The sequence below is a fragment of the Thauera terpenica 58Eu genome (assembly GCF_000443165.1).
Taxonomy (GTDB): domain Bacteria; phylum Pseudomonadota; class Gammaproteobacteria; order Burkholderiales; family Rhodocyclaceae; genus Thauera; species Thauera terpenica.
Map to the genome: position 1 here is coordinate 1 of NZ_ATJV01000035.1, position 55,141 is coordinate 55,141.

Annotated in this window: 57 protein-coding genes, 4 tRNA genes and 1 riboswitch (1 of these 62 cut by a window edge); of the genes, 31 read left to right on the forward strand and 30 right to left on the reverse strand. The window is 65.8% G+C overall.

The genetic code is table 11. From position 1 onward, the window contains the following. Positions 1–1,033: 5'-3' exonuclease (locus M622_RS23965; protein ID WP_040830387.1), on the reverse strand; the 1,033-nt coding region annotated here is incomplete at its 3' end. Positions 1,034–1,079: 46 nt separating this feature from the next. On the opposite strand from M622_RS23965, the gene M622_RS23970 reads away from it, so the two are divergent. From M622_RS23970 to M622_RS24020, 11 genes are all read left to right on the forward strand, one after another. Further along, positions 1,080–1,805: an LOG family protein gene (locus M622_RS23970; RefSeq protein WP_021248106.1), complete on the forward strand. Its 726-nt coding sequence runs from the start codon at positions 1,080–1,082 to the stop codon at positions 1,803–1,805. 98 nt (positions 1,806–1,903) lie between these two features. Then, a complete protein-coding gene (locus M622_RS23975) occupies positions 1,904–2,224 on the forward strand; it encodes a DUF2782 domain-containing protein (RefSeq protein ID WP_021248107.1) in 321 nt (106 codons plus the stop codon). 160 nt (positions 2,225–2,384) lie between these two features. Then, the gene (locus tag M622_RS23980; protein ID WP_021248108.1) at positions 2,385–3,338 is read left to right on the forward strand and encodes a homoserine kinase; all 954 of its coding nucleotides are present in this window, start codon (positions 2,385–2,387) and stop codon (positions 3,336–3,338) included. Continuing rightward, a complete protein-coding gene (locus M622_RS23985) occupies positions 3,335–4,126 on the forward strand; it encodes a BPSS1780 family membrane protein (protein WP_021248109.1) in 792 nt (263 codons plus the stop codon). The genes M622_RS23980 and M622_RS23985 overlap by 4 nt, the downstream gene beginning before the upstream one ends. After that, positions 4,126–4,929 (forward strand): BPSS1780 family membrane protein, encoded by an 804-nt coding sequence (locus M622_RS23990; RefSeq protein ID WP_021248110.1) that lies wholly within the window; start codon positions 4,126–4,128, stop codon positions 4,927–4,929. Before M622_RS23985 ends, M622_RS23990 begins: the two co-directional genes overlap by 1 nt. Next, the gene (nadD, locus tag M622_RS23995; RefSeq protein WP_021248111.1) at positions 4,919–5,692 is read left to right on the forward strand and encodes a nicotinate-nucleotide adenylyltransferase; all 774 of its coding nucleotides are present in this window, start codon (positions 4,919–4,921) and stop codon (positions 5,690–5,692) included. The genes M622_RS23990 and nadD overlap by 11 nt, the downstream gene beginning before the upstream one ends. Further along, entirely contained in the window at positions 5,692–6,045 is a 354-nt protein-coding gene (gene rsfS, locus M622_RS24000) for a ribosome silencing factor (protein ID WP_021248112.1), read from the forward strand. Before nadD ends, rsfS begins: the two co-directional genes overlap by 1 nt. Beyond that, positions 6,046–6,516 carry a 23S rRNA (pseudouridine(1915)-N(3))-methyltransferase RlmH gene (gene rlmH / locus M622_RS24005; protein ID WP_021248113.1) on the forward strand — a complete coding sequence of 157 codons (471 nt, stop codon included), beginning with the start codon at positions 6,046–6,048 and terminating at the stop codon, positions 6,514–6,516. It abuts the gene before it with no gap. Positions 6,517–6,538: 22 nt separating this feature from the next. Beyond that, positions 6,539–7,150 (forward strand): Maf family protein, encoded by a 612-nt coding sequence (locus M622_RS24010; RefSeq protein WP_021248114.1) that lies wholly within the window; start codon positions 6,539–6,541, stop codon positions 7,148–7,150. Between the two features lie 84 nt (positions 7,151–7,234). Then, complete coding sequence (gene rng, locus M622_RS24015) at positions 7,235–8,689, forward strand: ribonuclease G (protein ID WP_021248115.1); 1,455 nt, start codon at positions 7,235–7,237, stop codon at positions 8,687–8,689. Between the two features lie 45 nt (positions 8,690–8,734). Continuing rightward, positions 8,735–9,679: a prenyltransferase gene (locus tag M622_RS24020; RefSeq protein ID WP_031346288.1), complete on the forward strand. Its 945-nt coding sequence runs from the start codon at positions 8,735–8,737 to the stop codon at positions 9,677–9,679. An 83-nt stretch (positions 9,680–9,762) separates the two neighbouring features. On the opposite strand, the gene M622_RS24025 is transcribed toward M622_RS24020, so the two are convergent. The 7 genes from M622_RS24025 to M622_RS24055 form a co-directional block, all read right to left on the reverse strand. Beyond that, the gene (locus M622_RS24025; protein ID WP_021248117.1) at positions 9,763–10,029 is read right to left on the reverse strand and encodes a type II toxin-antitoxin system RelE family toxin; all 267 of its coding nucleotides are present in this window, start codon (positions 10,027–10,029) and stop codon (positions 9,763–9,765) included. Then, positions 10,013–10,240 (reverse strand): type II toxin-antitoxin system RelB family antitoxin, encoded by a 228-nt coding sequence (gene relB, locus M622_RS24030; protein WP_021248118.1) that lies wholly within the window; start codon positions 10,238–10,240, stop codon positions 10,013–10,015. The genes M622_RS24025 and relB overlap by 17 nt, the downstream gene beginning before the upstream one ends. Before the next feature lie 147 nt (positions 10,241–10,387). Continuing rightward, positions 10,388–11,101: an ABC transporter ATP-binding protein gene (locus M622_RS24035; protein WP_021248119.1), complete on the reverse strand. Its 714-nt coding sequence runs from the start codon at positions 11,099–11,101 to the stop codon at positions 10,388–10,390. Continuing rightward, entirely contained in the window at positions 11,098–11,844 is a 747-nt protein-coding gene (locus tag M622_RS24040; protein ID WP_021248120.1) for an ABC transporter ATP-binding protein, read from the reverse strand. The genes M622_RS24035 and M622_RS24040 overlap by 4 nt, the downstream gene beginning before the upstream one ends. After that, positions 11,841–12,899 carry a branched-chain amino acid ABC transporter permease gene (locus M622_RS24045; protein WP_021248121.1) on the reverse strand — a complete coding sequence of 353 codons (1,059 nt, stop codon included), beginning with the start codon at positions 12,897–12,899 and terminating at the stop codon, positions 11,841–11,843. Before M622_RS24045 ends, M622_RS24040 begins: the two co-directional genes overlap by 4 nt. Before the next feature lie 97 nt (positions 12,900–12,996). Continuing rightward, a complete protein-coding gene (locus tag M622_RS24050; protein WP_021248122.1) occupies positions 12,997–13,917 on the reverse strand; it encodes a branched-chain amino acid ABC transporter permease in 921 nt (306 codons plus the stop codon). A 24-nt stretch (positions 13,918–13,941) separates the two neighbouring features. Further along, positions 13,942–15,102: an ABC transporter substrate-binding protein gene (locus M622_RS24055; protein ID WP_021248123.1), complete on the reverse strand. Its 1,161-nt coding sequence runs from the start codon at positions 15,100–15,102 to the stop codon at positions 13,942–13,944. 253 nt (positions 15,103–15,355) lie between these two features. Between M622_RS24055 and ruvA the strand changes: the two genes are divergently transcribed. Genes ruvA through M622_RS24070 form a run of 3 tightly spaced genes read left to right on the forward strand, consistent with a single transcriptional unit; the run spans position 15,356 to position 17,386 of the window. Further along, entirely contained in the window at positions 15,356–15,955 is a 600-nt protein-coding gene (gene ruvA / locus M622_RS24060) for a Holliday junction branch migration protein RuvA (protein ID WP_021248124.1), read from the forward strand. Between the two features lie 9 nt (positions 15,956–15,964). After that, complete coding sequence (ruvB, locus tag M622_RS24065; protein WP_021248125.1) at positions 15,965–17,020, forward strand: Holliday junction branch migration DNA helicase RuvB; 1,056 nt, start codon at positions 15,965–15,967, stop codon at positions 17,018–17,020. Between the two features lie 12 nt (positions 17,021–17,032). Further along, a complete protein-coding gene (locus tag M622_RS24070) occupies positions 17,033–17,386 on the forward strand; it encodes a hypothetical protein (RefSeq protein ID WP_021248126.1) in 354 nt (117 codons plus the stop codon). On the opposite strand, the gene M622_RS24075 is transcribed toward M622_RS24070, so the two are convergent. From M622_RS24075 to M622_RS24100, 6 genes are all read right to left on the reverse strand, one after another. Then, positions 17,383–17,886 carry a helix-turn-helix domain-containing protein gene (locus M622_RS24075; protein ID WP_021248127.1) on the reverse strand — a complete coding sequence of 168 codons (504 nt, stop codon included), beginning with the start codon at positions 17,884–17,886 and terminating at the stop codon, positions 17,383–17,385. The two genes, M622_RS24070 and M622_RS24075, sit on opposite strands and share 4 nt — an antisense overlap. A 200-nt stretch (positions 17,887–18,086) precedes the next feature. Next, positions 18,087–18,989, reverse strand: a complete 903-nt coding sequence (xerC, locus tag M622_RS24080) for a tyrosine recombinase XerC (RefSeq protein WP_031346293.1) — start codon at positions 18,987–18,989, stop codon at positions 18,087–18,089. A gap of 80 nt (positions 18,990–19,069) precedes the next feature. Further along, on the reverse strand, positions 19,070–19,720 hold the full coding sequence (locus M622_RS24085; protein WP_031346294.1) for a DUF484 family protein: 651 nt from the start codon (positions 19,718–19,720) through the stop codon (positions 19,070–19,072). 72 nt (positions 19,721–19,792) lie between these two features. After that, complete coding sequence (gene dapF, locus M622_RS24090) at positions 19,793–20,626, reverse strand: diaminopimelate epimerase (RefSeq protein WP_021248130.1); 834 nt, start codon at positions 20,624–20,626, stop codon at positions 19,793–19,795. A gap of 114 nt (positions 20,627–20,740) precedes the next feature. Next, entirely contained in the window at positions 20,741–21,613 is an 873-nt protein-coding gene (locus M622_RS24095; protein ID WP_021248131.1) for a lysophospholipid acyltransferase family protein, read from the reverse strand. Beyond that, positions 21,610–22,536, reverse strand: a complete 927-nt coding sequence (locus tag M622_RS24100) for a lysophospholipid acyltransferase family protein (RefSeq protein WP_021248132.1) — start codon at positions 22,534–22,536, stop codon at positions 21,610–21,612. Before M622_RS24100 ends, M622_RS24095 begins: the two co-directional genes overlap by 4 nt. 256 nt (positions 22,537–22,792) lie before the next feature. Here M622_RS24100 and metK point away from each other — a divergent pair, with 256 nt between their 5' ends. Then, the gene (gene metK, locus M622_RS24105; RefSeq protein WP_021248133.1) at positions 22,793–23,956 is read left to right on the forward strand and encodes a methionine adenosyltransferase; all 1,164 of its coding nucleotides are present in this window, start codon (positions 22,793–22,795) and stop codon (positions 23,954–23,956) included. A gap of 155 nt (positions 23,957–24,111) precedes the next feature. After that, positions 24,112–25,194, forward strand: coding sequence for a calcium/sodium antiporter (locus tag M622_RS24110; protein WP_021248134.1), 1,083 nt, complete (start codon positions 24,112–24,114; stop codon positions 25,192–25,194). 24 nt (positions 25,195–25,218) lie between these two features. Here the strand turns inward: M622_RS24110 and M622_RS24115 are convergent, their stop codons facing one another. Then, a complete protein-coding gene (locus M622_RS24115; protein WP_031346299.1) occupies positions 25,219–26,853 on the reverse strand; it encodes a methyl-accepting chemotaxis protein in 1,635 nt (544 codons plus the stop codon). Positions 26,854–27,072: 219 nt separating this feature from the next. After that, positions 27,073–27,173: riboswitch (S-adenosyl-L-homocysteine riboswitch) on the forward strand. Between the two features lie 105 nt (positions 27,174–27,278). Between M622_RS24115 and ahcY the strand changes: the two genes are divergently transcribed. From ahcY to M622_RS24135, 5 genes are all read left to right on the forward strand, one after another. Then, positions 27,279–28,694, forward strand: coding sequence for an adenosylhomocysteinase (gene ahcY / locus M622_RS24120; RefSeq protein WP_021248136.1), 1,416 nt, complete (start codon positions 27,279–27,281; stop codon positions 28,692–28,694). Between the two features lie 70 nt (positions 28,695–28,764). Further along, positions 28,765–29,421 (forward strand): GNAT family N-acetyltransferase, encoded by a 657-nt coding sequence (locus M622_RS39265; protein WP_157281944.1) that lies wholly within the window; start codon positions 28,765–28,767, stop codon positions 29,419–29,421. Beyond that, the gene (locus M622_RS39270) at positions 29,418–30,293 is read left to right on the forward strand and encodes a carbon-nitrogen hydrolase family protein (RefSeq protein WP_052028675.1); all 876 of its coding nucleotides are present in this window, start codon (positions 29,418–29,420) and stop codon (positions 30,291–30,293) included. Before M622_RS39265 ends, M622_RS39270 begins: the two co-directional genes overlap by 4 nt. 101 nt (positions 30,294–30,394) lie before the next feature. Next, entirely contained in the window at positions 30,395–31,228 is an 834-nt protein-coding gene (gene metF, locus M622_RS24130) for a methylenetetrahydrofolate reductase [NAD(P)H] (protein WP_021248137.1), read from the forward strand. Positions 31,229–31,364: 136 nt separating this feature from the next. Next, positions 31,365–33,266 (forward strand): GGDEF domain-containing response regulator, encoded by a 1,902-nt coding sequence (locus M622_RS24135; RefSeq protein WP_021248138.1) that lies wholly within the window; start codon positions 31,365–31,367, stop codon positions 33,264–33,266. A gap of 28 nt (positions 33,267–33,294) precedes the next feature. Here M622_RS24135 and M622_RS24140 read toward each other — a convergent pair whose 3' ends face one another. Beyond that, positions 33,295–34,794: a helicase HerA-like C-terminal domain-containing protein gene (locus M622_RS24140; RefSeq protein WP_021248139.1), complete on the reverse strand. Its 1,500-nt coding sequence runs from the start codon at positions 34,792–34,794 to the stop codon at positions 33,295–33,297. 170 nt (positions 34,795–34,964) lie between these two features. On the opposite strand from M622_RS24140, the gene M622_RS24145 reads away from it, so the two are divergent. The 8 genes from M622_RS24145 to M622_RS24180 all read left to right on the forward strand — a co-directional run bounded on the left by M622_RS24145 (position 34,965) and on the right by M622_RS24180 (position 38,122). Next, complete coding sequence (locus M622_RS24145) at positions 34,965–35,690, forward strand: YebC/PmpR family DNA-binding transcriptional regulator (RefSeq protein WP_021248140.1); 726 nt, start codon at positions 34,965–34,967, stop codon at positions 35,688–35,690. An 86-nt stretch (positions 35,691–35,776) separates the two neighbouring features. Next, complete coding sequence (locus tag M622_RS24150; protein ID WP_021248141.1) at positions 35,777–36,658, forward strand: DMT family transporter; 882 nt, start codon at positions 35,777–35,779, stop codon at positions 36,656–36,658. A 31-nt stretch (positions 36,659–36,689) separates the two neighbouring features. Next, positions 36,690–37,007 carry a heavy metal-binding domain-containing protein gene (locus M622_RS24155; RefSeq protein ID WP_021248142.1) on the forward strand — a complete coding sequence of 106 codons (318 nt, stop codon included), beginning with the start codon at positions 36,690–36,692 and terminating at the stop codon, positions 37,005–37,007. Next, positions 37,004–37,555, forward strand: coding sequence for a crossover junction endodeoxyribonuclease RuvC (gene ruvC / locus M622_RS24160; RefSeq protein ID WP_021248143.1), 552 nt, complete (start codon positions 37,004–37,006; stop codon positions 37,553–37,555). The genes M622_RS24155 and ruvC overlap by 4 nt, the downstream gene beginning before the upstream one ends. 119 nt (positions 37,556–37,674) lie before the next feature. Next, positions 37,675–37,750: transfer RNA gene (locus M622_RS24165), tRNA-Lys, on the forward strand. A gap of 77 nt (positions 37,751–37,827) precedes the next feature. Continuing rightward, positions 37,828–37,902 (forward strand) — tRNA-Thr (locus M622_RS24170). A gap of 31 nt (positions 37,903–37,933) precedes the next feature. Next, positions 37,934–38,009, forward strand: a tRNA-Gly gene (locus tag M622_RS24175). A 36-nt stretch (positions 38,010–38,045) separates the two neighbouring features. Beyond that, positions 38,046–38,122: transfer RNA gene (locus M622_RS24180), tRNA-Asp, on the forward strand. 125 nt (positions 38,123–38,247) lie between these two features. Here M622_RS24180 and M622_RS24185 read toward each other — a convergent pair. The 13 genes from M622_RS24185 to paaN all read right to left on the reverse strand — a co-directional run bounded on the left by M622_RS24185 (position 38,248) and on the right by paaN (position 52,804). Then, positions 38,248–40,956, reverse strand: a complete 2,709-nt coding sequence (locus M622_RS24185; protein ID WP_021248144.1) for a bifunctional acetate--CoA ligase family protein/GNAT family N-acetyltransferase — start codon at positions 40,954–40,956, stop codon at positions 38,248–38,250. A gap of 167 nt (positions 40,957–41,123) precedes the next feature. Beyond that, positions 41,124–42,230, reverse strand: coding sequence for a 2Fe-2S iron-sulfur cluster-binding protein (locus M622_RS24190; RefSeq protein WP_021248145.1), 1,107 nt, complete (start codon positions 42,228–42,230; stop codon positions 41,124–41,126). 18 nt (positions 42,231–42,248) lie between these two features. Next, on the reverse strand, positions 42,249–42,743 hold the full coding sequence (paaD, locus tag M622_RS24195) for a 1,2-phenylacetyl-CoA epoxidase subunit PaaD (RefSeq protein ID WP_021248146.1): 495 nt from the start codon (positions 42,741–42,743) through the stop codon (positions 42,249–42,251). Positions 42,744–42,754: 11 nt separating this feature from the next. Continuing rightward, positions 42,755–43,537 carry a 1,2-phenylacetyl-CoA epoxidase subunit PaaC gene (gene paaC / locus M622_RS24200; RefSeq protein WP_021248147.1) on the reverse strand — a complete coding sequence of 261 codons (783 nt, stop codon included), beginning with the start codon at positions 43,535–43,537 and terminating at the stop codon, positions 42,755–42,757. Then, positions 43,537–43,836 carry a 1,2-phenylacetyl-CoA epoxidase subunit PaaB gene (gene paaB, locus M622_RS24205; protein ID WP_021248148.1) on the reverse strand — a complete coding sequence of 100 codons (300 nt, stop codon included), beginning with the start codon at positions 43,834–43,836 and terminating at the stop codon, positions 43,537–43,539. Before paaB ends, paaC begins: the two co-directional genes overlap by 1 nt. Beyond that, positions 43,833–44,840 (reverse strand): 1,2-phenylacetyl-CoA epoxidase subunit PaaA, encoded by a 1,008-nt coding sequence (gene paaA, locus M622_RS24210; protein ID WP_031346302.1) that lies wholly within the window; start codon positions 44,838–44,840, stop codon positions 43,833–43,835. The genes paaB and paaA overlap by 4 nt, the downstream gene beginning before the upstream one ends. A gap of 100 nt (positions 44,841–44,940) precedes the next feature. Further along, positions 44,941–45,726, reverse strand: a complete 786-nt coding sequence (locus M622_RS24215) for an enoyl-CoA hydratase/isomerase family protein (protein ID WP_021248150.1) — start codon at positions 45,724–45,726, stop codon at positions 44,941–44,943. 19 nt (positions 45,727–45,745) lie between these two features. Then, positions 45,746–46,951 carry a 3-oxoadipyl-CoA thiolase gene (gene pcaF, locus M622_RS24220; protein ID WP_021248151.1) on the reverse strand — a complete coding sequence of 402 codons (1,206 nt, stop codon included), beginning with the start codon at positions 46,949–46,951 and terminating at the stop codon, positions 45,746–45,748. Positions 46,952–46,961: 10 nt separating this feature from the next. After that, entirely contained in the window at positions 46,962–48,287 is a 1,326-nt protein-coding gene (gene paaK, locus M622_RS24225; protein ID WP_021248152.1) for a phenylacetate--CoA ligase PaaK, read from the reverse strand. A 41-nt stretch (positions 48,288–48,328) separates the two neighbouring features. Further along, positions 48,329–48,796 carry a hydroxyphenylacetyl-CoA thioesterase PaaI gene (gene paaI, locus M622_RS24230; protein WP_021248153.1) on the reverse strand — a complete coding sequence of 156 codons (468 nt, stop codon included), beginning with the start codon at positions 48,794–48,796 and terminating at the stop codon, positions 48,329–48,331. Beyond that, positions 48,789–50,327, reverse strand: coding sequence for a 3-hydroxyacyl-CoA dehydrogenase (locus tag M622_RS24235; protein WP_370696028.1), 1,539 nt, complete (start codon positions 50,325–50,327; stop codon positions 48,789–48,791). The genes paaI and M622_RS24235 overlap by 8 nt, the downstream gene beginning before the upstream one ends. Positions 50,328–50,329: 2 nt before the next feature. After that, positions 50,330–51,127 carry a 2-(1,2-epoxy-1,2-dihydrophenyl)acetyl-CoA isomerase PaaG gene (gene paaG, locus M622_RS24240; protein WP_021248155.1) on the reverse strand — a complete coding sequence of 266 codons (798 nt, stop codon included), beginning with the start codon at positions 51,125–51,127 and terminating at the stop codon, positions 50,330–50,332. A gap of 9 nt (positions 51,128–51,136) precedes the next feature. Then, complete coding sequence (gene paaN, locus M622_RS24245; RefSeq protein WP_021248156.1) at positions 51,137–52,804, reverse strand: phenylacetic acid degradation protein PaaN; 1,668 nt, start codon at positions 52,802–52,804, stop codon at positions 51,137–51,139. 466 nt (positions 52,805–53,270) lie between these two features. Here paaN and paaX point away from each other — a divergent pair, with 466 nt between their 5' ends. Next, a complete protein-coding gene (gene paaX, locus M622_RS24250) occupies positions 53,271–54,221 on the forward strand; it encodes a phenylacetic acid degradation operon negative regulatory protein PaaX (protein WP_021248157.1) in 951 nt (316 codons plus the stop codon). A gap of 24 nt (positions 54,222–54,245) precedes the next feature. Here paaX and paaY read toward each other — a convergent pair whose 3' ends face one another. Next, a complete protein-coding gene (gene paaY / locus M622_RS24255) occupies positions 54,246–54,863 on the reverse strand; it encodes a phenylacetic acid degradation protein PaaY (protein WP_021248158.1) in 618 nt (205 codons plus the stop codon). Positions 54,864–54,943: 80 nt separating this feature from the next. Between paaY and M622_RS24260 the strand changes: the two genes are divergently transcribed. Further along, a protein-coding gene (locus M622_RS24260) for an IclR family transcriptional regulator (RefSeq protein WP_021248159.1) crosses the window boundary here: on the forward strand, positions 54,944–55,141 show its 5' portion. It continues 624 nt past the right edge of the window; 198 of the gene's 822 nt are visible here — the first part of the coding sequence; it begins with the start codon at positions 54,944–54,946; the stop codon falls past the right edge of the window.

The following is a 55,141-nucleotide window of genomic DNA, read 5'->3' on the forward strand; positions in this document are numbered from 1 at the left end:
GCGCTCCTACAGGGTAGTGCGGCGTATCGGGGGAATGGGGCGTATCGGGGGAATGGGGCGTATCGGGGGAATGGGGCGTATCGGGGTAGTGCGGCGTATCGGGGGAATGGGGCTTCGCGGCGGCGTCGGCGCCGTAGCGCCGCGCGGGGGCACTGCGCGCCACGAGCTTGTCCAGGCTGGCGCCCGCGTCTCCATCCAGGTCCCGCAGCCACGACCTGAACTCGAAACGCTCGTAGAGCGCGCGCAGCGCCACCTTGTCGTCGTCGCGCGCGGGCAGCTCGTCGAGCGTGAGCGGCAACTCGAGGTCGGTTGCCACCGTCACCAGCCGGCGCCCCAGCGGCAGAAAATCCAGATGCTTGCGCAGGTTCTCGCCCACCTTGCCGCCCACCTTGTCGGCGTTGGCGACCAGTTCATCCAGGCTGCCATATTGCGTCAGCCATTTCACCGCGGTCTTGGGGCCGCACTTCTCCACCCCCGGCACGTTGTCCACGGTGTCACCGACGAGGGCGAGGTAATCGACGATGCGCTCGGGGAGCACGCCAAACTTGGCCTCCACCCCCGCCACATCGAGCACTTCCTCGCTCATCGTGTTCACCCAGCGCACGCCGGGGCGCACGAGCTGGACCAAGTCCTTGTCGCCGGTGGAAATCACCACCTCCCAGCCGCGCTCCACCGCCTGCCGCGTCAGGGTGCCGATGACGTCGTCGGCCTCGACCCCCTCCACCGCCAGCAGCGGCCAGCCCTCGGCCTGCACCGCCGCGTGCAGGGGCTCGACCTGGGCGCGCAGATCGTCGGGCATGGAGGGGCGGTTGGCCTTGTAGTCGGGATACCAGTCGTCGCGAAAGGTCTTGCCCTTGGCGTCGAACACGCAGGCGCGGAATTCCGCCTTGTAGTCGCTTTCCAGCCGACGTAGCATCGACAGCACCCCGCGGATCGCCCCCGTCGGCTCGCCCTGCGAGTTGCGCAGATCAGGCAGTGCATGGAAAGCGCGATAGAGGTAGCTGGAGCCATCGACGAGCAACAGGGTGGGCATTCTGAGAAATCCTTGCCGGACAAGAAAGGGCAATAAAGAGAACAAGATGAGCGCGAAAAACAAACTCCCCCGCAGCGCGCCTGACAGCACCGCGCCCCGCCACAACGCACGCGAATCCTGGCGGATCTTCGGAATTATGGCAGAGTTCGTGGAGGCGACCGAACGCCTGTCCGCGATCCGCCCCGCGGTCTCCATCTTCGGCAGTGCACGCATTCCGTCAGGTCACCGCTATTACGCGCTCACCGAACAGATCGCCCGCCTGCTGTCGGATTCGGGCTTTTCGGTGATCTCGGGCGGCGGCCCGGGCATCATGGAGGCGGCGAACAAGGGCGCCTTCTTCGGCAAGAGCCCTTCGGTAGGGCTCAACATCCAGCTGCCGATGGAACAGAACGCCAACCCCTACCAGGACATCTCGCAGACCTTCCGCCATTTCTTCGCGCGCAAGTTCATGTTCGTGCGCTTTGCCACGGCCTACGTCGTCATGCCCGGCGGCTTCGGCACGCTGGATGAGCTGCTCGAGGCGATGACCCTGGTGCAGACCAAGAAGAGCCGCGAGATCCCCATCATCCTGGTTGACACCGCCTTCTGGCAGGGCCTGCTCGACTGGTTGCGCGAGCGCCTGGTCGGCGAGGGCATGATCAGCGCCGAAGACCTCGATCTGATACAGGTCATCGACAAGCCCGAGGACGTGGTCGAGGCCATCTTCAAGCACTATGAGAAGCGCGGCTTCACCCCCTTGGCGGAAGAGCACGAGATGATGCTCAATCTGTAAGCGGGCAGCCTGCATGCGCCTGCAACCATGTGGGTGACAGGGGTGAGCGCAGCACAGGCACTAAACCGTTAGAATTGCGGCATCTCCAGGAGAACCTCATGCGACGCACCCTCATTGCCCTGTTGCTCGCTGCCGCCGTTCCGGCCTTTGCCCAGCAGCAGCCCGCCCTCGAACCCATCCCCGAGCCGCCGCCCATGCCGGCCGGCAGCGAACTCGACGAGCCCGAGGTCACCATCCTCAAGCGCGGCGAGGACACCGTGGCCGAGTACCGCCTGCACGGCAAGCTCTACATGGTCAAGGTCACGCCGCCGCACGGCGTGCCCTATTACCTGATCGACAAGGAAGGCAAGGGCCAGATGGTGCGCGAGGATTCGCTGCCCAATCTGGCAGTGCCGATGTGGGTGATCAAGTCCTGGTAAATGCCCAGCGCGGCGCCCAGCCCCCAGCGCGGGCGGCGCCTGATCGCGGACGCGAAATCGGGGCCTGATCCTGACCTCCCTGCCCCCGAGACCCCTGCTTTCAACGTCCTTGTCCCGCAGCCAGCCTGAACCGCCTGGCTCCCCACCCCCCGGAGTCCGCATGTCCGTCTTCACCCCCGTTCCGGAGTCCGTCCTCGCCGAGTGGCTGAAAGGCTACGCCGTCGGCCGGCTCACCGAGCTCAAGGGCATCTCCGCCGGCGTGCAGAACAGCAACTTCTTCGTCACCACCACCCTCGGGCGTTACGTGCTGACGCTGTTCGAAGACCTGTCGCGCGCCGAGCTGCCCTACTACCTGCACCTGATGGCACACCTGGCACGCCATGGCCTGCCCGTGCCTGGCCCCATCGCCAATCGCGACAACGAATACCTCGGCACCCTGGAGGATCGTCCGGCGGCGCTGGTGGTGCGCCTGTCGGGCCGCTCCGAGATGGCACCGGGCATAGCCCACTGCGAAAAGATCGGCGCCATGCTTGCCGGCCTGCATCTGGCCGGCCAGTCCTATGGCCGCCATCAGGACAATCCGCGCGGCACAGCCTGGCGCAGCGCCAGCGCCGCCATCGTGCGCCCCTATCTGCCGGCCGACGAGCAGGCACTGCTCGATGACGAGCTCGCCTTCCAGAGCACGCTCGATGTCAGCGCCCTGCCCGCCGGCGCCATCCACGCCGACCTCTTCCGCGACAACGTGCTGTGGGACGACGACGACGGCCAGCTGCGCGTGGGCGGCGTGATCGACTTCTACTTCGCCGGCGACGACGTGTTTTTGTTTGACGTCGCCGTCACCGTCAATGACTGGTGCACGCTTGCCGACGGTGAGCTCGACCCGGCGCGCACTCAGGCCCTGCTCGAGGCCTATCACGCCGAGCGCCCCTTCACCGCCGCCGAACGCACCGCCTGGCCCGCCATGCTGCGCGCCGCCGCGCTGCGCTTCTGGCTGTCACGCGCCGACGACTTTCACCTGCCACGCGCCGGCGAAATGGTGCTGGTGAAGGACCCCAACGAATACCGCGACATCCTGCGCCTGCGCGTGCGGGGCGCGCCGCCGCTGCCGCTATGAACGCCGACCGCCGCCGCCATTCGCCGCCGCCCGTGCCGGGTGACGTCGCCCCCGGTCACGCCCTGCGCTGGCTTGCCGACGGCTGGAAGCTGTTCATGAAGGCGCCGCTGGTGTGGGCGATCCAGGCTTTGGTGTTCTTTGTCATCATCGCCGTGCTCGGCGTGCTGCCCCTGCTGGGCTGGGCCGCGGCGCCGATTGCGCTGCCGGTGCTGGTGGCGGGCATGCTGTCGGGCGCACAGATACTGGATCGCGGCGGGGTGCTGCGCGTCAGCCATCTGTTCGACGGCATCCGCCGCCACGCCGGCAACCTGCTGCTTGTGGGCGGCTTCCATCTGCTCGGCGCCTTGCTTGCGGCGCTGATCGCCGCCGCCATCGGCGGCAGCGCGGCGCTGACTGGCATGATCGTCGGCAGCGCCCCTGGCGCGGGCGTGGCTGCAGGCGGCGTGATGCTGGGCGTGCTGATGTTCACCGTGCTGTGGGTGTTGCTGATGATGGCGCTGTGGTTCGCCCCGGCGCTGGTCATGCTGCACGAGGTCGCACCGCTTGACGCAATGCTGTTGTCCGCGCGCGCCTGCTTTCACAACCTGCTCGCCTTCATCGTGCTCGCCGCCCTGCTCTACGTGTCGACCTGGGTGGCGATGATTCCCTTCGGCCTGGGCATGCTGGTGCTGATTCCGGTGATTGCCGGCGCGCTCTACGCCGCGTGGAAGGAAACCTTCGCTGCGCTGCTGCCGGCCTTGCCACCACCGTCCCCCGACACCTCACCTGCGGAACTGAAGACACCCTAATGCAAGCACACAAACTTCCCTCATCACGCGGCTGGGCCTGGCTGCGCGAGGGCCTCCAGGTGTGGCGCAAGAACCCCGCACTGATCACCTTTGCCGCTTTCGGCTATCTGCTCATGCTGGTGCTGGTGAGCATCTTTCCCTTCATCGGTCAGCTCGTCGCCTCGCTCATCATGCCGGCGCTGTCGGTCGGTGTGCTCAACGCCTGCCGCGCGGTCGACGCCGGGCGCAAGCTGGGGCCGGACGTGCTGTTTTCCGGCTTTCGCAGCAACCTGCCCGCCCTGATCGCAATTGGCGGCATCTATCTGGTTGGCACCCTGGTGGTGTTGATGCTGGTCGGGCTGGTCGACGACGGCACGCTGATGGAAGCCATGCGTGGCGGCCAGATCGACGAAGCCAGCGCCGCTGATGCCAATTTCGGCTTCACCCTGGTGGTGGCGCTGACGCTGTCCACGCCCTTGATGATGGCCTACTGGTTCGCGCCGGTGCTCGCCGCGTGGTGGAACATGCCCGCGCCGAAGGCGATGTTCTTCAGCTTCTATGCCTGCCTGCGCAACTGGCGCGCCTTCCTCGCCTATTCGATCGGCCTGCTGCTGTTTGGCGCCATCGTGCCTGGCCTGATCATCGGCGTCATGGGTCTGGTCTCGCCCTCGCTCGCCACCCTGGCCTCCGTTCCCCTGCCGCTGGTGTTGGTGCCGGTGCTGTTTGCCAGCTTCTACGCAAACATCCGTGACGTCTTCGGCTTGCCCGGCGACAAGGCCTCAGCCGCCCTGCCGCCACCCACAGATTTTCGCAATGGCGCCTGAGTCCGCCCCCGCCCCTTCAGCGCCACACCACAGCGCGCAAGCTGCGGATGCGCGGCCTGCGCTGGGGCTGCTCGGCGGCACCTTCGACCCCATCCACTTCGGCCACCTGCGCCTGGCCGAAGAAGCGCGCGAACAGCTCGGGCTGGAGCGCATCCGCCTCATCCCCGCGGGCCAGCCGCCCCATCGCGGTGCGCCCGGCAGCAGCGCGGACGAGCGCCTGGCGATGACGCAGCTGGCAGCGGCCGGCAACACCGGCTTCGAGGTCGACGACAGCGAGGTACGCCTGATCCAGCCCAGCTATACCGTGCTCAGCCTCGAACGCCTGCGCGCCGAACTCGGCCCGCAACAGCCGCTGGTGCTGATCCTCGGCGCTGATGCCTTTGCCGGCTTGCAGCGCTGGCACCGCTGGCAGGAGTTGTTCGCCCTCGCCCATATCGCGGTCGCCAACCGCCCCGGCTACGACCACCCCTCTCACCCGGACCACGGCGGACCGGCGCAGCTCGCACCCGAGCTCGTCCGCGCCTGCGCCGGACGCCACAGCGCCGACCCAAGCGCGCTGCGCCTGAGCCCGGCCGGCCTGGTGCTGCCCTTCACCACGACGCCGCTGGCCATTTCCGCCACGCTCATCCGCGCGCTGATCGGCCACGGCCGCAGCGCCCGCTATTTGCTGCCCGATTCTGTTGTGGACTATATTGCGTCGCGCAATCTCTACCGCAAGCAGAACGCCCGCTGTTCAACCCCTTCGGACCTGACCCCCTCTTGATGGATACTCCTGCCCTGCAAAAACTCGTCGTTGCCGCTCTTGAAGAAATCAAGGCGCGCGACATCGAGGTCATCGACACCTCACGCAACACCCCCTTGTTCGACCGCATCATCGTCGCCAGTGCCGACTCCAACCGACAGACGCGCGCGCTCGCGCGCAATGTGCATGACAAGGCACGCGAAGTCGGCGCCGACGTGCTCAGCATAGAAGGCGAAGAGACCGGCGAATGGGTGCTGGTCGACCTGGGCAGCATCGTGGTCCACATCATGCAGCCGGCGGTGCGCAGCCATTACCGCCTGGAAGAGCTGTGGAACACCGCGCCGGCTGCGCGCAAGGCAGCCAGACCCGAGTAAGTGAAGCTGCTGATCGTCGCCGTCGGCCATCGCATGCCGGCCTGGGTCGAGGCCGGCTTTGACGAATTCGCCCGCCGCATGCCGCGTGAGCTGGCGCTGCAGCTGATCGAAGTGAAGGCCGAGCCACGCAGCGCAGGCAAGAGCGTCGACGCCATGATGAGCGCCGAAGCCACCCGCCTCGAGGCCGCGCTGCCGGCACGCTGCCACCGCGTCATCCTTGATGAGCGCGGCACGGATCTGAGCACGCTGGCGCTGGCGCAAAAACTCGAAGCCTGGCAGGGCGAAGGCCGGGACGTGGCGCTGATCGTGGGCGGACCGGACGGCCTGGCGCCGGCGTTCAAGGCCAGCGCGCACGAATCCATCCGCCTCTCCAGCCTCACCCTGCCCCACGCCCTGGTGCGCCCGCTGCTGGCCGAAGCCCTGTACCGCGCGTGGACGGTGTTGCGCAAGCACCCTTACCATCGCGAATGAACTTTTCCTGCCACCCGCGCCGATGACCCCTCGCATCTATCTCGCCTCCAAAAGCCCCCGCCGCCGTGAGCTGCTGCGTCAGATCGGCGTGCAGTTCGATGTGCTCACCTTTCGCAGCGGTACGCGCGGCGAAGACGCCGACGTGGACGAAACCCCGCTGCCCGACGAGGCGGTCGAGCGCTATGTCGAGCGCCTCGCCCTGAGCAAGGCCGAGGCCGGCATGCGCCGCACGCAGTGGCGCAAGATGCTGCCGCAGCCGGTGCTCGCGGCCGACACCGCGCTGGAGCTGGATGGCGACATCATCGGCAAGCCGCTCGACGTCGCCGACGCCCACGCCATCCTGCGCCGCCTGTCCGGCCGCCGCCACCGCGTGCTGTCGGCGCTGGCGCTCAGCGACGGCAGGCGCATCCGCAGCAAGGTGTCGATCAGCGAGGTGAAGTTCCGCGAACTTTCCGAGCTCGAGATCCGTCATTACGTGGCCAGCGGCGAGCCGATGGACAAGGCGGGCGCGTATGGCATCCAGGGCAAGGCGGCGATCTTCATCGAGGACATCCGCGGCAGCTACTCCGCGATCATGGGCCTGCCGCTGTTTGAAACCGCGCAACTGCTGGACGCCTTCGGCTATCCTCTGTAGCCCTCGCCCGATGAGCAATGCGCAAGGGCAGCCGGCGCCGGATGGCGGGCTGCCCTTGCGCATTTCCCATTGACGCAGGTCTTCATGAGCACCGAATTTCTCATCAACTTCACCCCGCAGGAAACGCGGGTCGCAATCGTCGAACAAGGCGTGGTGCAAGAGCTCCATATCGAGCGCACCGCCTGCCGCGGCAACGTCGGCAACGTCTATCTGGGCAAGGTGGTGCGCGTGCTCCCCGGCATGCAGTCGGCATTCATCGATGTCGGCCTCGAGCGCACCGCCTTCCTTCATGTCGCCGACATCTGGAGCGAACGCCAGAACGGCGAAGCACCACGCCCCATCGAACGCATCCTGAGCGAGGGCCAGAGCCTGATGGTGCAGGTGCTCAAGGACCCGATCGGCACCAAGGGCGCACGCCTGTCCACGCAGATCAGCCTGGCCGGCCGCCTGCTCGTGTACCTGCCGCAGGAAAAACACATCGGCATCTCGCAGCGCATCGAAAACGAGGCCGAGCGCGATGCCTTGCGCGCACGCCTGAGCGCCCTGGTGCCGGCGGACGAGCCCGGCGGTTTCATCGTGCGCACAATGGCCGAATCGGCCTCCGACGCCGAGCTCAGCGCCGACATCGCCTACCTGCGCAAGCTCTGGGGCGAGATCGGCAGCACCAGGAACAGCGCGCTCCCACCCCTGCTGCTGCACGAGGACCTGAGCCTGGGCCAGCGCGCGCTGCGCGATCTGGCCAACGAGGAGACCACCCGCATCCGCGTCGACTCACGGGAGAACTTCCAGAAGCTGAGCGCGTTCGCAGCGGAATACACGCCCCAGGTGTTGCCCTTGCTCGACCACTACAGCGGCGAGCGCCCGCTGTTCGAGCTCTACAACATCGAAGAGGAGATCCAGAAAGCGCTCGCCCGCCGCGTGGACCTGAAGTCCGGCGGCTACCTCATCATCGACCAGACCGAGGCCATGACCACGGTCGACGTGAACACCGGTGGTTTCGTCGGCGCGCGCAACTTCGACGACACCATCTTCAAGACCAACCTCGAGGCCTCGCAGGCCATCGCCCGCCAGCTGCGGCTGCGCAACCTGGGCGGCATCATCATCGTCGACTTCATCGACATGGAAAACGTCGAACACCGCGACATGGTGCTCGATGAGTTCCGCAAGGCGCTGGCGCGCGACCACACCAAGATGAGCATCACCAACTTCACCGCGCTCGGCCTGGTGGAGATGACGCGCAAGCGCACGCGCGAATCGCTCGCACACCTGTTGTGCGAGCCCTGCCCCACCTGCGGCGGCCGCGGCGAGGTCAGGACTGCACGCACCGTGGCTTACGAAATCCTGCGCGAGCTGCTGCGCGAGGCGCGTCAGTTCAACGCCAAGGAATTCCGCGTGCTCGCCGCCCCTGACGTGATCGATCTGTTTCTCGACGAAGAAAGCCAGTCGCTGGCGCTGCTCTCGGACTTCATCGTCAAGAAGATCTCGCTCCATGCCGAGGCCAGCTACACCCAGGAACAATACGACATCGTGCTGCTGTGAACCCTGCCGCGGACCACTCCGCCCACCCTCGCACGCACACCGACGATGAGCCCCCCATTGCCACTTGAGCCCAGCCCCGCGCGCTACCCCAGCGTCTTCATGCGCTACCTTGCCGCCACCCGACCCGCCTTCCTGTCGGTGACGCTGGTGGCCTGCGTGCTCGGCCTGGCCACGGCTTACCGCACCGGCCTCGCGCTGGATGCAGTGACAGCCTTGGTGACGGTGCTGTTCGCCCTGCTCGCCCATGCCGGCGTGAACGTCATCAACGACTATCACGACGGCCTGAGCGGCGCCGATGCGCTCAACACCGAGCGCCTTTTTCCCTTTACCGGCGGCAGCCGCTTCATCCAGAACGGTGTGCTCACGCTGCGCCAGACCGCCCGCTTCGGCTACGGCCTGCTCGCGCTGGTGATTGCGGCCGGGTTGTGGCTGAGCTGGCACACCGGGCCCGGCCTGCTCGCCATTGGCGCCGGTGGCCTGCTCGCGGGCTGGGCGTATTCGGCACCGCCGCTGCGCCTGATGAGCCGCGGCCTGGGCGAACTGGCCATCGCCGCGGGCTGGTTGCTGGTGGTGGTGGGCAGCGACTACGTGCAGCGCGGCAGCTTCGACGCCCTGCCTTTCATTGCCGGCCTGTCCTATGCCCTGCTGGTGGCCAATCTGCTGTTCATCAACCAGTTCCCCGACCATGCCGGCGATGCCGCAGCGGGCAAGCGCACCCTGGTCGTGCTGCTCGGACCCCAGACCGCGAAATGGGCTTATCTGCTGATCGCCATCGTGGCCTATGGCTGGCTGCTGGGCATGGTGGGCAAGGACACCCTGCCGCAGAAGAGCGCAGCCGCGGCGATGACTCTGGTGCTGTCCTTCACCGCCGCACGCGACCTGCTCGAATACGCCTCACAACCCGCCGCGCTCGAGCCCGCGATCAAGCGCACCATCCTCGCCGCCAACCTGCACGGCATGGTGCTCGCTGGCGCGCTCATGTTCGGCTGAGAAGTGCGGGGAATCGCCCGCATCGGGTCGTTCGTGAGTCGTCACTGTGGCTGGTGCGCGGCCGTGCTTGAGCTGACGACGAATCAGCGATAGAGCTCGCGCCGGTTGCCGATCTGCACGACCAGCACGCGCATCACCCCCTCCTGAATGTCACAGACCACCCGGTAGTCGCCAACCCGATAACGCCACAGCCCACCCAAGGGACCGGTCAAGGCCTTCCCCGCGCTCCGGGGATCACCGCTGCCGGCAACGCGCCCATCCAGGTAGTCGAGAATGCGACGCGCGACCGGCTTGTCGAGCCCACGTAATTGCTTGAGCGCGGTGTCGGTGTAATCAATCTTCCAGGCCAAGTTCCACCCTCACGTCGGCGGCGGAATGGACCGGCTCCTGCCCCTTGCGCATGCGCTCCAGCACCTCGGCAGCGAGGTAGTAATCCTCCATGTCCGCGATGCCTTGTTCGATGATTTCACGAAGGTAATACGCCTTGCTGCGGCCGGTGCTGGATGCGAGGAAGTCGAGTCGGCGCTCGATATCAGCGTCTAATCGAATGGATGTGGGCATGACAACTCCTTGTGAATACATGTAGTCATCAGGCCATTAGAGCACGGCATGGAACCAAGGTCCACGGCAACGAGAGCTTCGATCGCAAGTTACCAAGGCCTATGCGCCCTCTTCTCGACACGAGCGATCGAGTCTCTACACGCCGCGCTATACCCCGAGATAACGCGTCCACAGCCCGCGCTGCGCATCGAGCTCGGCCGAGCTGCCCTGCCAGGCGATGCGGCCACGCTCGAGGATGAGGTTGCGGTCGGCCAGCGGCAGCAGCTTGTCGACATACTTGTCGACCACCAGGGTGGTCTGCCCCTGCGCCTTGAGGAGCGCCAGGCAACGCCAGATCTCGGCGCGGATCACCGGCGCCAGACCCTCGCTGGCCTCATCCAGGATCAATAGCCGCGGGTTGGTCGACAGCGCGCGCGCGATGGCCAGCATCTGCTGCTCGCCACCCGACAACTGCCCGCCCATGTGCCCGGCGCGCTCGGCCAGACGGGGAAAGAGCGCATACAGTCGCTCCAGCGTCCACGGCGCGGCGGCGCTGTTGCGCGTGGCGGCAAAGGCGATGAGGTGTTCGCGCACGCTGAGGTTGGGAAAGCACTGCCTGCCCTCGGGCACGATGGCGGCGCCAAGGCGGGCAATGAGGTCGGCGCGTGCGCGGTGGATGGGCTGGCCGGCAAAATGAATCTCGCCACGCTGTGCACGCAGACCGCCGACCAAGGTCTTGATCAGCGTGCTCTTGCCCATGCCGTTGCGCCCCAGAAGGGCGACGACCTCACCGGCATGGATGTCGAAGTCGAGCCCGAACAGCACCTGACTGGCACCGTAGCCCGCCTCCAGCCCGCGACAACGCAGCAGGGGGGTACTCATGCGGCCTCCGTGCCCAGGTAGACCGCCTGCACCTCGGGATGCGCCTTTACATGTGCGGCGTCGCCCGAAGTCAGCACCCGCCCATACACCAGGACCGAAATGCGGTCGGCAAGCTGGAACACCGCGTCCATGTCGTGCTCGATGAGCAAGATGGCGGTGTCGCCGCGCAGGCGCTCGATCAGGCCCAGCATCTGCAGCGAGTCTTCCGGCCCCATGCCCGCCATCGGCTCGTCGAGCAGCAGCAGCCTGGGCCTGGAAGCCAGCGCCAGTGCCACGTCGAGCTGCTTCTGCACGCCGTGGGGCAAGGTGCCGGCGGGGCGCTCGAGCACCGCGGTGAGGCCAAGCTGGGCTGCCAGCTCCAGCGCGCGCGCCATCAGCTCGCGTTCGCTGTCACGTCGGCGCAGACAGCGAAAACTGGAGCCGGCCTGGGCCTGCACCGCGAGCAGCAGGTTGTCGCGCACCGAGTCATTGCGGAACACGCTGGTGATCTGAAAGCAGCGCCCAAGGCCGGCGCGCGCGCGCTGGTGGGGCGCAAGCGTACTCAGATCGGTGCCGTCGAGCAGCACCCGCCCCGCATCGGCTGGCAACAACCCGGAGATCAGATTCACCAGGGTGGATTTGCCCGCGCCATTGGGGCCGATCAGGGCGTGGATCTCGCCCGCCTCCACCGTCAGGCTGACATGATCGGTCGCCAGCAGGCCACCAAAGCGCTTCACCAGGCCATCGGCCACGAACAGGCTCATGCCTCGGCGCTCCCTGCCCGCTCCTGCGCTGCGCCGTCCACTTCCCCCGCCACGTCCGCGCCCTGCCCACCCACGTCGGCTTGAGCGCGCGATCCAAACAGCCCCGCCAGGCCCTGCTGTGCATGGAACACGATGAGCAGCAGCAACAGACCCAGCGGCCAGTGCCAGTAGTCGGTGTACATCTTCAGCGCTTCTTCCAGCGTCAGCCACAGCGCCACGCCCAGTGCCGCGCCCCAGCGCCGGCCGGCGCCGCCCAGCATCACCATCACCAGCAGCAGCGCGGACTGGGTCCAGTGCATCAGCCCCGGGCTGACGAAGGCGTTGTGACTGGCGAGCAAACCCCCGGCCAGACCAGCCACCGCACCCGCGGCGACGAAGCCGGCGAGCTTGAGCCGATACACCGGATAGCCGAGCGCCACCATGCGCGTCTCGTTGTCGCGAATGCCGCGCAAGGCATGGCCGTAGCGCGCATGCGCGACGCGGCTGAAGACGGCGAACACCAGCGCCGCGAGCGCGAGCACCACCCAGTAGAACAACTGTGGATGCGCGGTATCGAAGCCCGCACCCAGCGTCAGCGGGGTGTACAGACCATAGCCGTCATCGCCGCCATAGGTGCGCAGCGACACCGCGAGGTAGTACAGCATCTGCGCGAAGGCGAGCGTGATCATGATGAAATACACCCCACGCGTACGCAGCGACACCGCCCCGATGAGGGCCGCAAACACACCACCGCCGACCAGGGCACAACCCCAGGCCAGCCACGCCGAAGCGACGCCGGCCTCGACCAGCGCCACCACGGTGTAGGCGCCGACACCGATGAAGCCGGCATGCCCCAGCGCCGCCATGCCGCCGTAGCCGAGGATGAAGTTCAGGCTGGCGGCGGCGATGGCGACGATCATCACGCGGCGCATGAAACCCACGTAATACTCGACGCCGAACAGGGGCGCCAATAACGGGAACAGCGCCAGCACGGCCAGCACCAGCCACGGCAGGCGGCGCAACACACCCGCATGGCGCGCGGCAAACGAAGGGCGGGAGACGAAGCTTGGCGTCATGGGGTCAGTGTCATGGGGTAGGCCGCGTCCTCTGGCGCCGGCACGGGCGGTGAACTGTTTTTGTAGGAGCGGCGCAAGCCGCGAGCCTTTGTCATGCTCAGGCACGAGCGGGAAACAGCCCCGCCGGCTTCAAAGCAAGCACCGCCGCCATCAGCACATACATGGCGATGCCGGCCAGCGCCGGCCCCAACTCCGCCGCCAGCGCAGGCGGCAGCACCGCACGCAAGGCCGGAGGCAGGAAGGCGCGCCCCGCGGTGTCGACCAGCCCCACCAGCAGCGCGGCGACGAAAGCACCACGGATCGAGCCGATGCCGCCGATGACGATGACCACCAGGGCGGGGATCAGGATCGCCTCGCCCATGCCGATCTGCACCGCGCTGATCGGCGCCATCATCGCCCCCGCCAAAGCTGCCAGCGCCGCGCCGAGGGCGAACACGAAGGCGAACACCGCGCCCACGCGCACCCCCATGAACTCCGCCATCTGCCGGTTCGAGGCCCCGGCGCGCACCAGCATGCCGATGCGCGTGCCATGCACCAGCGCATACAGCCCCAGCGCCACCAGCAGCCCGGCCGCGATCAGCAGCAGGCGATACGCCGGATAGGGCAGACCGGGGAAGACCTCGATCGGCCCTGCCAGCGCTGCGGGGGTCGATGCCAGCAGCGGCGCCACACCCCAGATCGCCTTCACCGCGTCGTCGGCGATGAGGATGATGCCGAAGGTGGCCAGCACCTGCACGAGATGGTCACGGCGGTAGAGGTGGCGGATGATCAGGGCCTCGAGCACCACCGCGACCACTACCGTCAGCAACACGGCAAGCAGCACCGCGCCAGCGAAGGAGCCACTGCTCTCGTGCACCCGCGCCGCGATGTAGGCGCCGGCCATGTAGAGCGAACCATGGGCAAGGTTCATGGTGTCCATGATGCCGAACACCAGGGTCAGGCCAGCGGCGATGAGGAAGAGCATGAGGCCGTAGCCCAGGCCGTTGAGCACCTGCTCGAAAACGAAGATGAAATCCATCAGGGCTGAGTTCGCATCGCCCGCTTACCTCTTGCAGGCACCGACGTAGGCGTCCTGATGCTGCTCCAGGGTGGTGCCGATGAGCTTATTGGTGAGGCGGCCTTGAGCATCCTTGCCGACTTCACGCAGGTAGTAGTTCTGCACCGGGAAGTTGTTGACGCCGTACTTGAAGTCGCCGCGCACCGATTTGAAGCTCGGCTTCCTGAGCGCCTGCAGCAGCGCTTCGCGGTCTTCGACCTTGCCCGCCACATCGCGCACCGCGGCGTCCATCGCCATCAATGAATCGTAGGCCATGGCCGCGTACACCGAGGGATAGCGCCCGTCGTACTTGTTGCGAAAGGCCGCGACAAATTCGACATTGGCGGGAATGTCCAGGTCGTGCGTCCAGTGCGCGGTGTTGAGCACGCCCAGCATCGGCTCGCCCACGGCCTGGATGACGTCCTCGTCGGCCGAGAAACCCGGCGCGATCAGCGGAATGTCCTTCAAGCCACCACCGACGAACTGCTTGACGAAGTTGATGCCCATGCCGCCGGGCAGGAAGAAGAACACCGCGTCCGGCTGTGCGCTGCGGATCTGTGCGATCTCGGCGGCGTAGTCGGTCTGGCCCAGACGGGTGTAGATCTCGTCCTTCACCGCACCGCTGTACAGGCGCTTGAAGCCGTTGAGGTGGTCCTTGCCCGCCGGGTAGTTGGGGGCGATGAGGACGACATTGCGGTAGCCCTTCTCGTTTGCGACCTTGCCCGCGGCCTCGTCATAGGTGTCGTTCTGATACTGCGCAAAAAACCACGGGCTGCACTTCTCGCCCGCATACGCGCTCGGCCCGGGGTTGCTCGACAGATAGGGCACCTTGGCGGCGAACAAGGCCGGGCCCACCGCCAGCGCGGCGTTGGAGCCGATCGGGCCGGTGAAGAAAGTGATCTTCTCACGCTGCAGATAGCGCGCAACGAGCTGGTTGGCCTGCTCCGGGCTGCCGCCGAAGTCGGTCTTGAGAAACTCCGCGGGCTGGCCCCCGAGCTTGCCGCCGAGCTTGTCGATGGCGAGATCGAAGCCGTCGCGCGCTTCCGCTCCGAGCGCCGAGAAGGGGCCGGAAATGTCCAGTGCGATGCCTACCTTGATGTCTTCGGCATGGGCAGCGAGCGCGCTACCAAGGACCAGTGCCAGCGCCACCTTCTTCATCTGCAGCATTCAGTGTCTCCTCGATTCATATCGTTGTGAGTGCAGGTCAGGAACACGGCGTGCAGCCCCGCTCCCTGCCGGATCTGCGGGATTTTAGCCCGATAAGCGCAGGCTACGCGCCCCGCCTGTCCACGGCCTTGGGCCTCTTGCGCCCATGAGCGCGCGGCCAACCGCTCGAACTGTATGAATTTTCACTGACTGGAGGCCGGAAGCCCTGCCCGCTGCTGCTAGACTTGCGCACACCGTCTCCTGCTTTCACCTCATGATCGGACGCATCACCGGCATCCTGCTGGAAAAGAACCCACCGCAAATCCTCGTCGACGTGCACGGCGTCGGCTACGAGATCGACGTGCCGATGAGCACCTTCTACAACCTGCCCGCCACCGGGGGCGCGCTCAGCCTGCACACCCACCACGTCGTGCGCGAGGACGGGCACTTCCTGTTCGGCTTCACCACCGTGGAGGAACGCAGCGTCTTCCGCCAGTTGCTGAAGGTGTCGGGCATAGGCGCACGCATGGCGCTGGCGGTGCTGTCGGGGCTGTCGGTGAATGACCTCGCGCAGGCGGTGGCGCTGCAGGAGGCAGGCCGCCTGGTGAAGATCCCCGGCATCGGCAAGAAGACCGCCGAACGCCTGCTGCTGGAGCTGCGCGACAAACTGGGCAAGGCCTTGCCCAGCATTGAGGGCGCGCGCCTGGCGCTCGCCGCCGGTGGCACACCGGACGCGAAGAGCGACATCCTCAATGCCTTGCTGGCGCTGGGCTACAACGAACGCGAGGCGCTGGGCGCGATGAAGGGTCTCGCCGAGGACATCGGCGTCTCTGACGGCATCCGCCAGGCGCTGAAGCTGCTCTCCAAGGGCTAAACTGGCACCATGATCGAGACCGACAAGCTGCGCGCCGCAAGCCCCGAGCGCCTCATCTCCGCCCAGCCCGCCGACCGCCAGGAAGACGCCATCGAGCGCGCCCTGCGCCCCAAGCGCCTGGCTGAATATGTCGGTCAGGCCAAGATCCGCGAGCAGCTCGAAATCTTCATCCAGGCCGCGCGCAAGCGCAACGAGGCGCTGGACCACGTACTGCTGTTCGGCCCTCCCGGGCTGGGCAAGACCACGCTGGCGCACATCGTCGCCGCCGAGATGGGCGTCAATCTGCGTCAGACCTCGGGCCCGGTGCTGGAGCGCGCCGGCGACCTGGCGGCGCTGCTGACCAACCTCGAGCCGCACGACGTGCTCTTCATCGACGAGATCCACCGCCTGTCGCCGGTGGTCGAAGAAATCCTCTACCCGGCGCTGGAAGACTTCCAGATCGACATCATGATCGGCGAAGGCCCGGCCGCACGCTCGGTCAAGCTCGACCTGCCGCCCTTCACCCTGGTCGGCGCCACCACCCGTGCCGGCATGCTCACCAACCCGCTGCGCGACCGCTTCGGCATCGTGTCGCGGCTGGAGTTCTACACGCCGGAAGAGCTCGGCTTCATCGTCACGCGCTCGGCGCGTCTGCTCAAGGTGGAGATCGACGACGAGGGCGCGCTCGAGATCGCGCGCCGCGCGCGCGGCACACCGCGCATCGCCAACCGCCTGCTGCGCCGGGTGCGCGACTATGCCGAAGTGAAGGCCGATGGCGACATCAGCACCGCGGTCGCCGACGCCGCGCTGCGCATGCTGGACGTGGACACCCTGGGGCTGGACCTGATGGACCGCAAGCTGCTGTCGGCGATGCTGGAAAAGTTCGGCGGCGGACCGGTCGGTCTGGACAACATCGCCGCGGCGATCGGCGAATCCACCGACACCATCGAGGATGTGATCGAGCCCTACCTGATCCAGCAAGGCTATCTGCAGCGCACACCGCGCGGACGCATGGCGACGCCTGCAATCTGGCAGCACTTCGGGCTGGCGCCAGCGCGCGCGGACGGCGACCTGTTCCAGGGCTGAGGGCGGCCGCGCATGCGCTCCTTGCAGATGGTGATGTTCATGCTGTGCGTGCTCGGTGGGCTGTTCCTGCTTGTGCAGGGGCCGGTTTTCTTCATGCCCGCCCGCACCGACCCGGCCATCGGCCTGCACTTCGACACCCTCGCCTCGCGCCTGCTGGGCGCAGGCCTGCTCGCGCTGGCCGCAGTGGGCGGGCAGTATCTGCGCGCCATGTATTACAGCGAACGAGGTCCGCTGCCGAACGCGGCGGCCCAGCGCATCTACTTTGCGTGCCTGATCCTGGCGTTGCTGCTGATCGGTGGCGCGATGTGGCGCGCACAGCCAGGCGCAAACCCCGACTACCGCCCGCCCTCAAGCGCGAGGCATTAGGACAGGTGCTGTTCAGCCAGCAGCTTGCGCACGCGGTCAGCGGTATCGAGCAGCTCGCCAAGGCCGCGCGAACTGAGCAGGGAGCCGAAATGCTCCAGCGCCACCGCGGTAACGTACAGATGGCCGTTGTCGCGCCGCGTCACCCAGCCCAGTTCCAGCAGACGCCCGATCTTGCGGCGCACGGTCTCGCGCGGCAGGCCGGTGGCGGCGGCGATGGAATAAGCATTGCACGGACGGAAGCTGCAGCCTTCCCACTTCGGCATGTCGGTAACCGAGGCCGCCTGCCCAACCGGCGGTGTCATGGCCGCAGCGCGCTCACGGTGGTTCTCGAACGCGCCGATATTGTGCAAGGCAATCTCGCCGAGCAGAATCGGCAGCAGGATGTCGCGGTCGAACTCCTCGAACCAACGACGCACATTACGCACCTCATGACGCGCGAGCAGCAGCGCCACCGAACGCATCACTGAGAGCGGCGCCTCAACGCGAGAGGCCGCTGCCATCACAGCAGCCTCCGGCGTCGACACTACCTTGGGGCTGGTGTTATCTGACATGACATCCTGGGGCAGGCCGCGCCTTGCGCGGTCAGGTTCTCGTAATTTTTGATACTGGATACCTAGTGCAACCCGAGGAGCATAGCCCACCCTGGGCAGAAAATTACGCACAAAAATGCCCAATATGGGCAAAACACCTTAAATGAGGCCTATTTCCGTGCGCGTGGATGGGCTTTGTCGTAGACATGCGCAAGGTGTTGAAAATCAAGATGGGTATACACCTGAGTGCTGCGAATACTGGCATGGCCGAGCAATTCCTGCACCGCGCGCAGATCGCCGCTCGACTGCAGCAAGTGGCTGGCGAAGCTGTGACGCAACATGTGCGGATGCACATGAACGCCGAGGCCGGTCTGCCGTGCGCGCTGCGCGAGCCGGCTGCGAATGCCGGCGGGTGACAGCCGCGTCCCGGTGCGCGAGACGAAAAGCGCGGCCTCCTGCTGCGCCGCCACCTGCGCGCGCAAGGCCAGCCAGGCCCGCACTGCCTGCAGCGCCTGTCCGCCCACCGGCACACTGCGCTGACGCTGGCGCTTGCCGGTGACGAGCACCAGAGCTTCGACCATATCCAGCCCGCCGCCAACATCGAGCGCAGCGAGCTCGGCCAGACGCAGGCCGGAAGAGTAGAACAGCTCGAACATCGCCACATCACGGATTTCGAGCAGGCTTTCGGCTTCGGCGTCGAGCAGCGCCTTGGCCTGCTCGGGCGAGAGCGCGCGTGGCAAGGTGACCGCCGACTTGGGCGCGCGGATACCATCGACCGGATTGGCCTGCAGCCCATGGTGGCGTGCCAGCCAGCGGTAGAGCCCGCGCCAGGCCGACAGATGACGCGCGATCGAGCGTCCGCCCAGACCCTCGCCATGCAGGCGCCCGACGCAGCGCCGAATGTCGGACGCGGTCAGCGTCGCCAGCGCGCGCCCCTCGGCCAGGCGCAGCAAGGCCTCGAGGTCGCGACGATAGGCCTGCAAGGTGGTCGGCGCGGCACGACGCTGGCTGGCGAGCCAGCCCAGCCAGGCCTCGACTTCGGCCGGCAGCGGCAGTGCGGCGGCTGCCGGCATGCGCCCGGGCGAGGGTTTGATGCCGAAGTCCTGCTCGCTTGCGCCGCGCTCGGTGACGGTTCGGGCGCGACGGGGCACGATCAGCGCCGCACAACCGACACTGCGGCCGCCGCCAGATCACCGATGCGGCCGAGGTAAAGCGTGCCCATCTCGGCGTAGAAGCGTTCGGCCTCGGCGCTGCCCAGCGCCAGCACGCCGAAGGCGGCACCACCGCGACGGCGCAGCGGGATGAGCGCCACCGAGCGCACATGGGGGGCCGCCTCGCCGAAGCAGGCCAGCACTTCCATATGCTCGGGCGCACCGCAGTAGGGATGACGCAGGGCATCGAGCTGGCGTCGCACCTGCTCGCCGAGTCGCCCTTCATCGAGCGCGCCCCCAGCCAACCCCCAGGTTTCGAGCGCAACATAGGGCACGGCAAAGTCTTCCTGCAGGCTGCTGACCAAGGCCTGACGCGCCTCATCCGCCCCGCCTGCTGCAGCCAGGGCGGCGGCCAGGCGATGCACCTTGGCGCTGACGTCGTCGTTTTCCTCGCCAAAGCGGATCAGTTCGGCAAGCTTTTGTTCGAGCAGGCGAATCTTGTCGCGCAAGGCATGGAGCTGGCGCTCGGCGAGCGAGATGGCCTGGCCCCCATGCTGCGGATGCGGCACCGTGAGCTGGGTGAAGAGCTCGTGGTGTTGAGCAAGAAAATCAGGGTTGTCGCGCAGATAGCGCGCAACGTCATTGGCATTCATGTTCATCTCTCCGGCCAGGCCTGACACACGCCCGACATCAAGGAAGACGCGCGCCGCGGCGCGGGCGCACCCTCATTCGAGTTCCATCTCACCTTCGAACACGGTCACGGCAGGCCCGGTCATCAACACCGGCGTCCCCACTCCCGCCCAGGCAATCTCCAGTTCGCCGCCACGTGTGTGCACGCGCACCGGCGACTGCAGCAGTCCGCGCAGCATACCCGCGACCACCGCCGCACACGCACCCGTGCCGCAGGCCAGGGTCTCGCCGGCGCCACGCTCGAACACCCGCAAACGCACTTCATGCGGGCCCACCACCTGCATGAAGCCGGCATTGACCCGCGCCGGAAAGCGCGCGTGACACTCGATCAAGGGCCCTTGCTCGGCCACCGCCGCCCCATCCACATCGGCCACCACCTGCACCGCATGCGGATTACCCATCGACAGTGCGGTGATCGCCAGTGTGAGCGCGCCTACCTGCAGCGGCTGCACCACCGCATCGGATGCGGACAGGAAGGGAACCTTCGCCGGCGCCAGCTCGGGCACGCCCATATCGACGGTCACCAGGCCATCTGTGCGCAGGCACAAAGTGATGATGCCGGAGCGCGTCTCAACCCGGATTTCGCGCTGCTTCGTGAGCCCCTTGTCATGGACATAACGCACAAAGCAGCGCGCGCCATTACCGCACTGCTCGACCTCGCCGCCGTCGGCATTGAAGATGCGATAGCGGAAATCCACCCCTGCCTGCGTCGCCGGCTCGACCACCAGCAACTGGTCGCAGCCGACTCCGAAGTGGCGATCGGCAATGGCCCGCACCCGCGCCGGGGTGAGTTCGAGCGCAAGCCGGGTGGCGTCGATGACGACAAAATCGTTGCCCAGGCCATGCATCTTGGTGAAGCGCAGTTTCATCGCAATTCGAAGGACAAGCTGTGTGTATGGAAGCCAACGGCGAGCGCGTATCGGCACGGCGCAATTGTCCTCCACCGCGCCGGTCAGCGTCCACCGCACGCTCGCCGGCTCGCATCAGTAAATGCGCGGCTCACCTTCGGGGCGCGTCTTGAAGCGGCGATGCACCCAGTAATACTGCTCGGGCATGGTGCGCACCACGCCTTCGAGCCAGACGTTCATGCGCCGCGTGTCGGCTTCGACATCGTCGGACGGATAGTCTTGCCACGGCTCGCCTAGCGTCAGCACATAGCCCGCGCCGCCGGGGAGGATGCGCACCACACAAGGCATCACCGCCGCCCCGGCCAGGCGCGCCAGGCGCGGCAAGCCGGTGATGGTGGCCGCCGGCACACCGAAGAAGGGCACGAAGATCGACTCCTTGCGGCCGTAGTCCAGATCGGGCAGGTAATACAGCGGGCGGCCGGCCTTCATGGCCTTCACCGTGGCGCGCACACCGTCGTTGCGCGCCAGCAGCAGCTGGTCATTGAAGCGGCTGCGGCCATGATGCAGCCAGCGATCGAAGATCTTGTTCTTCTGTGGCGCGTAGACACTGACGAAGTCGCCCTCCAGCGACAGCCGCGTACCGGCCATGTCGAGGCCGACGAAGTGCGGCGTGAGCAGGATCACCGGACGCCCGGCGGCCTTCAGCGCCGCGAGCCGTTCGAGGCCATCGATGCGCACCAGCGCGCGCATGCGCTCGGCGCTCGCCCACCACGCCAGGCCGCGTTCGAGCATGCTGCGCCCGGTGATGGCGAAATGGTGCCGGGCGAGCGCGCGGCGCCGGGCGGCGGACAATTCGGGAAAGCACAGACCCAGGTTGATGAGCGCGATCCTGCGCCGCGGCGGCACGAGCACGTACAGCAGCAGGCCGAAGGCGCTGCCGATGCGCGACAGCACGGACAGCGGCAACCAGTGCAGCAGCCAGAACAGCGCAATGGCGAGACGGCTCATTGCCCCTGGCCCTCGCCCGGCGCACCCTGGTCGGCGCCCGCGCGCTCACCGCGCGGCTGCTTGTAGCGGTTGTAGCCCCACAGGTATTGCTGCGGACACTGCAGGATGATGCGCTCCACCTCGCGGTTGATGATCGCGATGTCGGTCTCGAGCACGCCGCTCAGCGCCTCGGTCGGCGCCTGCAGGCGAAACACATAGCCTGCGCCCTGCGGCAGGCGCTCGGCCCAGGTGTAGATCACGCGCACCCCCTTCACCGCGGCCAGGCGCGCGGCTAGCGTCATCGTCCACGCCGGCTTGCCGAAGAAGGGTGCCCACACGCCCTCGCCCGCCCCCGGCACCTGGTCGGGCAACATGCCCACGGCCTCGTGGCTGCGCAAGGTCTTCACCAGCTTGCGCACGCCGGCCAGATCCGCCGGTGCGGTGCGCATCTGGCCGCGTGCGCGCCCCGCCTCCATCAGCGGCTGCAGCCCGGGTTTGCGTGGCGGACGGTAGAGCACGGTGATCGGGATCTGCGCCGCGATGCACTGGGCGGTGATCTCGAAGCAGCCCAGGTGCGGGGTGATGAAGAGGATGCCGGCGCCGTCCGCACGCGCCTGCTCGACCAGTTCCCAGCCTTCGGTGCGCACCGCACTCGCCACCACCTCGGCTGCCGGGCGCAGCCAGATCCACGGCAACTCCAGCGCCTGGCGCCCGGCCTCGGCCACCGCCGCGCGCAGCACCGCGTCGTCTTCGCGCCCCAGCGCGTTGAACAGATTGGCGCGCAGGCGTCGTGCGTAGGCAGGCGAGCTGCGATACACCAGCCAGCCCGCCCAGCCGCCCAGGCGATGCAGCCAGGACAGGGGCAGATGGGACAGGATACGGAACGAAATATTGACCAGCACGTCAGAGTCGGGCCCGGGAAAAGGGGGTCGGGAGCGCAGCATGGTGAGCGCCTCGCGTCGGCAACATGCGCGGCGCGATCGCTACGCCAAGCCCCGGATGCTTACACACCCGGCGATCCGGGTCTATAATGCGCCGCATCGCCGAGTTAAATCGACAACTTGCAGGGCGATGGCGCGGGACACATCCCGCGTACAAAAATACTGCTAAAGCGTCGCCTGCTCGATCAGATCCCCGGAGCCGGCCGCAGACGCAAGTCAATGGCTGATCGGGGATTTCTTGTTTATGGAGCAGAGTTGAATGGCTGAATTCCTGTTTACGTCCGAGTCCGTTTCCGAAGGCCACCCCGACAAGGTGGCGGACCAGGTGTCCGACGGCGTGCTCGACGCCATCCTCACCGAAGACCCCAAGGCGCGCGTCGCCTGCGAGACCCTGGTGTCCACCGGTCTGGTGGTGATCTCGGGCGAAATCACCACCACCGCCCACCCCAATTACCGCGAAATCGCGCAGGACGTGATCCGCCGCATCGGCTACGACAACTCCGACATCGGCTTCGACTACAAGAGCTGCGCGGTGCTCGCCGCCATCAACCGCCAGTCGGCGGACATCGCGCAGGGCGTGGACAAGGCCAACGACGACCCACTCGACCAGGGCGCCGGCGACCAGGGCCTGATGTTTGGTTTCGCCACCAATGAAACCCCCAGCCTGATGCCGCTGCCGATCTACTACGCGCACCGCGTCATGCAGCGCCAGGCCGAAGTGCGCAAGGACGGCCGCCTGCCCTGGCTGCGCCCGGACGCCAAGAGCCAGCTCACGGTCAAATACGTCGACGGCAAGCCGGTGGCGATCGACACCGTGGTGGTGTCCACCCAGCACGACCCGGACGTGACTCAGGAGCAGATCCGCGAGGCGGTGATCGAACTCATCATCAAGCCGGTGCTGCCCAAGGAGTTGATGCAGGGCAATGTGCGCTTCCTGGTGAACCCGACCGGGCGCTTCGTGGTCGGCGGCCCGCATGGTGACTGCGGCCTGACCGGGCGCAAGATCATCGTCGACACCTATGGCGGCGCCGCCCACCACGGCGGTGGCGCGTTCTCGGGCAAGGATCCGTCCAAGGTCGACCGCTCGGCCGCCTACGCCGGTCGCTACGTGGCGAAGAACATCGTCGCCGCCGGCCTGGCGGACAAGTGCGAGGTGCAGATCGCCTACGCCATCGGCGTCGCGCGCCCGGTGTCGCTGATGGTCAACACCTTCGGCACCGGCAAGGTTGCCGACGAACTCATCGTCGCCCTCATCAGCAAGCACTTCGACCTGCGTCCGAAAGCGATCATCCAGACCCTGGACCTGCTGCGCCCGATCTACTCCCGGACCGCCGCCTACGGCCACTTCGGCCGCGACGAACCGGGCTTCACCTGGGAGCAGACCGACAAGGCCGCCGCATTGCGCGCCGACGCCGGCTTGTAATCGCCGCCCCACCCCCGCCCTCCGCCGCGCACTGACGGAGGGCGCTGCGTTTGCAGCGTCTCCCGGACCGCAAGCCGTCGCCACGATTCAGCGCCACCGAACCCTCGCGCCGCGTCGCGGTCTCTCAAACTCCTCCACGCATTCAAGCCCCAGCCATGCTCCAGCACGCCCTGATGTTCGCCCTCGGCCTCACCATCCTCGTCGTCGGTGCCGACCTGATGGTCAGGGGCGCCTCGCGCCTCGCCGTCTCCTTTGGCGTGTCGCCGCTGGTGGTGGGCCTGACCGTGGTCGCCTTCGGCACCAGCGCGCCAGAGATGGCGGTGTCGGTGGGCTCGGCCCTCAACGGCACGCCCGATCTGGCGATCGGCAACGTGGTGGGCAGCAACATCGCCAACGTGCTGCTGATTCTGGGCATTTCGGCGTTGATCACGCCACTGCTGGTCGATACGCAGATCATTCGCCAGGAGATTCCGATCATGATCGGCGCCTCCGCGCTGCTGGTGGTGATGGGGCTGGACGGCAATATCGGCATGATCGAAGCCGCGACCCTGTTCGGCCTGGTGATCGCCTATACCGTGTTCCTGATCATGCAGTCGCGACGCGCGGAAAAAGGCGCGCAGGATGAATTCGAGAGCGAGATTCCGCGCTCGAACTGGGACCGCCACTGGAGCGTGCAACTGGCCCTGATCGTGGTCGGCCTGGTGTTGCTGGTGCAGGGCGCCGACTGGCTGGTGGACGCGGCGGTGTCGGTTGCGCGCGTGTTCGGCATCAGCGACCTGGTGATCGGCCTCACCGTGGTGGCAATCGGCACCTCGATGCCCGAGATCGCCACCTCCATCGTCGCCGCACTGCGCGGCGAACGCGAGATTGCGGTCGGCAACGTGGTGGGCAGCAACGTGTTCAACATTCTTGCCGTGCTCGGCGTCACCGGTCTGGTGTCGAACGGCAGCCTGCCGGTGTCGGAAGCGGCGCGTAACTTCGATCTGTGGGTGATGCTGGCGGTCGCCTTTGCCTGCCTGCCGATCATGATTTCCGGGCGTGAAATCGCGCGCTGGGAAGGTGGACTATTCCTTGCCTACTACGCCACCTATACCGCCTGGCTGATACTGCAGGCCCAGCAGCACGACAGCCTGCCCGCGTTCTCGGGGGTCATGCTCGGCTACGTGCTGCCGCTGACGGTGATCACGCTGGTGGTAAGCATGGTCAAGCAACAAGATCACCCCAGTCCGCGCGCGTGAGGCCGTCCGCCTGCGCGCACGCGCTCAGTCGGTAACGCGAAAGCGACTCACCGCTCTGGACAGCGCGCCCGCGAGCGCGGTGAGCTCCTCGGCGCGGTTGAGCGAATCACGCGTGGCCTCGTGCCCGCGCTCGCTGGTGTGCGCGATCTGCTCCACGGTCTGGGCAATATCGGTGCTGGCCTGGCGCTGCTCGTGCAGGGCCACTGCAATCTCGCCCACCACCTGACGCACGCGGCCCGCGCCTTCTTCGAGCGCGGTCACTGCCACGCGCGCGCGCTCGGCGCCCTGCGCGCCCCGATCAGCGAGCGCACGCCCGTCCTCCATGCTGCCCACCGCCTGGCGCGCGCTGACCTGCACGCGCTCGATGGTGGCGTTGATCTGCTGCGTCGAGTGCGCCGTGCGTTCGGCCAGCTTGCGCACCTCATCGGCGACCACCGCAAAGCCACGCCCCTGTTCGCCCGCGCGTGCGGCTTCGATCGCCGCGTTGAGCGCGAGCAGATTGGTCTGCTCGGCGATGCCCTGGATGACCTTGGCGATGTCCGAGATGCTCTCCGCACTGGTGCCGAGTTCGCCAACGACGATTGCCGACGCCGACATGCGCTCCGCCACCTGGGCGATGATGTCGACCGCCTCCTTGATCACCTGCGCACCATGACGCACCTTGCCCTCGGAGTCGGCGCTGAGGCGGTCCGCGTCCTCGGCATGCTCGGCGACGACCGAGATGCTGGCGCTCATCTGCTCGATGGAGGCCGCGATCGCCTGCGCTGCATCGCTTTGGGTAAGCGCCAGGCTGGCGAGCTGCTCCTCGTTGCGACGCAGCACGTCAGCCGCTCCCACGAGCTGCGAAGCATCATTGCGAATCTCGCGCACGATGCCGTCCAGCCCCGTCTGCATGGCCTGCATTTCGCCCAACAGACTGTGGCGTGCGCCCTCGCCCACGATGATGGGTTCGCGCAGGTCACCGCCGGTGATGCGCCGCGCCACCTCGGCCGCATGCCCCGGCTCGCCCCCGAGCTGGCGCAGCACGGCACGCACCACGAGCACCGAAGCCACGATGCACACCAGCAGGGCCACGACCCCCAGCGCCAGCACGATCAGTTGTCCGCGTTCGAGTGCGCTCGCCGACTGCGCACGCATCGTCACCGCGAGCTGTTCAAGATGCCCGAGCTGTTTGAGCAGCTCGCCCCGCATCTCGCGCCAGGCCGGTGTCTCCTGGCCGACGAGCAGCTCTTTCGCGGCCTCCGCATCGCCGATCTTCACGCGCTGGATGACTTGCGTCTGCAGCGGCGCCCAGCGCAGCGCGATCTCGCGCAGGCGCGCCGCGGCCTGCACGCTGCCATCGAGATAGGCGGGCTTGTCGACGAGCCGGGCCAGGGTTTCATCAAAATCCTTGCGCGCCTGATCGAAGTTGTCATAGGCCTTGGAGTTGGCCGGGTCGAGCAGGATGTTGCGCAGCGCCTGCCCCATCTGCAGCCCTTGCGCATAGGCACGCGTCACGTCGCGCTCGGCCGCCAGCTCGTTGTCGACAAAGCCTGACAGGCGTGCGCCACCGATCTGCATCTGCCATAGCGCACCACCGAGCGCGAGCACGAACACGGTACAACTCAAGGCCGCAAGCAAACCCAGTTGCGCACGCACCGTCATCGTTCTGGAAGTCATCACTCAATCCCTGCCTGACAATATTGAAAACATTCCCCGCGTGCTCTAGCCGCACCGCGCCATGGCTTGCCTTGCTTAACGGCACGGCGGCCGCAAGCTGAAGAGCGAGCACGCCTGCAAGCCACGGTCGTGCATCAACGCGCGCCCCCAGCGCGACCGGCAGCCCCTCAGGCCTCAAGCAAGATGCACTGCACCCCGGCCCTGTTGCGTTACAATTGCACCTCCGAGGAGCGCTGCGAGGCGCCGGGCTGTCCAGCCCAGGCCCCCAGGCTCGGACCCCGCCGCCACGGTGGGTTGCAGTTCAACGGCGCTCACCCTGCTGATCATCTTCAACCCTGCCGGGTTCGGGATGCCGGGTGAGCTCCTCGCAGCGTGCATGCTGCCCGCCCCCTGTGTTTCCGCCCGGCCATAGCATGGAGCTTTTCATGAACGCTGTGGCTGACAACACTTTCACCGATTTCGTGGTTGCCGATCTGGCGCTGGCCGCCTGGGGGCGCAAGGAAATCCGCATCGCCGAAACCGAAATGCCCGGCCTGATGGCGATCCGCGAGGAATACGCCGCCAGCCAGCCGCTCAAGGGCGCGCGCATCACCGGTTCGTTGCACATGACCATCCAGACCGCGGTGCTGATCGAGACCCTGATCGCGCTCGGCGCCGAAGTACGCTGGGCCTCGTGCAACATCTTCTCCACTCAGGACCACGCCGCCGCAGCCATCGCTGACAGTGGCATCCCGGTGTTCGCGATCAAGGGCGAATCGCTGACCGAATACTGGGACTACACCCACCGCATCTTCGACTGGCCAGACGGTGGCTACAGCAACATGATCCTCGACGACGGCGGCGACGCCACGCTCTTGCTGCACCTGGGCGCGCGCGCCGAGCACGATCTCTCGGTGCTGGCCAAACCGACCTCGGAAGAAGAAACCGTGCTCTTCGCCGCGATCAAGGCCAGGCTCGTCACCGACCCGAGCTGGTATTCAGTTCGCCTGGCGCAGATCAAGGGTGTGACCGAAGAGACCACCACCGGCGTGCATCGCCTGTACCAGATGCATGCGCGCGGTGAACTCAAGTTCCCCGCGATCAACGTCAATGACTCGGTGACCAAGTCCAAGTTCGACAACCTCTACGGCTGTCGCGAATCGCTGGTAGACGGCATCAAGCGTGCCACCGACGTCATGATCGCCGGCAAGATCGCGGTGGTGGCCGGCTACGGCGACGTCGGCAAGGGTTCGGCGCAGGCCTTGCGCGCGCTCTCGGCACAGGTGTGGGTGACCGAGATCGATCCGATCTGTGCGCTGCAGGCGGCGATGGAAGGCTACCGCGTGGTGACCATGGACTATGCCGCCGACAAGGCCGACATCTTCGTCACCGCCACCGGCAACTACCATGTGATCGGGCACGAGCACATGGTGAAGATGAAGAACCAGGCCATCGTGTGCAACATCGGCCACTTCGACAACGAGATCGACGTCGCCGCAGTGGAAGGCTACGAGTGGGAAGAGATCAAGCCCCAGGTCGACCACATCATCTTCCCTGACGGCAAGCGCATCATCCTGCTCGCCAAGGGCCGGCTGGTGAATCTGGGCTGCGCCACCGGCCACCCCAGCTACGTGATGTCGAGCTCCTTCGCCAACCAGACCATCGCCCAGATCGAGCTGTTCACGCGTACGGCGGACTATCCTGTCGGCGTCTACACCCTGCCCAAGCACCTCGACGAGAAGGTGGCGCGTCTGCAGCTGCGCACGCTCAGCGTCCAGCTCACCGAGCTCACCGACGCTCAGGCGGCCTACATCGGCGTGCCCAAGGAAGGTCCGTACAAGACCGACCAGTACCGCTATTGATGCCACGCAGGCTTCCGGGCAGCTCACGCACGGCTGCCCGGAAGTGGTGCACAACAAGAGGAAGATCAGCATGGCGAAACCCAGGATCCGCCGCACCCAGAAGCAGGACATCCCGGCCCTGATCGCGCTCCAGAGGCGCGTCTATCCGAGCATTCCGCCCTGGAGCGAGCACAAGCTCAGCGAACAGCTCGAGGTTTTTCCGCAAGGCCAGATCGTCGCTGAAACCGAAAACGGCATCGTCGGCTGCGCCAGTTCGCTGATCGTGCTGTGGGACGACTGGGCGGACTCCCACACCTGGCGTGAAATCACCAGCTCGGGCACCTTCAGCGAGCACAACCCCGAGGGGCGCACGCTCTATGGCGCGGAGGTTTTCGTCGACCCGGCGCTGCGCGGCCTGGGCGTGGGCCACCTGCTCTATGAAGGCCGGCGCAAGCTGTGCCGGGCGATGAACCTCAAGCGCATCATCGCCTGCGGTCGCCTGCCCGGCTACGAAGCCTATGCCGACGCGATGGGTCCGGAGTTCTACGCGCAGAAGGTGGTGTGGGGCGACTTCGTCGACCCGGTGCTCAGCTTCCAGCTGCGCGAGGGCTTCTCCTACTGTGGCGTGATTCCTGATTACCTGCCCGAAGACGTCGAGTCCCATGGCAACGCCTCGCTCATCGTCTGGCTCAACCCGGATTACGACCCGAGCCGTCCCACCACAATCATCGAGGACATCGAACCATGATCGTACGCATCGCCGCCGTTCAATATCTGCTGCGCCCCATCCACGACTGGTCGGGTTTCGAGAACCACGTTCGCTTCATCATGAAGGCCGCCGGCGACTACAAGCCGCAGTTCGTGCTGCTGCCGGAGATCTTCACCACCCAGCTGCTGTCCTTCATGGACACCAGCGACGTGGTCGCCTCGGTGCGCAATCTCAACGACTACACCCGGCGCTACAAGGACTTGATGCTGGAGCTGGCGCACGAGTGGAACGTGCACCTGATCGGCGGCAGCCACCCCACCCTGCATGAAGACGGCCGCCTGCTCAACACCGCCTATTACTTCACCCCCGGCGGCGAGATCTTCGAGCAGGACAAGATTCACCGCACGCGCTGGGAGCGCGAGAAGTGGAACACCGACGCCGGCGACCAGCTGCGCCTGTTCGAGACTCCGTTTGGCAAGATCGCCATCCTGATCTGCTACGACATCGAGTTTCCCGAACTCGCGCGCATGGTGTGCGAAGCGGGCGCCGACATCCTCTTCGTGCCCTCGTGCACCGACGATCGCCAGGGTTTCCTGCGCGTGCGCTATTGCTGCCATGCACGCGCGATCGAGAACCAGGTCTTCGTGGCGATGACGAGCACGGTAGGCAACCTGCCGGTGGAAGGTCTGGGCATGCACTACGGCCAGGCCGCCATCATCACGCCATCGGACTTCCCGTTCGCACGTGACGGCATTGCTGCTGAAGGCACGCCCAACGTCGAGCAGATCGTGGTCGCCGACGTCGACCTCAAGGACCTCGAGAGCAACCGCCTGAGCGGCACCACCATTCCGCTCTACGACAAGCGCAAGGACGTCTACGAACACCCGGTCGAAGTCATCAAGCTCGCCTGAGCCCGCAGCGCCGCCAAGCGCACAGCCTTCCTTCATGGCGTGGCCTAGGCCGCAGCCCCCGCATACCGGTGCCGCAAGGCCCTCCTCTCCCCCGACATCCCATGAGCACCGAAATATCGATCGAGTTCTTCCCGCCCACCACCGCCGAAGGCGCGGCCAAGCTGGATCTCACCCGCGCCAGGCTGGCCGCGCTCAAGCCAGCCTTCTTCTCGGTGACCTACGGTGCTGGCGGCTCGACGCGCGAGCGCACCTTCAGCACCGTGAAGGACATCGCCGCCGCCGGCCATGAAGCCGCGCCCCACCTGTCCTGCGTCGGCTCCACCCGCGACAGCATCCGCGAGATCCTGCACGAATACACCGAGGCCGGCATCCGCCGCATCGTCGCGCTGCGCGGTGACCTGCCCTCAGGCGTGGTCGATCCGGGCGAGTTCCGCTACGCCAACGAGTTGGTGGAGTTCATCCGCGCCGAAACCGGCGACCGCTTCCACCTCGAGGTGGCGGCCTACCCCGAATGGCATCCACAGGCAAAAAGTCCGAAGGACGACCTGCTCGCCTTCAAGCGCAAGGCCGACGCCGGCGCCAACTCGGCGATCACACAGTATTTCTACAACCTCGACGCCTACCTGCACTTCGTCGATGCCGCACACAAGATGGGCGTCAACATTCCGATCGTGCCCGGCATCATGCCCATCGGCAGCTTCAGCAAGCTGGCGCGCTTCTCGGATGCCTGCGGCGCCGAGATCCCGCGCTGGATGCGCAAGACCCTGGAGAGCTATGGCGACGACGCCGATTCGATCCGCGCCTTCGGCCTCGATGTCGTCACCCGCCTGTGCGAGAAGCTGCTCGCCGAAGGCGCGCCGGGTCTGCATTTCTACAGCATGAACATGGCGGGGCCGACGACCGAGATCTGTCGGCGGCTGGGGCTGACGGCCTGAACTGGCCAGCTGCGCTGCGCCATCACCCAGCGCACGTGAGCTTCGCCCTTCAAGCGCTGAGGATATTCACAATTCCCCTGACTGGGTAGGCGGATCAAGTATGCTATGGGTTTAGCTTCAACCTCCAGTGCCTGCCATGAAGAAGCTTGAACTCATCCCCCTGAGCGGCGAACTGCCCAGCCCGAAAGGGGTGGCACTGGCCATTCTGGAGCTGTGCCGACGCGACGACACCACGCTGGCCGAAATCGCCCGCGTCGTCCAGACCGACCCGGCCCTGTCCAGTCGGCTGATCCGCCAGGCCAATTCCGCCGCTCAGGGCGCAGTGCGGCCGATCGCCTCGGTGGTCGATGCGATCGGCCGCCTGGGAATAGGCACGGTGCGCAACCTGGCGATGGGTTTCTCGCTCGTCGATCAATACCAGAACGGTCCCTGCGCAGCCTTCGATTACCAGGCGTTCTGGTCGCACGCACTGCTGATGGCGCTGGCGGCGCAGTCGTTCGGCGCGATGACGAAGCTGGGTTCGAGCGAGGAGTTGTTCGCCTGCGGTTTGCTGGCGCAGGTCGGTCGACTGTCACTCGCCACCGTGTATCCCGCGGCCTACAGCAAGCTGCTGCAAGACCCCGATGCCGCGCACAGGCTGAGCGCACTCGAACAGGAACACCTGCAGACCGACCACAACGAACTGTCCGCCGCGCTGCTCACCGAGTGGGGTATCCCGAGCACGCTGGTCGGGCCCATCTACCACCACGAACACCCCGAAGCGTCCGGATTCTCGCCTGGCTCGCGCCCGCAGCAGCTGACGCAGCTGTTCCACCTTGCGCACCGCGTGGCTGACCTGAGCCTGACCACTGATGGTGAGCGCAGCCACCTCATCTCGGAGCTGATGTTGCTGGGTGGCAAGATCGGCCTCAATGCCGATGAGCTCGGCGTCACCATCGACGAGCTGGTGCGGCACTGGCGCGAGTGGGGCGAACTGCTGCGCATCCCGGCTTCGTCGCTACCTCCGTTTGCGCAGATGTCCTCACCGCAGGAGCTGCGCCCCGACGAGCGCAGCAGCGCGGGCGCGCTGCGCATACTCGTGGTCGACGACGATCCAATCACGCTCACCATCCTGGAAACCGTGCTGCGCAACGCCCTCGGCCATATGGTGTTCAGCGCCAGCAGCGGCGAAGAGGCCCTCGCGCTGGCGGTGGAGTGCCAGCCCCAGATCGTCATCACCGACTGGCTCATGCCCGACCTGAGCGGGCTCGAACTCACCTGTGCCCTGCGCGCCACCGAGTGGGGGCAGAGAATCTACCTGATCATGCTCACCAGCCTGGACACCGAGGAAGAGGTCTCCGAAGCGTTTGAAGCCGGCATCGACGACTTCCTGACCAAGCCGGTCAACGCGCGCATATTGCGCGCCCGCCTGCGCGCCGCCCGGCATTACGTGCAGCTGCTCGACGCCTGGGAACGCGACCGCGCCCAGCTCAAGCAATTCACCGCTGAACTCGCGATCAGCAACCGTCGCCTGGAGCATGTGGCGATGACCGATCTGCTCACCAGCCTGCCCAACCGGCGCGCCGGCATGGGCGCACTCGAAAGGGCCTGGGCCGCCTCCAGCCGCTTCGAGCAGGCGCTCTCGGTGCTGGTGCTCGACATCGACCACTTCAAGCGCGTCAACGACACCTACGGCCACGCGGTGGGCGACAAGGTGCTGATCGAGGTCGCGCAACAGATCCAGCGCGTCGCCCGCAAGGATGACAGCGTGTGCCGACTGGGCGGCGAAGAATTCCTCATGATCTGCCCGAACACGGACATCAAGGCTGCCCTGCTCGCGGCCGAGCGCCTGCGGCGCACGATCGAAGCGCTGCAGATCAATGTGCAGGGCACGGTGATACGCAGCACGGTCAGCATCGGCGTGGCCAGCCGCGAGCCGCGGATGACGGACAGCGACACGCTCGTCAATGCCGCCGACCGTGCGCTCTACCGCGCCAAGGAAGCGGGCCGCAACCGCAGCTGCATCATTGTGCAGGGGCGGCTGCGCTGCCTGCCCTGAAACCTCGGCACGGGCGGCACAAACCGGCTCAGCGTCGCCCACCCAGCAGTGAGCCCAGAATGCCGCGCACGATCTGGCGCCCTATGCTGCTGCCTATGGTGCGCGTCATGGTCTTGGCGGCGATCTGCAGCAGCCCGTCACGCTGACCACCGCGTGGCCCGGTGGAGCCGAACAGCATGTCGTTGAGCCCGCCTCCCGCTTGCGCTTGGGCCGCCTTGCTCGCCTGCGCGTCGGCGCGAGCCGCTGCGCCCGCAGCCTGGGCGCGCAACAGCTCGTAGGCCGACTCGCGGTCGACGAGCTTTTCGTAGTGGCCATAGACCACCGAGTTGGTGATCGCCGCCTGACGCTCGCCCACCGTGAGCGGGCCGAGACGGGAGTTCGGTGCGATCACGAAGCAGCGCTCGGTCACCTGCGGCCGCCCCTTGTCGTCGAGGAAGGAGATCAGCGCCTCGCCCACACCGAGCTCGGTGATCGCCGCGACCGCATCGAAGGCCGGGTTCGGGCGCATGGTGTCGGCCGCGGTCTTGACCGCCTTCTGGTCGCGCGGCGTGAACGCGCGCAAGGCGTGCTGCACGCGGTTGCCGAGCTGGCCAAGCACGGTGTCGGGCACATCGAGCGGGTTCTGGGTGACGAAATACACTCCCACGCCCTTGGAGCGGATCAGGCGCACGACCTGCTCGATCTTCTCCACCAACGCCTTGGGCGCATCGTTGAACAGGAGATGGGCTTCGTCGAAGAAGAACACCATCTTCGGCTTGTCGAGGTCGCCCACCTCCGGCAACTGCTCGAACAGCTCCGACAGCATCCACAGCAGGAAGATGGCGTAGAGCTTGGGCGCGTGGAACAGCTTGTCGGCCGCCAGCACGTTGATCACGCCACGGCCGTCGGCATCGGTCTGCATGAGATCGTTGATGTCGAGCATCGGCTCGCCGAAGAACACATCGCCACCCTGCTCTTCCAGCGCCAGCAGATTGCGCTGGATGGCGCCGATCGACGCGGTCGAGATATTGCCGTAGGTGGTGGTGAAGGTCTTCGCGTTCTCGCCCACGTACTGCACCATCGCGCGCAAGTCCTTGAGGTCGAGCAGCAGCATGCCGTTGTCGTCGGCGACGCGGAACACCAGGCTCAGCACCCCGCTCTGGGTGTCGTTGAGATTGAGCATGCGCGCAATCAGCAGCGGCCCCATGTCGGAGATGGTGGCGCGCACCGGGTGGCCTTGCTCGCCGAACACGTCCCAGAACACCGTGGTGTTGGCACGCGGCGTGTATGCGGTGATGCCGAGCGCGGCCAGACGCTGCATGAGCTTGTCCGAGGGCGCACCGGCGACGCCGACACCGGACAGGTCGCCCTTGATGTCGGCCATGAACACCGGCACCCCGATCCCGGCGAAGGATTCGGCCAGCTTTTGCAGCGTCACCGTCTTGCCGGTGCCGGTGGCACCGGTGATCAAGCCGTGACGATTGGCCAGACGCGGCAAGAGTTCGATCGGCTTGTCGGCGGCCTTGGCAATCAGCAGCGCGTCGGTCATCACATCACCCCGGGTTTGGATTGTTTGATCGCCCCGCAGTTTATCAGGCTGCTCTGCCACCGACGCCGCACACGCGCCGCACGATCGAGCGCGGGGGGAGACTGCACGGCGCCTGCCGCGGGCGGTATACTGGCCGCTTTTCAAGCGCTTGGCGCAGTATCGAGGGGCATATGGCGGGTCATTCCAAGTGGGCCAATATTCAGCACCGCAAGGGGCGTCAGGATGAGCGGCGCGGCGCCGCCTTCTCCAAACTGGCGAAGGAAATCACCGTGGCGGCCAAGATGGGCGGCGGCGATGTGGGTTTCAACCCGCGCCTGCGGCTGGCGGTGGACAAGGCCAAGGGCGTGAACATGCCCAAGGACAAGATCGACAACGCGATCAAGAAGGGCACCGGTGAGCTCGAGGGCGTGAGCTACGAGGAGATCCGCTACGAAGGCTACGGCATCGGCGGCTCCGCGCTGATCGTCGACTGCCTCACCGACAACAAGACGCGCACGGTCGCCGATGTGCGCCATGCCTTCTCCAAGCACGGCGGCAACATGGGCACCGACGGCTGCGTGGCCTTCCAGTTCAAGCACTGCGGCCAGCTGCTGTTTGCTCCTGGCACCGATGAGGACACGCTCATGGAAGCCGCGCTCGAGGCCGGCGCCGAGGACGTGCTCAGCCATGACGACGGCTCCATCGAGGTCGTCACCGGACCGTGGGAATTCACCGCGGTGAAGGAAGCGCTGGAAGCAGCTGGCTTCAGCGCCGAGTTCGGCGAGGTGACGATGAGGCCGGAGAACATCATCGAACTCGCCGGCGATGAGGCCGTACGCATGCAGAAGCTGCTCGATGCCCTCGAGGCGCTGGACGATGTGCAGGACGTCTACAGCTCCGCCGAACTGGGCGATTAAACGCGCCCAGCAAGCGCGCAGCACGCGCGCGCCCACCCTGAAAAGCGGCGCCCGGCGCCGCTTTTTCATTTTCATCACGTGCCGCCATGCAATCCGCCTCGCTGTTTCAGCGCATCACCCCCCTGCTGTTCGTGCTGCTGTGGAGCACCGGCTTCATCGGCGCCAAGTTCGGCCTGCCCTATGCCGAGCCACTGAGCTTTCTCAGTACGCGCTACGTGCTGGTGATCGCGCTCATGACGCTGCTGGCGCTGGCGATGCGCGCACCCTGGCCGGCGCGCGCGCGCGACGCCGTGCATATCGGCATCACCGGGCTGCTGGTGCACGGCCTGTACCTGGGCGGGGTGTTCATGTCGATCCACCGCGGCCTGCCGGCAGGCGTGTCGGCACTGGTGGTGGGCATGCAGCCACTGCTGACCGCAGCCTGTGCCGGACTGCTGCTGGGCGAGCGCGTGTCGGCGCGACAGTGGCTGGGGCTGGCGCTGGGCTTTGCCGGAGTCAGCCTGGTGGTCGGCAGCAAGGCCACGGTCGACGGCGTGGCCTTCGCCGAGCTCACCCACATGCTGACACCGGCGCTCGCCGCGCTGCTGGGCATCACCGCCGGCACCCTGTACCAGAAGCGCTTCTGCCCACGCTTCGATCTGCGCACCGGCTCGGTGGTGCAGTTTGTGCCCACCCTGGCGCTCACCGCCCTCGTCGCCAGCCAGACCGAGAGCCTGCACATCGACTGGAGCGGCGAATTCATCTTCGCCCTGCTGTGGCTGGTACTGGTGCTGTCGCTGGGCGCGATCAGCCTGCTCAACCTGCTGATCCGCAGCGGCAGCGCGGTCAATGTGGCCAGCCTGTTCTACCTCACCCCACCCACCACCGCGCTCATTGCGTGGGCGATGTTCGGCGAGACCCTGAGCGTGATCGCGCTCGTGGGCATGAGCGTGGCAGTGGCCGGCGTGTGGCTCGCGCGCAAGGGCTAGAATCGGAGCTCCATCCACCGGAGCAAACGCCATGCTGATGACCACCACCTCCTCGCTCGACGGCCGTCCCGTGCGCCAGTACCTCGGCGTCGTCAATGGCGAAGCCATCATCGGCGCCAACCTGTTCAAGGACATGTTCGCGTCCATCCGCAACGTCGTCGGCGGCCGTGCGGGTAGCTACGAGCGCACCCTGGCCGACGCCCGCCGCATCGCCATGGGGGAGATGCAGGAAGAAGCGCAAAAACTGGGCGCCAATGCGGTGATCGGTGTCGATGTCGACTACGAAGTGCTGGGCGCCGACAACGGCATGCTGATGGTGTGCGTCAGCGGTACCGCGGTACAACTTTGAGCACCAGCGCCTCACAACGCGTCGCCACCCGCATCCTCGGCCTCGATCCGGGCTTGCGCATCACCGGCTTCGGTGTGGTGGACCAGCTCGGCAGCCAGCTGCGCTACGTCGCCAGCGGTTGCATCAAGACCCGCGACGGCGAGCTGCCCGGCCGCCTCAAGACCCTGCTCGACGGTGTGCGTGAGGTGATCGCCACCTACCAGCCCGACGTGGTCGCGGTGGAAAAGGTGTTCGTCAACGTCAATCCACAATCCACGCTGCTGCTCGGCCAGGCGCGCGGTGCGGTGATCTGCGGCGCGGTGTCGTGCGACCTGGCAGTGGCCGAATACACCGCACTGCAGGTCAAGCAGTCGGTCGTCGGCTACGGCAAGGCAGCCAAGGAGCAGGTGCAGCACATGGTGCAGCGCCTGCTCCTGCTCGACGCCATTCCCAGCACCGACGCCGCCGACGCGCTCGCCTGCGCCATCTGTCACGCCCACGGCGCGCAAGGCCTGGGCGGGCTCGCGGGGGTCGGTACGCGGCGGCGCAGCGGGCGCATTCTGGGCTGAGCGCCACCTCAATCCGCGAGGGTGTGCGAAGTACGCTGGGAAGTATTGCGCTGCACGAAATCCGCGGTTATCATTCGCGCCTCTTTGCTGAACGCGAGTTCAGCTTGCCGCAAGGCACCGGGGGTATAGCTCAGTTGGTAGAGCAGTTGACTCTTAATCAATTGGTCCTAGGTTCGAGTCCTAGTGCCCCCACCAGACAAGGAGAACATCGCTTCACAAGAGCCGATGTTCTCGGTTCCGGAAAGTGGCTTGACCGGAACAAGCAGGGCAGCGCCCATGTAGCTCAGTGGCAGAGCACTCCCTTGGTAAGGGAGAGGCCGGCAGTTCAATCCTGCCCATGGGCACCATGCGGCTCGGCCCCAGGCGCACAGTTTCAATGCGGGAATAGCTCAGTTGGTAGAGCGCAACCTTGCCAAGGTTGAGGTCGCGAGTTCGAGCCTCGTTTCCCGCTCCAGTTTCAGCGCTGCACGCCAGCGCAGGATGCAGTTCCGGAGTGGTAGTTCAGTTGGTTAGAATACCGGCCTGTCACGCCGGGGGTCGCGGGTTCGAGTCCCGTCCACTCCGCCAAGTAAAAAGCAAAATGCCAGCCCTCGGGTTGGCATTTTGCTTTTACAACTCCCTATTCATGTCCTGGCGGTAATGGGTGGATTCACCGCGCATTCATGAGTGTGCCGCAGACTCAACGTACCAACTCAGCGCATCGAGGCCGCACACTGCGCCGACTGAGCGTGCAAGTCCTTGATGACGTGGCGCAAGCTGCCCTCCTCGGGGTGGGGCTGCACCGCAAAGCCCAGCCCCTGCATCAGGCGCAACATCTTGGCATTGTTGCCCAGGACGTCGCCCACGATGCTGCGAAAACCCTTCGCGCGCGCGCACTCGATGAGTGCCCCCATCAGGCGCCGACCCAGCCCGAAGCGCTGCCAGTCGTCTGCAACCACCAGCGCAAACTCCACCGACTCTCCATCGGCCGCCAGCGAATAGCGTGCGCTGCCGATCATGGTGTCGACGCCCTCCTCGCGCGTGAGGGCGATCAGGGCCATCTCGCGGTCGTAGTCGATCTGGGTGAAGCGGTTGATCAGCCCCGGGGGCAGGGTCTCGATCTCCTCCATGAAGCGGTAATAGCGTGCCTCGGGGCTGAGCCGGTCAAAGAGATCCTGCACCAGCGCCGCGTCTTCAGGACGCACAGGGCGCATGCGTACGGTGCGGCCATCGGACATCTTCCAGTTCTGGCTGAGATGAGCCGGATAGGGGTGGATCGCCATGTGCGAATAGGGATCGCTGCCCGCGGGCAAACCCTGATCAATGACGACGCGGGCATCGGCGACGATCGCGCCCTGCTCGTCTGCAATCAGCGGGTCGATGATCAGCTCGCTGACCCAGGGCAACTCGCACAACAGATCGGACACGGCGACCAGCACGCGCTCGAGCGCAGCGCGGTCCACCGCGGGCTGCGCGCCGACACCCCCGAGCACGTGCGCCAACTGTGGCGTCTCGATCAGATCGCGAGCGAGGACAGCGTTGAGCGGTGGCAGCCCATAGGCGCGGTCGCGGATGTGGGCCATTGCCGCACCCCCGGGACCGAGGCTGATGACGGGGCCGAACACAGGGTCACGGAACGCGCTCAGGCGCAGCTCGCGCCCGTGCGGGCAGTGCAGATAGGGTTCAATCGACACCCCGGTGATGCGCGCCTCCGGGAGTCGGACACGCACGCTGCCAACGATGTCCTGGAATGCGCTCCACACCGATTCGGTTGTTGTCAGGTTAAGTCGCACCCCGCCGGCTTCGGCCTTGTGCGCCAGATCGGGCGAGTCGATCTTCATGACGACCGGAAAGCCCACTTGCTCGGCAACGAACAACGCCTCAGTGACGTCGTGCGCCACCATGGTCTGCGTCACCGGCACGCCGAAACTGCGCAGCAAAGCCTTGGCCTCCATGGTCGACAGCAGCGTGCGGCGCTGGTTGAGCAGCGCCTCGACCAGCATGCGTGCACCCGACGCACCGCTGCCGTCTGCATGCGCGGTTTGCCCGGCCGTCTGCAAGCGCAGGGTTTGATGGCGATAGAACTGGGAGATGTTGTGAAACAGTTCGACCGCCGTTTCCGGCGCATGGAATACCGGGATACCTGCCTGCTCGAGCACGGCACGCCCCTGCGCAACCTGGCCGCCCCCCATCCAGCAGCAGCAGATGCTCAGGCTCACGCTGCGCGACACCTCGACCACCGCGCGCGCGATCTCGACCGGATCCGTCATCGCATGCGGCGACAGAATCACCAGCACATTGTGGATCTCAGGGTCATCGGCAAAGGCGACGATCGCATCACGGTAGCGCTGGGCCGGCGCATCGCCACCGAGATCGAGCGGGTTACCGCCCCCTCCCTCGCCGATCTTGAGCTTCGCCAGTGCAGCCCGCGTGGGCGCAGACACGCCGACCAGGGGGGTGCTCAGGTCGCCCGCACGATCGGCGGCGATGGCACCCGGGCCGGCGCCGTTGGTGATGATGGCGAGCGCCTCCAGGCGCGGCCGAAAGCCCGATGCGAACGCACGCGCGGCGAAGAACAACTGGCCGATATTCTGCACGCGTACAACACCGGCCCGGCGCATCGCCGCGTCGAACACGGCGTCCGCCAGGGAGGCCTCACCCACGCTGGCCTCGCCGCGCACGCCGTGCTGCTCGTGACGGCCGGTCTTGAACAGGATGATGGGTTTGATGCGCGCCGCGGACCGCAAGGCGCTCATGAAGCGGCGCGCGTTGCGCACATGATCGACATGCAGCAGGATGTATCGGGTGCGCTCGTCATGGGCGAGGTAATCGAGCGTCTCGCCGAAATCCACATCGATCGCAGTGCTCAGCGAGATCACCGACGAGAAGCCGATCTGGTGCGTTGCCGCCCAGTCCAGCACCACCGAACACATTGCCCCCGACTGTGTCACCAGCGCCAGCTCGCCGCTCGCCACCGCGATGCGGCTCAGCGCCGCGTACAGTCCGGCCTGCGGGCGCAGGATGCCAAGGCTGCCTGGCCCGAGCAGGCGCACGCGGGCAGCGCGCGCGGTATCGAGCACGCGCTGCTCAAGCGCTCTGTCGCCGCGTTCAAGCGCGGTCACCAGCACGGCATTGCTCACCCCGGCGCGACCGCACTGTTCGACCACCGCGTGCAAGGTGCGCGCCGGCGTGGCGATGATGGCGAGATCGACGCGAGCGCCGATCTCTTCCACCGTGCGATGGCATTTCCTGCCCATCACGGTCTCGTGCTTCGGATTGACCGCATGCAGCGCACCGCGAAATCCGCCATCGACCAGGTTGCTGAAAATGACGCAGCCCACCGATTGAGCCACCTCGGAGGCGCCGATCACGGCCACCGAAGTCGGCTCGAACATCGAACTGAGGTAATGAGTGTTGCGCATGGCCGCCTTCGACGATCGTGGGTGAACTCCAGCAGTCTAGGCAGGGAGCAAGCGCTGTTCGTTGATCTGTATCAGCACCCTGCCCGCCTTCGCAAACAAGCAAAAAAACGGCCACTGAAGTGGCCGCAGATGACACTGGCAGGGATTACCCCCCTTGCAAACGTGCTTCAGCGCTCGTCGAAACTCACCCTGAGCTGCTTGCTGGTCGCGCGCGCCTGACAGCTCAACACAAAGCCCTGCTCGATTTCGTCGGCTTCGAGGGTAAAGTTCTTGTCCATCACCACCTCACCGTCGAGCACCTTGGCACGACAGGTGCAGCACACCCCCGCCTTGCACGAGAACGGCAGATCAAGGCCGGCATTGAGCGCGGCGTCGAGGATGTGCTCATCGGGGCCGATCGCAAGCTCGTGCTCCTTGCCGTCCAGAAGCAAGGTCATGGTGATGTCCTTGGCGGCGTTGGCCGACGCCTCGGCCGCACTCGCGACCCCGACACACATGGCGCCGGTGACGCCGGTGGGCAGATTGGCGGTGAAGCGCTCGCTATAGATGCGATCAGCCGGAACACCGGCCTGCACCAGCGCAGCCTCGGTAGCCGTGATCATCTCGTCCGGGCCACAGACGAAGACTTCGTCCATGCTGCCTACCGGCAGCAGGGCGCTGATGAGCTGGCGTACCTTGTCGCCATCGATACGACCTTCGAGCAGGTCCACTTCCTGCGCCTGACGCGACAAGATGTGAATCATGGTCAGACGGTCGCGAAAACGATCCTTCAGATCCTGCAGCGCTTCGTTGAACATCACGGTAGACCAGCGACGATTACCGTAGATCAAGGTGAATTTCGACTCAGGCTGCTCCTCCAGCGTGCTCGCCACGATCGACAGCAAGGGCGTGATGCCCGAGCCGGCAGCAAAACCCACGCGATGAATGGCGCGCTTCTTCTTGACCACGAAGCGCCCGTCCGGCGGCATGACCTGAAGTGCGTCGCCAACCTTGATCGCCTGTGCCGCCCAATTCGAGAACACGCCGCCTTCGACCGGACGGATGCCGATCTCGAGCTCGCCGTCGCGCGCAAGCCGGCTGCGGGGACTGCTGATGGAGTAGGTGCGGCGCACGTCCTGGCCATCGATGGTGGCGCGCAGGGTGAGGAACTGACCCGGCTCAAATGTGAAACGCGCTCGATCGGACTCGGGGATGGCGAAGGTGATGGCTACCGCCCCGGCCGCCTCCGGGCTCACGCGCTTGACGGAGAGTGCTTGAAAACGAGGTGCTGACATGTCGTTTGGCTCCGGCCCTCAATAGGGCTTGAAGTAGTCGAAGGGTTCCTGGCAGTCGAGGCAACGGTAAAGCGCCTTGCACGCGGTGGAACCGAACTGGGATGTGACGACCGTATGCGTCGAGCCACACTGCGGGCAGGCCACGGGCTCGGGCTTGCGCTTTACGAACTGCACCACGCTGACGCCCTTGGGCAGGGTGTGCGGCGGCGCGATGCCGTACTGGCGCAGCTTTTCCTTGGCCTCGTCGGTCATCCAGTCGGTGGTCCAGGCCGGCGCGAGCTGGGTCAGCACCCGCGCTGCGATGCCGGCCTGTTCCAGGCTTGCACGTACGTCGTCTTCGATCTGACCCATCGCTGGACAACCGCTGTAGGTCGGCGTGATGACAACCTCGATCTCATCGGCGCCCTCGCGCACATCGCGCAGGATGCCCAACTCGCGCAGGGTCACCACCGGGATCTCGGGGTCGGTCAGGTGCTCCAGAATGGCCCAGACCTTATCGACTGTGCTGCTCATGACGATTCGCCTTACCAGCTAGCGTTGGGGTGTGCGCGGGCCAGCCCTTGCATCTCCCCGAGCAGGAAGCTCAAGTGCTCGGAGTGCAAGCCGACCTTGCCCTCGGTGATGTAGCCCTGGAAATCGGGACGCGTCAGCGTCGCCTCGGCCAGGGTCTCGTTCACCAGAGCGTCCCAGTCCGCGCGCAAGGCAGGCACATCCACACCCACTCCCGCTGCCACCGCGGCGCGCTCGGCCTCACTGCTGGTCCAGAACTCCTCGGTGTAGGGCAGCAGATGGTTCACCGCCGCCTGCGCACGCGCATGCGACTCTTCAGTGCCGTCCCCCAGGCGGATCAGCCAGTCACGTGCATGGTGCAAGTGGTAGCTGGTCTCCTTCAGCGACTTCGCTGCGATCGCCGCCAGGGTCTCGTCGGACGAGCTCTGCAGCTTGTCCCACACCATGACCATCAGCGCCGAGTACAAGAAATTGCGCACGATGGTGGTCGCGTAGTCGCGGTCGGCAGCCGCATAGCCGACCAAGGGCCCACGGTGAGGCAGCTCCAGCAAGGTGTAGTTGCGAAACTCGTGCGGCTCACGAAAATACGCGAGCTTGTCCTCGCTGGCATCGCCCCCGATCACGGCGGCGGCATGCTGGTACAGCAGGCGTGCCTGGCCGATGTGGTCGAGGCTGACATTGGCCAGCGCCAGGTCCTCTTCCAGAACCGGACCATGCCCACACCACTCGGCATTGCGCTGACCCAGCACGACCGCGTTGTCGGCCAGATGGAGCAGGTAATCGTTCAGCGTGCTCATTACATGTGCCCCACTTCTTCAGGAATTTCGTAGAAGGTCGGGTGACGATAGATCTTGTCGGCGGCCGGATCGAAGAACTCGCCCTTCTCGTCCGGGTTGCTCGCGGTGATGGCCGACGAGGGCAGCACCCAGATGCTGACGCCTTCCTGGCGCCGGGTGTAGACGTCACGCGCCATGTGCAGCGCCTGGCCCGCGTCGGCGGCGTGCAGGCTGCCACAGTGCTTGTGCTCCAGGCCTTGCTTGCTGCGAACGAAGACTTCCCAGAGGGGCCAATCCTTCAGTGCGGGTTTGGTGGTCATGCTGCCTCCTTGATGGCGCGTTCTTGCTGCTTGTGGGCATAGGCCAGGGCTGCGTCGCGCACCCACTGACCATCGTTGTGTGCCTTGACGCGAGTGGCCAGGCGCTCCTTGTTGCACGGGCCGTTGCCCGCTACGGTGTTCCAGAACTCGTCCCAGTCGATCTGGCCATAGTCGTAATGACCGCGTGCCTCGTTCCACTTCAGGTCGGGGTCGGGCAGGGTCACGCCCAGCACCTTCGCTTGCGGCACGGTGGCGTCGATGAACTTCTGGCGCAGGTCATCGTTGCTGATGCGCTTGATCCCCCAGCGCATGCCCTGCGCACTGTGCGGGCTGTCGGCATCAGGCGGGCCGAACATGGCCAGGCACTTCCACCAGTAACGATTGACCGCGTCCTGCACCATCGCCTTTTGCTCTTCCGTGCCCTTCATCATCACCAACAGTGCTTCGTAGCCCTGACGCTGATGGAAGGACTCCTCCTTGCACACACGGATCATGGCGCGCGCATAGGGGCCGTAGGAACAGCGGCACAGCGGCACCTGGTTCATGATCGCCGCGCCATCGACCAGCCAGCCGATCACACCGACATCGGCCCAGTTCAGGGTCGGGTAATTGAAGATGGAGCTGTACTTGGCCTTGCCCGAATGCAGCCCCTCGAGCATTTCGTCGCGCCCCGTGCCCAGCGTCTCGGCTGCGGAATACAGGTAAAGACCGTGGCCGCCTTCATCCTGCACCTTGGCGATCAGGATCGCCTTGCGCTTCAGACTGGGCGCACGGGAGATCCAGTTACCTTCGGGCAGCATGCCGACAATCTCGCTGTGCGCGTGCTGGCTGATCTGTCGCACCAGGGTCTTGCGATAGGCCGCTGGCATCCAGTCCTGCGGCTCGATACGACCATCCGCCGCGATGCGCGCCTCGAAGGCGGCCTCTTGCTCACTCATGGCATCCGGCACGGCCGTCGGCTTCTTCGCGGCCCCGTCCGGAATATCCATTGATTGCGTATACATATGCTCTCTCCTCCAAATACCCACCCGGCGGATACCGGGGCGGGGACACAAGTTTCGACTCAGCAAGCAAACCGCCGTTCGCGTTTCGCGCTGCCGAGCTTCAGGTCTGCCAGGCAGCTGGGCGCTTGTGCAGAAAGGCGGTGATGCCTTCTCTGGCCTCGGCGCCTGCGCGCTGGCGCGCGATGCGCAGCGCGGTTTCCTCTCCCACCGCGGCGTCGATCTGCCGCCCGCTGATGGCCGCGATCAACTCCTTTGCCGCTTGCTGGGCGAGGGGGCCTCCTGTCAGCAGGGACTGCACCAGCTTCGCCACACCGGCATCGAGCTCATCGAGCGTCACCAGCTCACTCACCAGGCCAATGGCCTTGGCCTCGGCGGCAGAAAACTTCTCCGCGGTCTGGAAATAGCGCAAGGCGTGGCGCGGGCCAATGGCGCGCAGCACGTAGGGGCTGATCACCGCGGGGATGATCCCGAACTTCACCTCCGAGGTGGAGAACTGTGCGTTGTCCGCCGCCACCACCATGTCGCACGCCGCCGCCAGACCGGTGCCGCCGCCCAGCGCAGCGCCCTGCACACGGGCGATCGTGGGCTTGGGCAAGCCCGACAGCGCCTGCAACATGGCAGCGAACTTGCGCGCATCGGCCAGGTTCTCGGCCTCAGTGCAAGCCGAGGCACGTTGCATCCAGTTGAGGTCGGCGCCGGCCGAGAAGTGGCGACCCCGGCCCGCAAGCACCACCACCCGCACGCCCGCATCGTCTTCGAGCGCGCCGCAGGCGGCGGCCAGATCGTCGATCAGCTGCTCGTTGAAGGCGTTGAACACCTCCGGTCGATTCATCCACACCGTGGCGACCGCGCCCTGGCGTTCGATGTCGAGGGTTTCGTAGCTCATGTCGATGTCTGCCTTTGTCTTACACGCGCTCGATGATCATGGCGATGCCCTGGCCCACCCCGATGCACATCGTGCACAGTGCGTAGCGACCATTGCGCCGCTGCAGCTCGTAGAGCGCAGTGGTGACCAGACGCGCGCCGCTCATGCCCAGCGGGTGGCCCATGGCGATGGCACCACCGTTCGGGTTCACGCGCGCCTCATCGTCGGCGAGACCCAGGTCGCGCAACACCGCCAGGCCCTGCGCGGCAAAAGCTTCGTTGAGCTCGATGACGTCCATCTGCTCCAGCCTCAGCCCAGCCTTGGCCAGCACCTTGCGCACTGCGGGAGCCGGGCCGAAGCCCATGATGCGCGGCGCCACTCCGGCGGTGGCCATCGCCAGCACACGGGCACGCGGGGTCAGACCATGGATGGCGGCGGCGCTTTGCGAAGCCAGCAACAGCGCACACGCGCCGTCATTGACACCGGAGGCGTTGCCCGCGGTGACGCTCAGCTCAGGGCCATTGACGCCCTTGAGCTTTGCCAGCATCTCCAGCGTGGTTTCGGGGCGCGGGTGCTCGTCAGTGTCGAACACCACGGGCTCGCCCTTCTTGCGCGGGATCTCCACCGGCACCAGCTCATCGGCAAAGCGACCGGCGGCGTGCGCGGCTGCCCAGCGCTGCTGCGAGCGCAACGCGAAGGCGTCCTGGTCGGCGCGCGAGACATTGAACTCGGCAGCGACGTTGTCCGCGGTCTGCGGCATCGAGTGCGTCTCGTAGAGCTTCTTGAGCTGCGGGTTGATGAAGCGCCAGCCGATGGTGGTGTCGTAGATCGCAGCGCTGCGCGAGAACGCACTCTCGGCCTTGCCCATGACGAAGGGCGCACGCGACATGCTCTCCACTCCGCCGGCGATCATGAGCTCGGTTTCACCGGACTTGATCGAGCGCGCGGCAAGCCCGATGGCGTCCATGCCCGAACCGCACAGGCGGTTCAGCGTGGTGCCGGGCACCTCGATCGGCAGCCCGGCGAGCAGGCCGGACATGCGCGCCACGTTGCGGTTGTCCTCGCCGGCCTGATTGGCACAGCCGTAGATGATGTCTTCCACCGCCGCCCAATCGACCTGTGGATTGCGCGTCATCAAGGCCTTGAGCGGCACCGCGCCGAGATCGTCGGCACGCACCGTCGCCAGGGCACCGCCGTAGCGGCCAATGGGAGTACGGATGGCGTCACAAATGAAAGCTTCGGTCATCGTCAGCTCCTTAAAGTTGTTTCGGGCGCTGGTCGATGACGCGGCGAGCCTTGCCGGTCAGGGTGCGCGGAATGCCTTCGAACTCCATCACATTCACCTTGGTGGAGATGCCGATGATGGTCTTGATGTGCTGCTGCAACTCGCGCGCGATGGTCTCGGTCTCGCTGCGGCTGAGCTTGCCCGACAGCTCGCGCTGCACCTCGCAGCGCACCTCGACGTTGTCCATGTGTCCGTCACGCGTGAGCACGATCTGGTAATTGCCCGACAGGCGCTTGTCACGCAGGATCTGCTCCTCGAACTGGGTCGGGAACACATTCACACCGCGCACGATCAGCATGTCGTCCGAACGCCCGGTGATCTTGCCGATGCGGCGGAAGGCGCGTGCGGTGGGCGGCAGCAGGCGGGTGAGATCGCGCGTGCGGTAGCGGATGACGGGAAAGGCCTCCTTGGTCAGCGAGGTGAACACCAGCTCGCCGTCCTCTCCGTCGGGCAGCACTTCGCCCGTTTCCGGATCAACGATCTCGGGGTAGAAGTGGTCTTCCCAGATCACCGGGCCGTCCTTGGTCTCGATGCATTCGCAGGCCACGCCCGGCCCCATCACTTCGGTCAGACCGTAGATGTCGATGGCGTCGATGCCGAGCTTGTGCTCGATCTCGCTGCGCATGCCCTCACCCCAGGGTTCGGCGCCGAAGATGCCGACCTTGAGCGAGATCTCGGAGGGCTTGATGTTCAGGCGCTCGAACTCCTCGGCGATCACCAGCGAGTAGGACGGCGTGACCATGATCGCGTCGGGGCGGAAGTCCATGATCTGCTGGACCTGCTTCTCGGTCTGTCCACCCGACATCGGCACCGCGGTGCAGCCGGCGCGCTCGATACCATAATGGGCGCCAAGACCGCCGGTGAACATGCCGTAACCGTAGGCGTTATGCACCATGTCACCCGCGCGCACGCCCGCGGCACGCAGCGAACGTGCGACGACGTCAGCCCAGTTGTCGAGGTCGCGCCTGGTGTAGCCCACGACCACCGACTTGCCGGTGGTGCCGCTCGAGGCGTGCAGGCGTGCCACCTTTTCGCGCGGCACGGCGAACAGGCCGAAGGGGTAGTTGTCGCGCAGATCCGTCTTCGTCATGAAGGGGAACCTGGCGAGATCGGCGAGCGACTTCAACTCATCGGGATGAACACCTTTCTCTTCGCAGCGCTTGCGGTAGGCCTCGACGTTGTCGTAGGTGTGGCGAACCGACCACTGCAGACGCTCCAGCTGAAGCGCCGAAATCTCGTCGCGACTGGCGGTTTCGATCGGGTCCAGATCACCGGCTTGGGGGCTTTTCACGGGCATGGCTTTGTCCTCTCTCCTCTCTGTTTTTTTCGACTTGCCGATCAGCGCTGGCCGGCAGCCAGGCCGGCGATGACTTCACCGGCAATGCGGTAGCTCTTGCCGCGGAACAGGGCAAGGTCCCTGCCTGCGCCATCACGCACGACGACGTCATAAACGCCAGTGCGTCCGGAGCGCGAGCGCTCGACGGCGATGGCCTGCAAGGTGTCACCTTCCTTGCCCGGCGCAACATAGTCGATGCTGCAGCCGGAGCCGACCGTATTGAGGTTGTAGGCGTTGCAGGCGTAGGCGAAGGCGGTGTCGGCGAGCGCGAAAATCAGCCCGCCATGGCAGATGTGATGGCCATTCACCATGTCGCTGCGCACCGGCATGCTCAAGCTCGCGCGCCCGGGGGCGACGCTGTCGATGCGCATGCCCAGCGCCTGGGCAGCGCGGTCTCGCGACCACATGGCCTCGGCCACCGCTTCGGCCAGCTCTTGGGCTGCCGCTGCGTCGACGGGCGTATCAGTCATGAATGTTCTTCCCCGCAAGGACGCGCTGCTGAATCAGCGGTGACACGCGATAGCGGTCTTCACCGTAAAAGCGCGCCAGATTGGACAGCACGCTGCAGATCACCGGCAGACCGACGCGGTCTGCCCAGGCCAGCGGGCCGCGCGGGTAATTGACCCCGAGGCACATCGCCGAATCAGCCGCTGCAGCGTCACACACACCTTGATTAACCGCGTCCGCGGCCTCGTTGGCGAGCATCGCCACGGTGCGCATCAGCGCCAGACCAGGCGTATCGCACAGACGACAGACGGCAAATCCCGCCGCCTGCAACATGCCGATTGCCGCGCCCACGGCCGGCGCCCAGCAGTTGATCGCAGCGCCGACGGCAATGCGGGTGGCGCTGCCGTAGTCCAGTGCGAGGTCGATCAGCACCACATTTTCGATGCCGGCTTCGGCCGCGCGCTGGGTGGCGCTGCGACCATCGGTGACGAACACCACCGCGCCGCCCACCTCGGCGATGCGGCCGTCAGTCGCTTCGCCCCACGAATGGACGATCTTGCGCTCGAACAAGCGGTCAGCAATGGCATGCGCAGCGGCCGAGTCACCATGCAGCACGATCTCGGCAGGCACACACTGCGCCACCGCAAGCTGGGGTTCGGGGCGCACCGCGCCTTCACGATAATCGTAGAAACCGCGCCCGGCCTTGCGCCCGAGGAAGCCGGCTTCAACCAGCTCCTGCTGCATGAGCGAGGGCGTAAAGCGCGGGTCGTTGTAGAACGCCTGCCATACGGAGCGGGTGACGGCGAAGTTCACGTCGTGACCGATCATGTCCATGAGCTCGAACGGCCCCATGCGAAAGCCGCCCGCGTCGCGCATCACCGCGTCGATGGTGGCGCAATCGCCGCCGCCTTCGTGAACAATGCGCAGCGCCTCGGCGTAATACGGACGGGCGACACGATTGACGATGAAGCCTGGGGTCGAGCGTGCATGCACGGGTGTCTTGCCCCACGCAGCGGCCGTGGCGTAGAGCGTATCGGCCACGGCCTTGGCGGTGGCCAGTCCCGACACGATCTCGACCAGCTTCATGACCGGCGCCGGGTTGAAGAAGTGCAGTCCTGCCAGGCGCTCGGGGTGCGTGAGCGCAGCACCGATCGAAGTCACCGAAATCGACGAGGTGTTGGTGCCGAAGATGCAGTCGCTGCCGACGATGCCTTCGAGCTCGCGGAACAGCTTCTGCTTGGCCTCCAGGCTCTCGACGATGGCCTCGACCACCAGCGCGGCATCGGCCAGGTCGCTCAATTGCTCGGCCACGCGCAGACGCTCGCCCGCAGCCTGGGCGGCTTCGGCGCTCATCCTGCCCTTTTCGGCGAGCTTGCCGAACTGGGCACGCAGGCCCTCGATGGCCTTGGCAGCGGCGCCGGCGCGGTTGTCGAAGAGCTTGACCACGTGGCCGGCCGCGGCCGCAACCTGAGCGATGCCGCCACCCATGGCGCCGCTGCCGACCACGGCGATGAGCGCAGACGGCGCCAGCGCGGGGGCTTGAATCGTCGTCATGCTCATTGCCCGGTGAACTTCGGTGCGCGCTTTTCCATGAAGGCGGCGACGCCTTCGGCGTAATCCGGACTCCAACCCAGCTCACGCATGAAGCCCCCTTCGAAGGAAAGCTGTTGCTCGAGGGTGTGGCTGGCGGCCGCGTGCATGGCCTGGCGGGTACGTACCAGAGCCTTGGTTGGCATGGCAGCGAGTTGCGCCGCCATTGCGTCGACCTTGGCGCTGAATTCGGCGTCCTCGTAAGCGGCCCAGATCAGGCCCCAGTCGGCGGCTTTTTCGGCGGGTAGCTTGTCGGCCAGCATGGCCAACCCGATCGCCCGCGCCATGCCGACACGTTGCGGCAGGAACCAGGTGCCGCCGGTATCCGGAATCAGGCCGACCTTGCTGAAGGCCTGGAGGAAGGACGCCGACTTGGTCGCCACCACCAGATCGCAGGCCAGGGCCACGCTGGCACCGGCGCCGGCGGCGATGCCGTTGACCGCGGCGATGGTGGGCACGCGCAGGTTCTGCAGGCGCAGGATGAGGGGCTTGTAGTTGTTCTCGACCACATTGCCGATGTCAGCCAGGCGCCCGTCGGGCAGCGCCGACATCTCGGGGTCGGCCAGATCCTGACCGGCACAGAAGGCGCGCCCTGCGCCACTGAGCACCAGCACGCGCACCGAGCCATCGGCTTGAATGCGGTCCAGGGCGTCACGCAACTCGGCATGCATCTCGCCGGTGAAGCTGTTGAGCTTGTCCGGGCGGCTCAGTGTCAGGCGTGCAATGCCGCCTTCTGTCGAGTAGAGGATGTTGCGGTAGTCCATGTTCACTCCTCAGACGTGATAGCGACGCTGGACGACGCGGAAGCGGTTGGCGACGAAGGCCGAGTCCGAGTAGGACGCGTTGGCCGCCGGGTTGCCGCCGGTGCCGTGGTAGTCGGAGAAGGCCGCGGATTGATTGACGAACACGCCACTGGTGAGGTTGATCGACAGCGCGACCTTGCCCCGCCAGGTGGCTTCGGTCATGGCGTCGATGACCTCGCGCCGGGTCGAATACACACCCACGGTGAGGGCGCCATGGACCGTCACTGCACGCTCGGACAAGGCGATTGCAGCGGCCGTGTCGGCAGCCTTGACGATGAAGCTGATCGGGCCGAAGCGCTCTTCCATGAAGGCCTGCTCATCAGCCGCATCGCAGGCCAGCAGCACTGGCGTGCGCACCTTTGCAGCCGGAAATTCCGGGTTTTCCAGCGCCTTCGAGGCGAGCACGACCTTGCCCAAGGCACCGCTGTTGGCGATGTCGATGCGTTCGACCGTATCGGCAGACTGGATCGCGCCCAGCACGGCATGCGCGACCTCGGGCTTGGACAGGAAACGCTCGACGGCTTTGGCCAGGTCGGCGCAGAACTCGTCGTAGGTCTTGTGCCCTTCGTCGGTGTCGATGCCGCCGGACGGAACGACGATGACCTGCGTCGTGGTGCACATCTGACCCGAGAACAGCGACAAGGTGAAAGCCAGGTTACCCAGCATGGCCTTGTAGGCGTCGGTGGAGTCGATGACGATGTTGTTGACCCCTGCCAGCTCGGCATAGACCTGAGCCTGGCGCGCGTTTTCGATCAACCACTGGCCAAATACGTTGCTGCCGGTGAAGTCGATCGACTTGACTGCCGCATGGGTTGCGAGCGCCTGGGTGACGGTGCGCTGGGTGGCGACGCACAGACTCACCAGGTTGGGGTCGACGCCGTTCTCGGCGAGCACGGCGCGGATCGTGCGCACGGTGATGGCCGCCGGCAGGATGGCGTTGCTGTGCGCCTTGACGATCACCGGGTTGCCGGTGGACAGGGTGGCGAACAGGCCCGGATAGGTGTTCCAGGTCGGGAAGGTGCCGCAACCGATGACCAGGCCCACACCGCGACCGACGATCTGGTAGTGCTTCTTCATGACCAGCGCCGGGTTCTTGCCCTGCGGCTTTTCCCAGGTGGTCTCGGTGGGCACGAAGCTCTGCTCGCGCCAGGCGTAGGTGACGGCCTCGAGGCCGCGGTCCTGGGCGTGCGGCCCACCCGCCTGAAAGGCCATCATCCAGCCCTGGCCGGAGGTCATCATGACCGCATGCGCGATCTCGAAACTTTGCTTGTTGAGGCGATCGAGAATCTCCAGACAGATGCCGATGCGCCCATCGGCACCCACCGCCTGCCAGGACTTCGCGGCCGCATTGGCAGCGTCGATCAGGGCTTCGGGCTCACACACCGGATAGCTGACATCAAGCGCGACACCGTAGGGCGACACTTCCCCGCCATGCCAGCCGGTCTGGCCAGGCTGCTCGAGCTCGAAGCGCTTGCCCAGATGGGCCTCGAAAGCACGCTTGCCGTCCTGCGGCGCAGTCTCGCCATACAGCTTGGGGCTGGGCATTTCAGCATAGGGTGACCAGTAGCCGCGGGTGGCGATGGCACTGAGCGCGCCCTCCAGCGTTGCGCGATGCTTTTCAAGCAGGGGGTGGGTCATTCGTCTCTCTCCGGGTGACTGATTCTGGGCATAACGATACAAATCGCTCAATACGCTGTCAATACGTGTATCTCATTCATGAGCGTAAAACCGCCTCTATTACTCTATACAGAACTGATTTTCACATTAAAAATGTGATTTAAATTAATTAGTTAGCTCATCATTTTTAACCCTAAAAGAATATTTATCTTGCTGTTAATTGTTTTGGGAATCCTACACCGCAGGCCTACGTGATACCAATTTGTGCTGTTTTCTTTTTATTTAGTATCGTTTTTTCACAGCGTGAAAATTGTTGCTGCGCTGCCATCCCTGTCTCAATGCAGGCGCCTCACATCGACCCGCAGGTCCACTACAAGCACCAGGCTGAAGCTCGACGCGCTCATTGAACACCGCCCCGACGCTGTACGGATGACGACGAAATCGCTAGACTTCTGGCCCCCCATCCGCAGCCCCCGATGACGCCCGCGTGTCGACTCCCATCCAGCAACGCATCGACGAATTTCGCCGCCAGGACCGCATCCGCGCGGCAGCACTGATCATTTCGGTGTTCGGAGACGCGGTCGTGCCGCGCGGAGGACGCATCTGGCTGGGAAGCCTGATTCGCCTGCTCGAAACCCTGGGCCTGAATGACCGCCTGGTGCGCACTTCGGTTTTTCGCCTCGCACGCGATGAATGGCTGCAAAGCGAACCCTGCGGCAGACGCACCAACTACCTGCTCACCCCATCCGGGTTACAACGCATCGAAGAGGTATCACGCCTTGTGTACGCCTCCGCGACGCCGCAATGGGATCGGCGCTGGCGACTCATCATCAGCGTTGGTGAGCTTGCCGCCAAGGACCGCGAGCGCTTGCGCAGGGCCCTGTTCTGGCAAGGCTTCGGGGTCCTGAACGGTGACTGCTTCGTGCACCCCAGCGCCAATCTGATCAGCGCCTTCGATACGCTAGTGGCGGAAGGGCTGGGCGAATTCGTGCATAAACTGAAGCCGCTGATGGCGGCCGATGCCGCACCGGGAACCGCGGCCAGTGACGCGGAAATGGTGCGCCACGCATGGAACCTTGAGCACCTCGCACAAACCTATCTGCGCTTCGTGGACCGCTATCAGCCTGCGCTGACACAGCTACGCGATGGTGCAGGGGATCTCAGTGACGAAGACGCCTTCTTGCTGCGCGTGCTGCTGATTCACGACTATCGTCGCCTGCTGCTGCGCGACCCCGCCTTGCCGGACGTCCTGCTCCCGAGCAACTGGCCCGGCCACAAGGCGCGCCAGCTGTGCCGCGAGCTCTATCGCCGCCTGCTCACGGCCTCCGAGCGCCACCTCGACAACCATCTGCAACTCGCCGACGGACACGCGCCCGAGGCCTCTACGCGCCTGCTCGAGCGCTTTCAGGACGCTGATCCCTTGCTCGACGAGGCTTGAGCCTCGACTGGCGCAGCGCGCGGTTCAGTCATCCTTGTTGCGCAAGGCCACCAGCGGCACCACTTCGGGCATATGGATGCGCTTGCGCCCCGGCTCGACGGCGAGCAGGGGTACGGTTTCCTCCATCGTCGCCAGCGAGCGCCGCGCGAGATCCTGATAGGTCGCCGTACCCGCGCTCTTCCAACGCACCTCTTCGTCCGACAAGGCGCGAATCACCTTCGCTGGCATGCCGGCAACCAGCACCCGCGGCGGGATCTCCATCCCCGCCTTGACGAAAGCTGATGCGGCCACGATGGACGACTCGCCAATCACGGCGTTATCCATGATCACCGCGTTCATGCCGATGAGCGCGTTGCGCCCCACCCTACAACCGTGCAGCACCGCCCCGTGGCCGATATGCCCATCCTCTTCCACCACCGTATCGGTGCCGGGAAAGCCATGCATGACGCAGGTGTCCTGCAGGTTGGATCCTCGCTCAAGGATCAGCCGGCCAAAATCGCCGCGCAGACTTGCGCACGGTCCGACGTAGCAGTCGGGCCCGACAATGACGTCACCGATCAGCACCGCCGATGGATGCACGTAAGCGCTCGGGTCAACCACCGGTACGATGCCGTCGATGGCATAGACCTTTAAGCGGGTCATTGCTGTTCTCCTTGAAATTGGCTTATGTTACATATAAAGAAATGGCTTCTTCAATAAGAAATTTTGATCCGGAACGAATCATGAACGACGAACTGGAAGGAAAGCATGGCGTACAGTCGCTCGAGGTTGGCATCAGCATCCTGCGAGCGATGGCTGCTGGCAAGCGCTCGATGATGCTCAAGGACATCGCACTGGCTGCAGACATGCCGCCGTCCAAGGCACACCGCTACCTTGTCAGTCTGATCCGCACCGGCCTGGTGGAACAGGACCGGCTCACA

Excerpts from the sequence above, each read along its gene's own strand:
- M622_RS23970 (WP_021248106.1), top strand. The coding sequence starts at position 1,080 with ATGAGCGCGAAAAACAAACTCCCCCGCAGCGCGCCTGACAGCACCGCG.
- M622_RS23975 (WP_021248107.1), top strand. The coding sequence starts at position 1,904 with ATGCGACGCACCCTCATTGCCCTGTTGCTCGCTGCCGCCGTTCCGGCC.
- M622_RS23980 (WP_021248108.1), top strand. The coding sequence starts at position 2,385 with ATGTCCGTCTTCACCCCCGTTCCGGAGTCCGTCCTCGCCGAGTGGCTG.
- M622_RS23985 (WP_021248109.1), top strand. The coding sequence starts at position 3,335 with ATGAACGCCGACCGCCGCCGCCATTCGCCGCCGCCCGTGCCGGGTGAC.
- M622_RS23990 (WP_021248110.1), top strand. The coding sequence starts at position 4,126 with ATGCAAGCACACAAACTTCCCTCATCACGCGGCTGGGCCTGGCTGCGC.
- nadD (WP_021248111.1), top strand. The coding sequence starts at position 4,919 with ATGGCGCCTGAGTCCGCCCCCGCCCCTTCAGCGCCACACCACAGCGCG.
- rsfS (WP_021248112.1), top strand. The coding sequence starts at position 5,692 with ATGGATACTCCTGCCCTGCAAAAACTCGTCGTTGCCGCTCTTGAAGAA.
- M622_RS24010 (WP_021248114.1), top strand. The coding sequence starts at position 6,539 with ATGACCCCTCGCATCTATCTCGCCTCCAAAAGCCCCCGCCGCCGTGAG.
- rng (WP_021248115.1), top strand. The coding sequence starts at position 7,235 with ATGAGCACCGAATTTCTCATCAACTTCACCCCGCAGGAAACGCGGGTC.
- M622_RS24020 (WP_031346288.1), top strand. The coding sequence starts at position 8,735 with ATGAGCCCCCCATTGCCACTTGAGCCCAGCCCCGCGCGCTACCCCAGC.
- relB (WP_021248118.1), bottom strand. The coding sequence starts at position 10,240 with ATGCCCACATCCATTCGATTAGACGCTGATATCGAGCGCCGACTCGAC.
- M622_RS24035 (WP_021248119.1), bottom strand. The coding sequence starts at position 11,101 with ATGAGTACCCCCCTGCTGCGTTGTCGCGGGCTGGAGGCGGGCTACGGT.
- M622_RS24040 (WP_021248120.1), bottom strand. The coding sequence starts at position 11,844 with ATGAGCCTGTTCGTGGCCGATGGCCTGGTGAAGCGCTTTGGTGGCCTG.
- M622_RS24045 (WP_021248121.1), bottom strand. The coding sequence starts at position 12,899 with ATGACGCCAAGCTTCGTCTCCCGCCCTTCGTTTGCCGCGCGCCATGCG.
- M622_RS24050 (WP_021248122.1), bottom strand. The coding sequence starts at position 13,917 with ATGGATTTCATCTTCGTTTTCGAGCAGGTGCTCAACGGCCTGGGCTAC.
- M622_RS24055 (WP_021248123.1), bottom strand. The coding sequence starts at position 15,102 with ATGCTGCAGATGAAGAAGGTGGCGCTGGCACTGGTCCTTGGTAGCGCG.
- ruvA (WP_021248124.1), top strand. The coding sequence starts at position 15,356 with ATGATCGGACGCATCACCGGCATCCTGCTGGAAAAGAACCCACCGCAA.
- ruvB (WP_021248125.1), top strand. The coding sequence starts at position 15,965 with ATGATCGAGACCGACAAGCTGCGCGCCGCAAGCCCCGAGCGCCTCATC.
- M622_RS24070 (WP_021248126.1), top strand. The coding sequence starts at position 17,033 with ATGCGCTCCTTGCAGATGGTGATGTTCATGCTGTGCGTGCTCGGTGGG.
- M622_RS24075 (WP_021248127.1), bottom strand. The coding sequence starts at position 17,886 with ATGGCAGCGGCCTCTCGCGTTGAGGCGCCGCTCTCAGTGATGCGTTCG.
- xerC (WP_031346293.1), bottom strand. The coding sequence starts at position 18,989 with ATGCCGGCAGCCGCCGCACTGCCGCTGCCGGCCGAAGTCGAGGCCTGG.
- M622_RS24085 (WP_031346294.1), bottom strand. The coding sequence starts at position 19,720 with ATGAATGCCAATGACGTTGCGCGCTATCTGCGCGACAACCCTGATTTT.
- dapF (WP_021248130.1), bottom strand. The coding sequence starts at position 20,626 with ATGAAACTGCGCTTCACCAAGATGCATGGCCTGGGCAACGATTTTGTC.
- M622_RS24095 (WP_021248131.1), bottom strand. The coding sequence starts at position 21,613 with ATGAGCCGTCTCGCCATTGCGCTGTTCTGGCTGCTGCACTGGTTGCCG.
- M622_RS24100 (WP_021248132.1), bottom strand. The coding sequence starts at position 22,536 with ATGCTGCGCTCCCGACCCCCTTTTCCCGGGCCCGACTCTGACGTGCTG.
- metK (WP_021248133.1), top strand. The coding sequence starts at position 22,793 with ATGGCTGAATTCCTGTTTACGTCCGAGTCCGTTTCCGAAGGCCACCCC.
- M622_RS24110 (WP_021248134.1), top strand. The coding sequence starts at position 24,112 with ATGCTCCAGCACGCCCTGATGTTCGCCCTCGGCCTCACCATCCTCGTC.
- M622_RS24115 (WP_031346299.1), bottom strand. The coding sequence starts at position 26,853 with ATGACTTCCAGAACGATGACGGTGCGTGCGCAACTGGGTTTGCTTGCG.
- ahcY (WP_021248136.1), top strand. The coding sequence starts at position 27,279 with ATGAACGCTGTGGCTGACAACACTTTCACCGATTTCGTGGTTGCCGAT.
- M622_RS39265 (WP_157281944.1), top strand. The coding sequence starts at position 28,765 with ATGGCGAAACCCAGGATCCGCCGCACCCAGAAGCAGGACATCCCGGCC.
- M622_RS39270 (WP_052028675.1), top strand. The coding sequence starts at position 29,418 with ATGATCGTACGCATCGCCGCCGTTCAATATCTGCTGCGCCCCATCCAC.
- metF (WP_021248137.1), top strand. The coding sequence starts at position 30,395 with ATGAGCACCGAAATATCGATCGAGTTCTTCCCGCCCACCACCGCCGAA.
- M622_RS24135 (WP_021248138.1), top strand. The coding sequence starts at position 31,365 with ATGAAGAAGCTTGAACTCATCCCCCTGAGCGGCGAACTGCCCAGCCCG.
- M622_RS24140 (WP_021248139.1), bottom strand. The coding sequence starts at position 34,794 with ATGACCGACGCGCTGCTGATTGCCAAGGCCGCCGACAAGCCGATCGAA.
- M622_RS24145 (WP_021248140.1), top strand. The coding sequence starts at position 34,965 with ATGGCGGGTCATTCCAAGTGGGCCAATATTCAGCACCGCAAGGGGCGT.
- M622_RS24150 (WP_021248141.1), top strand. The coding sequence starts at position 35,777 with ATGCAATCCGCCTCGCTGTTTCAGCGCATCACCCCCCTGCTGTTCGTG.
- M622_RS24155 (WP_021248142.1), top strand. The coding sequence starts at position 36,690 with ATGCTGATGACCACCACCTCCTCGCTCGACGGCCGTCCCGTGCGCCAG.
- M622_RS24185 (WP_021248144.1), bottom strand. The coding sequence starts at position 40,956 with ATGCGCAACACTCATTACCTCAGTTCGATGTTCGAGCCGACTTCGGTG.
- M622_RS24190 (WP_021248145.1), bottom strand. The coding sequence starts at position 42,230 with ATGTCAGCACCTCGTTTTCAAGCACTCTCCGTCAAGCGCGTGAGCCCG.
- paaD (WP_021248146.1), bottom strand. The coding sequence starts at position 42,743 with ATGAGCAGCACAGTCGATAAGGTCTGGGCCATTCTGGAGCACCTGACC.
- paaC (WP_021248147.1), bottom strand. The coding sequence starts at position 43,537 with ATGAGCACGCTGAACGATTACCTGCTCCATCTGGCCGACAACGCGGTC.
- paaB (WP_021248148.1), bottom strand. The coding sequence starts at position 43,836 with ATGACCACCAAACCCGCACTGAAGGATTGGCCCCTCTGGGAAGTCTTC.
- paaA (WP_031346302.1), bottom strand. The coding sequence starts at position 44,840 with ATGTATACGCAATCAATGGATATTCCGGACGGGGCCGCGAAGAAGCCG.
- M622_RS24215 (WP_021248150.1), bottom strand. The coding sequence starts at position 45,726 with ATGAGCTACGAAACCCTCGACATCGAACGCCAGGGCGCGGTCGCCACG.
- pcaF (WP_021248151.1), bottom strand. The coding sequence starts at position 46,951 with ATGACCGAAGCTTTCATTTGTGACGCCATCCGTACTCCCATTGGCCGC.
- paaK (WP_021248152.1), bottom strand. The coding sequence starts at position 48,287 with ATGCCCGTGAAAAGCCCCCAAGCCGGTGATCTGGACCCGATCGAAACC.
- paaI (WP_021248153.1), bottom strand. The coding sequence starts at position 48,796 with ATGACTGATACGCCCGTCGACGCAGCGGCAGCCCAAGAGCTGGCCGAA.
- M622_RS24235 (WP_370696028.1), bottom strand. The coding sequence starts at position 50,327 with ATGACGACGATTCAAGCCCCCGCGCTGGCGCCGTCTGCGCTCATCGCC.
- paaG (WP_021248155.1), bottom strand. The coding sequence starts at position 51,127 with ATGGACTACCGCAACATCCTCTACTCGACAGAAGGCGGCATTGCACGC.
- paaN (WP_021248156.1), bottom strand. The coding sequence starts at position 52,804 with ATGACCCACCCCCTGCTTGAAAAGCATCGCGCAACGCTGGAGGGCGCG.
- paaY (WP_021248158.1), bottom strand. The coding sequence starts at position 54,863 with ATGACCCGCTTAAAGGTCTATGCCATCGACGGCATCGTACCGGTGGTT.